Genomic DNA, 57671 nt, shown 5'->3' with positions numbered 1-57671 from the left:
TGCGATTAAAATAAATGAGTACAATGATTTAAATATTTACTCATCAATATGGGGTTATATATCAACAATCATGCCACTTTATAATTATTTGATTTTTATACTTTTCACTTTAACCGATATCCTTTTTATGGCTATTCTCGCTGTTGAGGTGCTGATTATTCAGCAGAATGCTTACTAACAAACAGCAGATTTAAACTGAAATTTATATCAATTTGATATAAGGATGAAAAATGTTTTATTTCATACATTTTTGATATACATATATATAAAACATATTAAGAAGAAAATAGACCTTCTTCATAAATACCTTTTGTTTCTCCTCATGGGAGAAATACAAAAGGGCATAAACAATGATGAAATAGGTCTAATAAACAACATAAAAAAGACCTCGTATTGTTGAATACGAGGTCTTTTTTGTCCTTAAATATATAAAAAATATTAAGACACTTTTTTATAAATTCGTCCCTCATCTTTTCTGAGCTGGCTAATATCCTGATTGACGATATTCTTAATGACTTTGCTTGGACGACCATCTACACCCACAGGAATATCTCCTTCGAGTGTGACACGTGAAGCGACTCTTAATTCACTGCCATAATCATCAATGGCACGGTGTTGCGTGGCGCGGTTATCCCAAATGGCAACATCACCCACAGCCCAACGCCAGCGTACAATATTCTCCCAACGCACAATATGATTTTGGAATAAAGTAAACAATAGACGTGAATCATCCTGACTTAAACCAGTAAAGTATTTAAAGAAATGCCCAAGGACTAGGGTTTTTTCACCCGTTTCAGGATGTACACGTACCAACGGATGTTCGGTTTCAATCTCCACCGCAGTGGTAAACAGTTTACGACCTTCCGACTCTTCTACCGAACCTGAAGTCACCCGATTGGCATAATCATAAACATTGCTATGCACAGCTCGCAGACTTTCCGCTAGCGTTCTTAGCTCTGGGCTTAAATCTTCATAGGCTCTGGCGGTATTGGCCCAAACTGTATCACCACCCACCTCTGGTGCAACCACATTTTTCAGGATGGTATATTTCGGGTAATTCGGCAAAAAAGTAATATCAGTATGCCAAGATGAGGCACGCCCGCCCCGTGAATCAATGGATAAAGTATGCTCTGTACCATCTTTCAGTGGCACACTCGGATGATTCAGTGGCTCACCCAACAATCGGGCAAAAGCTTCTTGTGACAAATCATCTAAATGCTGCTGTTCACGAAAAAACACCACTTTATATTGCAACAATGCTTGATTAATTTCGCTCACTGTTGCTTCGTTTAATTCTGCACCCAGTTTTATACCACTAATTTCTGCACCAATACGCCCTGTTAATGGCTTAACCTGAATATATTGATAAGCATCTTTTGATTTGGCTTGGTTAATACTATCTAACTGGCTCATATTATAACTTCCTCTACGGATATTGATTTAAATAAATATATAAGACTAGAACAACAAAAATAGTATCCACGATTAAAAATCATTCGTCATTAAAAAATTTAAGTTCTCATTAATAAATAATTATATTTCATTCTTATTTATTCATAATGATTTTTATTGAGCTATATTATAAATATGATTTAATCATTTAATACAAAAAACAAGAGGTCTATTCTCTAAACAAACCTCTATAAAAAATAAAAATTAATATTAATGATCAGTAAAAATATTTAATCCCTGTTGATTAAATACTTTAGCTAAATGTTCACGTCCATTTAAACTGCTCAGTCGTTGTGTGACTTTATCACGCCAGCGGTCTTGTGGCTGTCCCACGTTCTGCTGAAACTGATTTAGTGTTTTTTCATATTCACCAAGTGATGTTTCATCCAATTGTCGTTGCTGTTGATAGACTTCATGATGTAGTACGATTTTTTGTGGTAAACGAGGTTTTATCACCTGATTGCTTACACCTTGTGGATAGCCCAACGCGACACCAAATACGGCCACCACACCTTGAGGTAATTCTAATACCTCGACGACCTGTTTTAGATTATTACGAATACCACCCACATAGACAGATCCCAAACCCAAAGCCCGTGCTGCAATGGTCAAGTTCTGTGCAGCAAGTGCCACATCAATCGTACCAATCAGTAAACTGTCTACCGACTCTAAACCAATGGCATGTTCAATACCTTGTTCAGGTTCAGTCAACTGAATCACGTCACGGGAACGATTTAAATCAATCGTCCAGACTAAAAATAACGGTGCTTCACGAATAAACGCCTGATTCCCAGCCAGTTGTGACAGTTTATTTTTCTGCGCCTCACCCTGTACAGCAACCACACTCCACGCCTGTATATTGGACGATGTTGGCGCAGACTGTGCAGCGGCAATCAGTAAAGATAAATACTCTGGACTGATTTTCTGGCTGCTAAAATGTCGTAATGACGCATGTTGTAATACTGTGTTTAGCACAGGATGATTTAAATTGAGCACATCAGAATTTTGCAATAAATCACTGGGAATATGTTCCCCATAACGCTGTTGTAATAAAGGTTGAATTGTTGACATTTTAAATTCCACTTATCTGTTGTTTATTTTGCATTTACGTACATATTGGGACGGGCAATTTCCATAAATTTTTGTGGATTACCCAAGGCGGAGAAACCATAACGGGCATATAAACTATGAGCATCCCGAGTTGCCAGTAAAACACGCCTTAGATCCATTGCATTCACCTGTTGCATCAATTGGGCTATTAATGCCTTACCCACACCCTGCTTTTGGTAAGTATCCAAAACAAATACATCTGCTAAATAGGCAAAAGTTGCATAATCAGTAATCAACCGTGCAAAACCTATTTGTTGTGTACCCAAGAATGCTCCCATACAAAATGAATGAGTAATCGCCTGCTCCACCACAGCATAAGGAATCTCTTGACTCCAATAACTCCCTTGCAAATATTCATGGATCAGCGAAATATCAAAATCGGATTGTGCTGTAGAGTAATGAATTTGGTGAATATCAATGCTCATATCACGAACCTTATGGGCTTGGATTTGGGTATAGTTTATGAATCTGCTCAATCCCAGCCAGCACTTCATCATTGAGTACCAGATCGACACTGCCTAGATTTATTTTTAACTGATCCAGATTGGTCGCCCCAATAATATTGCTGCTAACAAAACGGCGACTATTCACATAAGCCAATGCCAATTGCGATGGATCTAGCCCATGCTGATGGGCAAGATCGACATATAACTGGGTGGCTTTTTCTGCATTTTCTCCCTTGTAACGACCGAAGCGTTCCCAGCGCGTCACTCGTGCACCTTCGGGTTGTGCACCATTTAAATATTTACCTGACAAATGTCCAAAGGCTAAAGGTGAATAAGCCAATAAACCCACATCTTCACGAATCGAGACTTCGGCATTGCCAATCTCGAAGGTACGATTTAACAAGTTATATGGATTTTGAATCGAAACCACCCGAGCCAAGCCTAATTTTTCTGCGGTATGTACAAACTGGCTCACACCCCACGGTGTTTCATTGGATAAACCAATATGGCGAATCTTGCCTGCCTTGATCAGACTATCCAAAACCTGCAAGGTTTCTGCAATCGGGATAATGTCCTCATCCTCTATATGCTGATAACCCAATTGTCCAAAATAATTGGTACTACGGTCAGGCCAATGCAACTGATATAAATCAACATGATCGACCTGTAACCGTTGCAAACTATCATGCAAAGCCGCTTCAATATTTTCACGGTTATGACGAGTTTTACCGCCTCGAATATGTGTCCCATGCGTGATTAAACGTGATGGACCAGCTACTTTGGTGGCAAGCAACACTTCATTACGTTTACCTGTTTTTTTTAACCAGCTACCGATAAAACGTTCCGTTTGCCCTTGTGTTTCTGGACGCGGTGGGACTGGATAACTTTCTGCGGCATCAATGAGGTTCACCCCCTCACCGACTGCATAATCAATCAGCGTATGTGCTTCTTGCTCTGTATTTTGTTCTCCAAAAGTCATGGTTCCAAGTGCGATGACACTGACATCAAGATCAGTTTTACCCAGTTTGCGGTATTGCATAAAAATATCCTAAAGCGCGAGATATACCGTATTTCAGGCACATCCCAATCGTAAAATTAATCGTTAAATGAAAATGTACCTTCCGAAACAAAGGTCACAGTCGGTCGTCGTGGTGTCGGTTTTTCTCTCGCCTGTAAAACTTCCGATAAATGCGCTTTACTTCCCTGTTGTCCGATCACAACAATCGCCTCAAGCTGATAATCTTCTGGAATATTCAGCAGTTTACGAACACGTGTCTGGTCATAACCACCAATCGCATGGGTATGCCAGCCCTTGAGTGAGGCTTGCAAGGCCAAATGCGCCCATGCTGCGCCAGTATCGAAAGAATGACTATGTAGCAGTACAGCACTCTCTTGCCCTGGTGCCACAAAACTCTTTTTGGACAATACCAAAACCAGTGCCGATGCCTGCGCAACCCAAGACTGGTTATATTCAGATAAAGTGCTGAACAATGTCTCCCAGTGTACGGTTTCCTTCAAAGCGTAGATAAAGCGCCACGGCTGGGAATTCCAAGCCGAAGGTGCCCAACGAGCAGCTTCAAACAACTGCCATAAAGAAGATGAATCAATCTCGACGTCTTGGTTAAAACCACGTGGTGACCAACGATTGGTAAATAAAGTATCAATCTCATGGTCAGTTTGTCGCAACTCACTCATGTCACTCTCCTTTCAAGATACCTTAGCGGCTTTGCGAGCCAGAACATATTGATTTTCAGGACGTGCCAGACCTAGATTTTCACGTAATGTTTTACCTTCATATTCAGTACGGAACAGACCACGACGTTGTAACTCAGGTACCACCAGTTCGACAAAGTCATTTAACCCACCCGGTGTACTTGGTGGTAAGACGTTAAAACCGTCTGCTGCTTCATTTTCAAACCATTCCTGTAACTGATCGACCACTTGCTCTACAGAACCAATCAATTGCCAATGACCACGAACGCCAGCAATCCATTCATACAACTGACGAATACTGAAATTATTTTTACGAGCAATATCCAGAATCAAGGCACGACGGCTAATATGGCTTTCTGTTTCAGGCAACTCTGGAAATGGTCCATCCAGATCATATGTTGATAGATCCAGACTACCGGCCAAGCCACTTAATAAACTCAGACCAGCTTCTGGACGAATTAACTGTGTAACTTGCTCATATTTTTCTCGTGCTTCTGCTTCAGTTTTTGCAACAAAGGCCGAAACACCCGGTAAAATCAGTAATTCATTTGCCGAGCGTCCATATTGCGCCAAACGACCTTTCACATCACGATAAAATTCCTGCGCACTTTCCAGCTCCTGATGCGCAGTAAAAATCACTTCAGAATATTTAGCCGCCAGATCACGACCCGGTTCAGAGGAACCAGCTTGTACAATCACCGGATAACCTTGCGGTGGGCGTGGTACATTCAATGCACCTTTGACCGAAAGGTGTTTCCCCTTATGATTGGGATGATGCAATTTCTCGACATCGTAAAACACACCAGATGGCTTGTCATACACAAAGGCATCGTCTTCCCAACTGTCCCAAAGTTTCTGTACGAGGTCCACATATTCATCGGCACGCTCATAACGTGTCGCATGTGCAGGTTGTTCATCATAACCAAAGTTATAAGCCGCATTGACTGATGCCGAAGTCACCACATTCCAGCCAGCACGACCTTTACTGATATGATCCAACGAGGCGAATTTACGTGCCAGTAGGTAGGGTTCTTCATAGGTGGTGGAGGCCGTAGCAATAAATCCGATATTCTTGGTGACTGCCGATAAAGCAGCGAATAAGGTTACAGGTTCAAAACCAGCAACCTTACTGGTTACACCGACTTTTTCATTGGCACCAAAACCAGCAGATAATCCGTCTGCCAAAAAGTAGGCATCGAATAATCCTTTTTCAGCAATCAAAGCCTGTTCTTTTAAATACTCAAAATCTAGATGTCGTTCAGGTGCTGCATCCGGTAGTCGCCATGCCGCGACATGCTGACCTGTTGCGGGAAGAAAAGCACCCAATCTGATTTTTCTACTCATTTTAAAGCTCCCCAAAGTTGATGTGGTTAAATTAGTTCCTATTATATTTTCAATTTTCATGCCACTATTTTTATTTATACTTTTCAAACAGTTAAATTATTAAACTATAGCTTTAGCGCTGCCTAAACAGCAACATGTGTTGCTAGCATGCATAAAAACACGCAATCAAGGCTTATTCTTTTCCAAAAACAAAGGCAGCCGAAGCTGCCTGTCATATGAATGATGATGCATCTCATCAAATGTGGTTTGTCACATACTGTAAACTCACCATTGTTATCAATCACGATACTTTTGCAGCTTGCTGAGCCAGCGTATACTGGTTTTCAGGACGTTTCAGACCGAGATTTTCCCTTAACGTTTTGCCTTCATATTCGGTACGGAATAAACCACGACGCTGTAACTCAGGCACAACCAAATCTACAAAATCATTGAGTCCACTGGGTGTCGTTGGCGGTAACACATTAAAGCCATCCGCAGCTTCATTTTCAAACCATTCCTGCAACTGATCAACCACCTGTTCGACCGAGCCAATGATCTGCCAATGCCCACGTACGCCCGCCACCCATTCATACACCTGACGGATAGTAAAATTATTTTTTCGCGCAATGTCTGCAATCAAGGCAGGACGACTACGTACCGTAGCATCCGCCTGAATGTCAGGGAAAGGTCCATCCAAATCATATTTGGAAAAGTCGATCCCTCCAGCCAGACCACTGAGCAATGAAAGCCCTGCTTCAGGACGAATCAGCTTGGTCAGCTCCTCATATTTGGCGCGTGCTTCTGCTTCAGTCTTTCCAACAAAAACTGAAACTCCCGGCAAAATCAACAGCTCTTCTGGTTGACGACCATACTTAGCCAGACGACTTTTCACATCGCGATAAAACTCCTGTGCACTTTCCAGCTCCTGATGCGCGGTAAAAATCACTTCAGCATAGCGACCAGCCAACTCCCGTCCTGGTTCAGACGATCCCGCTTGTACAATCACCGGATAACCTTGTGGCGAGCGAGGAACATTCAGTGCTCCTTTCACAGAATAATATTTACCTTTGTGGTTGGGATGATGCAGTTTATCAACATCATAAAATACACCAGACTCCTTGTCATACAAGAAGGCGTCATCTTCCCAACTGTCCCAGAGCTTCTGAATTAAATCCACATATTCCTGTGCCCGATCATAGCGCTCGGTATGAGGCGGTTGCTGTTCATAACCGAAGTTATAGGCAGCGGCAGCAGAAGCAGTTGTCACCACATTCCAGCCAGCACGTCCCCCACTAATATGATCCAGTGAGGCAAATTTACGTGCCAGTAAATACGGTGACTCATAAGTTGAAGAAGCTGTGGCGATAAAACCGAGGTGTTTCGTCACTGCAGACAGTGCTGCAAACAAAGTGACTGGTTCAAAGCTCCCCACCTTGCTACTCACACCAATCTGGTCATCTCCTGCCGATCCACCAAAATTAATCACAGGTGAATCTGCCAGAAAATAGGCATCGAATAAACCTCGTTCCGCTGTCTGTGCCTGCTCGATCAGATAATCAATATCCAGATGACGTTCTGGTGAAGCATCTGGATGTCGCCATGCTGCAACATGTTGACCTGTAGCAGGAATAAAGGCACCTAATCTAATTTTTCTACTCATGTTTTGCTCCAAATTTATTGCTAAGAAAAATGAATTCATTAGCTTTAATACAATTTGGATGCCAATATTTTTTATATTAAATATCAATTAATTAATTAATTTTAATTTTTTATGTGCTGTAGGTTCAGCATTATCCTGCTGATTAGGCGTCTCCTAATCAGCAGAAAAAATGACATCATCATTAGGTTATTCGTTATAAGGATTGTTTTAAGCTTAAAAACTCAGGGCATTGTGAAAGCACTTGTTTATGTTCCATCAAGACACTCCCTAAACGATTTTTGACAATATAAGTCATCACCACATTTAATTGTGAAATCATTATTTATAAATCTTTATAAAATTCAATAAAATAATAAGGAATTCTGCGTTTAAATATCTATTTTCCGATAAAGCATATCAATCAAACAGTACAAGAAAATGATTCCCCACAATAAAACTATTCTGTCATCAAAAAGTCTGATAATCGCTGTTTTTGAAAACCCTGTTCATCAAAGTTTTCTAAGCTTAACCATTGCTGATACGCATATTCTAATTCTGGCCATTCTTCATCGACAATAGAAAACCATGCTGTATTTCGGTTACGTCCTTTGACAATACGATCTTGACGAAACAGACCTTCATATTGAAAACCAAAGCGTCGTGCTGCTGCTTTTGATGGTGCATTACAATCATCACACTTCCATTCAACCCGTCTAAAACCCTGTTGAAAACATTGTTGTAATAATAAAAAAATGGTCTCAGTCGATGCTTTTGATTTTTTCATCTTATGCGAAAAATAAACATTGCCAATTTCAATCGCAGCATGCTCAAGTCTGGGATTTAAGAGTGCAATCCACCCTTGCACTTCTCCATTTACCTCGATAAGAAAGTGCGTTGAATCGTTAAAACCAAATAAGTTTTGCAATGAATCTCTGAGGCTTTGTCGACTTTGTGGCGCTGTATAAGGAAGATAAGTCCAACATCCTTCATTGGGTTCTGTTGAGACACACGCCCAAATTTGGCTGGCAGCTTGCTCAGATACCCCACCAACAATATGGATCAATTTAACGTATTGGCCTTTTAAATTGCTGGCAATCAGTTGATTAGATAAATTATTTTCAGTCGAGAAGCCAATATTTTGTCCGAACTGATTTTGTTGCGTTGTTAAATAACGTTTCATCTTGATTTATAATTCAAATAAAATAAGGTGTTAGTTGATAATTTAATCATAATTTCTTATGCGCTCTATGTAATATTGTATAAATATAGAAAATACCCTGAGAACTTTAAGGTTTTTGTAAGTGAGCAATTTATTAAATTTTGGATTTCGATTAGAATAGCCTAGCTCTTTGTAGCATGTGTCATCCCTTGCACACAAAAACTATCCTTTCATGCTTTTGAAAATTCGCGTGGCTTATAACGGCAATGAACCAAATTCTTCCTTCTTCGTTGGAGTTAACTCCTTCCATTCGCGTGCTTGACGAGTGGCAAGAAGTCATACCTGAAGATTTGTATATTCCACCTGCTGCGTTTGAAATTTTACTTGAACAATTTGAAGGTCCTTTGGACTTTTTGATTTACCTGATTCAAAAAAATGGTTTTGATCTATTACAGTTAGATATTTCACCAATCGCGACACAATATCTCTCTTATATGGATAGTATGAAGTCACTGAATATTGAACTGACTGCCGACTATATGGTCATGGCTGCCTTGCTTGCAGATTTAAAATCACGCTTATTATTGCCGAAGCCAACAGCAGTTGACTCTTTTGAAAATGACCCTAAACAAGAACTAATTGATCGTTTAGAAACTTATTTACGGATTAAACAGGCGGCTGAAAGATTGGGCCAAATGCCCATCTTTGAACGAGATACATTCAGTACCAATGTCAGTATTGGGCATATCGCTCCGATCTATGAAGGTTATGATGTCGAAGCTTTACGTGATGCAATATTCTGTGTATTTAACCGTCCTGAGCCAATCACGCATGTTGTGGCACAAGAACCCGTTTTACTCGAAGAACGTATTGCATTTATTGAAAACCAACTTGCATCTGGTGAAGCTTTGAGCTTTATTGAGTTACTTAACCCCAAGCAAGGTCGTATGGGCATGGTCGTGACCTTTATGGCGGTACTTGAACTCACCCGTCAGCAAAAAATTCAAATTATTCATACTGGAATTGAAGCTCCTTTAACTGTTCAAGGCGTTGCAGCATGAGTTTAGATCAATTTGACCCAAACGAAGGCATGTCACTTGAAGATATCCATCATGATGTTTTATTACAGATTGAAGCTATTTTGTTCGCGAGTGACTCACCAGTCTCACTTGCAAGACTAAAAGAAGCCTTTCAAAACCAATATAATAAGCAACAGTTACGTCAATTTTTGCAACAACTCGCCATGTTACAACATGGTCGTTCAATTGAATTGATTGAAACAGTACAAGGTTTTCGTTTCCAAGTTCGAGCAAAATATCGAAATATCATTACGCAAGTTTGGCCTGAACGCCCAACCAAATTGTCACCCTCACTACTCGAAACAGTAGCCGTAATTGCGTATCATCAACCCGTAACACGTGCCGATATTGAACAAATTCGTGGTGTATCAAATAATAGTCAGATTTTAAGAACGCTTTTTGACTGGAACTGGATCAAAGAAGCTGGTTTCAGAAATTTACCTGGAAGACCTGCGTTGTTAGTTACAACGCCCCAATTTTTAAATGCATTTGGTCTAGCCTCGCTAGGTCAACTGCCTCCCCTACAGAACGCCAAGGAAGCATTCATGACACTCGACGCACATGCGCCGAAGTCTTGATTAAGGTGAACTGTTGATCATTATGTCTAAGGTTGTGCTGTCATGAGTGAAAAATTACAAAAGGTATTAGCGAGGGTTGGGCTAGGCTCACGTCGCTATATGGAAGAAGTTATTGCTGCTGGTCGTGTCAGCATCAATGGTCGTATTGCCCAAGTCGGTGAGCGTATTGAACCGACTGATGAACTCCGTATTGATGGTCGTAAAGTTCAGTTCCAGATTGAAGATGAAATTCGTCGTCGTGTTTTGGTTTACTACAAACCTGAAGGGGAAATTTGTTCACGCAATGATCCTGAGAATCGCCCAACTGTTTTTGAACAGTTACCACAAATTGCCAATGATCGTTGGGTCATGGTCGGTCGCCTGGATATTAACAGTACTGGTTTATTGTTATTTACCAATGATGGTGAGCTTGCCAATCGTTTAATGCATCCATCCAATGAGATTGAACGTGAATATGCGGTACGTGTGATGGGTGAAGTGACACCACAGATTCGCAACAATATGCTTAAAGGTGTAGAACTTGAAGATGGCCCTGCCAAATTTGAATCATTCACTGACATTGGTGGTGATGGGATCAACCGTTGGTATCAAGTTGTGGTCAAAGAAGGTCGTAACCGTGAAGTGCGCCGTATTTTTGAAACACAAAGTTTAAAAGTCAGTCGCCTACTGCGTACTCGTTACGGCACTGTGATTTTACCGCGCGAATTGCGTACAGGTCGCTGGATGGAATTAGATAAAGGCGATATCGATAATCTCGCAAAATCAGTTGAATTGAAGCCACGTCAAGGTACTGGCTTATTTGGTATGGCAAAACGTCGTAGTGACAGAATGATTGAAAAACCAATGGCTGCACGTCGTGGTGGTTATTTACGTCAACAACGCCGTGATGATGAGCAACCAGAACAACGCCCGAACAGCAATACTAAAAGTCAAAATACCAATGACCGTAAACCCCTTGGTATCAGTAAAGGCTTTAAGAAGTTTTAACACTTCGCCTTAAGATAAAAAACGCTCAAATTTGAGCGTTTTTTATCTTTAAGACCTTATATTTTCAAAGATAATTAAACTTTTTACATGAATTAGAACTTTTCCAGCTCAATCCATTCTGCATCTGGAAAATGCTGAGCCAAATAATTTTTTAAATAATCTGCGGTATCTTTAGAAATAACAGGATCTTTAGACTCATCTTTTAGGTTATACACTAAAGCATGCAAACTCAGCCCACGATGCTTTAAGGCTTCCAAACTCAGCAGAGTATGATTGATACTGCCTAAACGCCCAGACGTGACTAAAATCACTGGGAGTTGATGTTGAGCAATATAATCAATAGTCAGTATGTCTGTGGTCAATGGCACCATCAAACCACCTGCACCTTCTAACAACACCACATCAAAACGTTGAGCAAGTTCTTGAGTGGCCGCATCAATTTTGGCGAAATCCAACTCTCGACCATCTAAACGTGTCGCTAAATGCGGTGATGCTGGATAAGTAAAAATTTCAGGCATGGTCAACTTTTCATGATCTTCCTGAAACCAGCCACTGCCCATGATTTCACGATGTTTCGCAATATCTTCTGACACATCAACATTACCCGTTTGCACCAGTTTTTGGGTAATGACATGCTGCCCTTGTTCGGTCCAAAGCTTGGCTAAATAACCTGTGGCATAAGTTTTACCAATTTCTGTATCAATACCGCTGACGAAATAAATTGCTGCACTCATGCTTTTCTCCGAGCAATCACATAAATAGGATGGTAAGTCAGACGAAAACCATGTTCATCCTTGAACTGTTCATAATCTAAATAAAACTGCTGTAAGGATTGCTTGTTCCAGCGATGCGATTTTGCAGTCGCTGTTACCCCTGTCGCTTTGAGATGTTGTAATACGGATTTAGGATGATCAAAATACAGATGCTTTTGTTGTTGTTGTTGTATCAATAAAATCTCAAAACCATTTTTCTCAAGTTGTTGCTGCAATGAAGCTACGGAATAATAATTTAGCCCCTGTCCAGTCAGTTGCTTGATTTCAATTAGATTTTCCGAACCAAATGTCGAAAAACCGAAATATGCATTTGGTTTTAAAGCACTGTGAATTCTCTTGAATAATGCAGGTAGGTCAATCATCCACTGCAAAGCTGAACTAGAAATCACCGCATCCAATGGCGTGGGTAAAACCAATTGTTCAATATCGCCAATCAACCAATTAACTTGAGGTCTTCCCTTAACAAAGGAGTGAGAACGATCACTGCGTAAGTGAGGGGATTTTAGATCAGGAAAATGCTGACCCACATCTTCATATAAGTCATTTAAAAACAGGTGCTCAACCTGAAAATATGGCTGAAATAAATGAGTTAAATTGCCTGAACCGCAACCAACTTCAAGGACTGATGGCAAAGTTTGAGGACAGTACTGTTTTAGATATTCAAACAATTGCGCACTAATCTGCTTCTGTACCACAGCATGTTCAACATAACTTTGCCCAGCTTTAGCGAAGCGCTGCGCGACCAGTGTTTTATTTAAACTCACAAACACTCCACCAATTTTTCCAATTCAGTTTTTTGCACAAGCGAAGTCAAAGAGATACGTAAACGCGAACTATTCTGTGGCACAGTGGGTGGGCGTACTGGCATGGCATAAAAACCCTGTTGTTGCACATAACGGGCTTTTTCAATTGCAGCCTGACTTTCTCCCACAATAATCGGAATAATATGGCTACTTGACGGACTGCTAAAGCCTTTCTCAATCACGGCCTGTTGTAAATATTGGCTGATTTCAGCCAAGTGTTGACGCTGTGGCTGCATGGTCAAAACTTTGTTAAAAATAAAATCAGACCAAGCCATCGAAATCGGTGGCAATGCGGTACTAAAAATAAGTGGGCGCATTTTATTGATTAAGTAATCACGAATAATAGCATCACAAATGATATACCCCCCCACAGATGCAATCGCTTTACCAAAAGTTCCAACCAGAAAATCAATCTGATCCAGTACCCCATATTGTTCAGCACAACCAAGCCCCTGATCTCCCCTCACACCAATCGCATGTGCTTCATCTACATACAACATGGTTTTGGAAAAACGTTGTTTTAACTGTGCCAATGCAGCTAAATCAGTTTCATCACCATCCATACTAAAAATACTTTCAGTCACCACGATAACGCGTTCAACTTGCTCATCTTGGTGATACTTTTGCAATAACTGTTCCAAATGCTGCAAATCATTATGCCGATAACGCACATATTGAGCAGTGGAGAGTCGAATACCATCAATCATACTGGCGTGCACTAGTTTATCGGCCAGAATTACGGTTTTACTATCACACAAGGCTGGTAAAATACCAATATTCATGTGATAGCCGCTATTGAAGAGCAAAGCCGCGCGACCAAAGGCTTTGCTTAGGCTATTTTCAAACTGTTCATATTCGTCAAAATTTCCTGTGAGAAGTCGTGATGATGATGAACTAAATAATGCCCGCTCTATTTTCAAGTTATCGAGGAATTCTTCTCGCAACGACAAATCAGCCGCTAAGCCCAAATAATCATTCGAAGCGAGATTCAACATGGTTTTATCTTTGATCGTGATAAAACGTCCCTGCTGCTGATTAGAAGTAAATTGACGAAAATTGCCTTGTTGCTTGAGTTGGTCAAGCTGCTCAGCATAATGATCAAGCAAGGACATTTGAACTGACTCCTTGCATATTTTGAACCACTGCGATCAGTTGTTCTAATAGATACTGAAGTTCATCATCGCTGATCACATACGGCGGCATAACATAGACCAATTTTCCGAAAGGTCTAACCCAAATACCACGTTCAACAAACTGCTGTTGCAAGGTTTTCATATCGACATTGGAGGTTAATTCAACCACACCAATCGCCCCTAAAACCCGCACATCTACTACATAATCAAGTTGTGCTAAAGCAGTAAGTTGCTGCGTTAAAATCGTTTCAATACGTTGGATATTACTTTGCCAATCCTGACCAACTAGCAATTGGGTACTTTTTAACGCCACAGCACAGGCCAATGGATTTGCCATAAAAGTTGGTCCATGCATAAATACGCCCGCTTCTCCACGACTAATCGTTTCAGCAACATCTTTGGTGGTTAATGTTGCAGACAGCGTCATATAACCACCTGTTAGACCTTTACCAATACACATAATATCTGGTTCGACTTGCGCATGTTCCCAAGCAAACATTTTACCGGTACGCCCAAAACCTGTTGCGATCTCGTCAAAGATCAACAGCACATTGTATTGTTCACATAGAGCCTTGGCTTGGCGTAAATATTCAGGATGATAAAAACGCATTCCTCCTGCACCTTGCACAATCGGTTCAATAATTAAAGCTGCAATGGTCTGGTGATGCTGCTCAATCTGCTGTTTGAGTTGCTGAATATCTTGTGGATTCCATTCTCCATCAAATCGACTTTGCGGTGCTGATACAAAGATTCGATTGGGCAAACTTGTACCAAAAATCTGATGCATCCCTGTCACAGGATCACAGACAGACATCGCATTCCAAGTATCACCATGATAGCCAGAACGGGTAGTAATAAAATTGGTTTTCGTGGTTTTACCCAATGCTGCCCAATACTGTACTGCCATTTTTAAAGCAACTTCAACTGCAACAGAACCTGAATCGGCATAGAAAATTTTATCTAAACTTGGCGGGGTAATTTTTAATAAGAGTTTGCCTAATTCAATCGCAGGTTGGTGGGTAAAACCACCAAACATGATATGTGCCATATTCTGCAATTGATCTGTAATGGATTGATTCAGTTCAGGATGGTTATAACCATGAATCGCACACCACCATGAAGACATACCATCAACCAAAGTTCGACCATCTTCTAATTCAATCGTCGCACCATAGGCACGTTTGACTTTAAAGGTTGGCAGTGGATTCAACATCGAAGTATAAGGATGCCATATATGTTCTAAATCAAATAAATCGGTCATCCTTTATTTACCCCTCATCCTAAGCCAATTAAATTCATGGCAGTATCTACGATCATGGATGCCGCCTGTTAAGCTGTGGTATCAAGGATGTACCATCAGCTTAACAAATGCCTTTCTTGCAAAGCTTCGCTTCTCATTTGGGCGAAACCAAAGTAAGTCTAGCTGAAAGCTTATCCTGAAATTAAATTAAAACTCATCATGACTCCGCTCTAACAAATATGAAATCTGTATGCATAATCTTAAACTTGTCAAAATCTAAAATACATTGCGAGAACTCTCATTTCAAACAAGATTAAACGGTCTGCTCAAGAAAATCCTCAATTATTTGCACAGTTTGCCCAACCATAAAACATGGAAAACCATGCGATGCCCCCTCAACCGAAACAACAGATTGATTCTTTGCAGCTAAATTCTGGATATTTTGCATAACTTGGTAAGGAACAAGTGCATCATGCTGTGCAAATACATGTAACTGATACCCCTGATAATCACAATAGATCTCAACCAAGTTTAATTGTTCAAGCAGATCTAAACCATGTTTCAGTAATGCAATGGGTTGCGGGCGAATCAACTTCTGCATGGCCAAGAAATCTTTTTTCGTAGAAGATGCACCTTGGCAGACCAATAAACCAAAACGTTTTAAAGTCGTAATTGCATCCTGCTCAAAAGACTGTTTAAACTGAATAAAGGTCTCGACTGACATTGCTGTCGCCCAATCCTCTTTGGCAACAAAACACGGATTTGAAGCTAAAGTAATTAAAATCTTCTGCTCAGCGAACTGTTGTTGAATTTGATCGACTAGCAATGTCGCCAATTGCCCACCGAGAGACCATCCCACAATCACATCAAATCTTAATGCAAGTTCAACATGTTGCTGTAAGATCACATGATCAAAAGCATTAAAAATATTAATGCGTTCTACAATATAGTCCTGTCGTTCTAAAGCGTCATGTAAAGGTTGTAATAATTCAGCACCTCCGCCCCACCCAGTAATAAGTAAAATCTTGTGCTTCACCTTATGACCCAATGATTTAAACATTAAAAAAGTATAACCTAATTTTTCTAGTCGTTATTTTCCAAATCAACCAATAATTTTGCTGGAATGACACGCTCCCAATTCTGCTTAAATTGTTTATGGACTTTATCTATATCAAATGGACTATTTCTCGCCACCTGTTGCGCATGTGCAATATCATCTGCACGCATATAAGCCAGTAGATAATCTATTCCATCTAGTTCAAGATGAAACCAAGATTCTACTTTTACACCTTCTGCTTGGAGTGTTTGAATTGCTTCCGCTTTGCGTTGTTCGATCTCCTGTCTCCAAACATCAACATTCGCTAAGGTATCTTTTTTAAGTTTGATTAAAACTGCCCCAACATCCATCCACTTTTCCTTTTATTTATACTTCATTTAAATTCAACTATATAAAACAAGCAAAAGACCTGTAAAGAATTTACTCATACATCAAATGTCTAAATTTGCTAAAATATGCCCTATTACACTTTGAGCTTAAGATGATGAATACGATAAAATCCAAAGTTCTTATTCTATGTAGTTCTCTTATTCTACTTGGCACACCAAGTTTAAGTACGGCACAAAACACCTTATTTTCGAAGCAAAATACCGCGCAAAAAGAATGGGTAGGACAGTCCGCGCCTGATTTTAAATTGCAAGATCAAAATGGCAAATGGCATACCCTAAACCAGTATAAAGGAAAATGGGTTGTACTCTATTTCTATCCTAAAGATAACACTGCTGGCTGTACCCAAGAGGCGAATCAATTTAAATCGCTTTACCCTCAATTCTTAAAATCAAATGCAGTGGTGTTAGGCGTAAGTTTGGATGATGTCGCATCTCATCAAAAATTCTCAGAAAAACTAGGTTTACCTTTCCCTATTTTGGCTGATGATAAAGGTGAACTTGCAAGTAAATTTGGGATTGTGAGAAATCTAGGAATTACTAAAATCGCGAAACGAGAAAGCTTTTTAATTAATCCTGAAGGCGCAATTCTATATCACTATACCAGTGTCAATACACAGACCCATGCGGATCAAGTTTTAAAAGATTTAAATACTGTTCAAAAGAAATAAATTCCAAAAAAAACTCAGCGATATCGCTGAGTTTTTTAATCTACAAATCTTAGATTTGCGATTGAATATAATTTTGTAAACCAATCAATTCAATTAAACGTAATTGCTTTTCTAGCCAATAAGTATGATCTTCTTCTGTATCAGAAAGTTGCTGACGCAGCATATCGCGACTAATAAAATCACCCTTTTCTTCACATAATTTGATACCGACTGCAAGCTTTTCACGAACATGATATTCAAGCGCTAAATCTGCTTTTAAACAACTGACAACATCGCTACCAACATTGATGTCTTCACGGTTCATATTCGGTTTTGCTTCCAAGAACAAAACACGACGAATGATTGCATCAGCATGAGAAGCTTCTTCTTGCATTTCATGATCAATGCGCTCATAAATCTTACTCAAACCCCAATCTTCGTACATTCTTGAATGAATTAAATATTGATCACGAGCAGCCAATTCACCGCCAATGAGCATATTTAAATAGTCGATGACTTCTGGATTGCCACGCATAATACTTACTCCTATCGAATAACAATATTATGGTCAAGTTGGATCATAATTGCAAAAAATATTGTGTGTAAGTTTATGATTTTTATAAAGTTAAAATGAGAAACATACGCATTTACAATTCTAATTAGCTTAATTTATCCAGATAAAATAAGCCTTTGCATACTATTAACACCCACACAAATAGATATTTTTACTGAAAATCATTTGTTTGATTTTTTGTAACGATTAGCAATGCTTCTTATTCATTTCTTATTTAGATCAAAAAATGTAAAAAAATGACTGGTCAGCCGTTGTTTGTTAGCGCAAAATTCGTTACATAACATCTATCACAAAAATGCAATGCGGAAATAAAAATGGATAAAAGTAAACCAATCTTGGTCACTGGTGCGACGGGTTATATTGCTGGTTGGATTATCGAACGGTTACTCAATCAAGGCTATAATGTTCACGCAACAGTTCGAGACCCATCAAAGCAAAAGAAGATCCAACATCTCTATGATCTTGCGGAACAGTCATCAGGGCAAATTCACTTTTTCAAAGCAGATTTACTTGAACCAGGTTCTTTTGATGAATCCATGCAAGGTTGTGAAGTCGTTATTCATACCGCCTCACCTTTCGTGGTGACCAACTATAAAGATGCGGTTAAAGATATTATTGAACCTGCTGTCGTCGGCACAGAAAACGTTTTGAACAGCGTCAACCGCACTGAATCGGTAAAACGTGTTGTTCTCACCTCGAGCATCGCATCGACTTATGGTGATGCCGTCGAAATCCTAAATACTTCAAATAATGAATTTGATGAAAGTCACTGGAACAATACCAGTAATGAAACCCATCAACCTTATCCATACTCAAAAGTTGCTGCTGAACGCAAAGCTTGGGAAATAGCAGAACAGCAAAACCGCTGGAGTTTGGTCTGTATCAATCCTGCATTGGTCATGGGACCATCCCTGACGGATGCAAGCCAATCTGGCAGTATCGAGGTTCTACAACAGTTCGGTAACGGCACAACCCTGTTTGGTGTACCACCAATGTGGAATGGAATCGTTGATGTTCGTGATGTAGCTGATGCGCATGTAGCCGCGGCACTCAATCCACAAGCACAAGGTCGTTATATCATTTGTGGTGGCACTTTAAGTCTATTAGAAATGGGTAAGGCCTTGACCCAAAAGTTTGGTTATAAGTATCCATTCCCTCACTTTACTGTACCTAAAACTGCATTTTCTTTAGTTGCGCCAGTATTCGGGCATTCACGTCAATTTGTGCGGTTGAATATGGGCTATCCAATCTATTTTAATGCACAGCGTAGTGAGAATGAGCTGGGTATTCAATATCGAGATATTCGTGAAAGTGTGTGCGAACATTTTCAACAATTACTGGATGACGGGATCGTTAAAAAGCGTGCTTAATAAGAATGACTTTTTCAATGTATAAGTTTTTCTATTTAAACAAAGTATTAGAGCAGTATTTACTATCGTGAAAGGCGGCATGAATGCCACTCGTTGGACTGTGGTATAGGGATAGACCATCAGTCCATGAGCAGCGACTAAAGCTACGAAAGATTTTTGTTACTTTTCATCCCTGAAAAGTAAAGTCATGCCTATACAATAATCATATGAATATTCATGGCAACTGTGGCAGTGCTAATAATCTCTCATTGATGAAAAGCCTCTACCACTATGTTCAAGCCTCATACTGCGCCAAAAACTCCAAGAACGCGTGTTCATTCAAAACTCTAATTTCTAGTTTCTGCGCTTTCTCTAACTTGCTACCCGCTTTTTCACCAGCAACCACACATTTGGTTTTACTTGACACACTGCCACTGACACGAGCACCCAAAGCCTGAAGCTTTTGTGTTGCTTCATCACGCCCCATCGTTTCTAAAGTCCCCGTGACCACCCAACTTTCACCATTCAAAGGTTGGCGTGTCGGTGCTGTTGGTGCATCCCAATGAATTCCTGCGGCTAATAGACGATCTAGAACTTCAAGGTTATGTGTCGCTTGGAAAAAGTCAGCAATCCACTCTGCGGTGATATCACCAACATCTGGTGTTTTCTTCAATGCGTCAATATCTGCTAATTTCAAAGCTTCAAGTGTTTGAAAGGTATTCGCAAGCATCCGTGCGGTCGTTTCACCGACACCACGAATGCCCAATGCATAAATAAAACGCGCTAAGGTTGTTTTCTTACTGGCCTCAATCGCATCAATTAGGTTCTGAACAGACTTTTCGCCCATTTTTTCAATGGTCAACAACGTGGCGCGATGTTCATGCAAATGATAAATATCAGCAACGTCTTTCAATAAATCAAGGTGTAAAAGTGATTCCACCCAACGATCACCCAAACCCTCTATATCTAAGGCCTTACGAGATACGAAATGACGGATCGCTTCAATACGTTGCGCGGCACAATACAATCCCCCTGAACATCGAGCCAGTGCCTCACCTTCTGGCATCACCACAGGTGAATCACACACTGGGCAGCATTCAGGTAAATTTACAACCACCGTCTCAGCAGGACGAAACTCAGCCCACACTTTCTCTACTTTAGGAATCACATCACCACTACGATACACACTGACCGTATCCCCAATACGGACATCCAAACGATGGATTTCACCAATATTGTGCAAGGTCACGTTCGATACCATCACGCCACCGACATTAACAGGGATGAGTCGTGCAACAGGTGTCAATGTACCTGTACGCCCAACTTGCCAATCAATATTTTCAACTTTAGTCAGCGCAGCTTGTGCAGGGAATTTATAGGCAGTGGCCCAGCGTGGTTCTCGACTGAGAAATCCAAGTTGTTGTTGCTGTTTCAGGTCATCAACCTTCACCACCATGCCATCAATCTCAACCTTTAAGTCTGGTCGCTCTAGCTGGATCTGCTCATAACGTTGCTGAACTTCTTCAATCGAAGCACAGAGAAATTGGCGTTCTGCTATTTCAAAACCAAATTTAGTCAACCAATGTAGACTATCATGCATGGTCGGCAAGTCATGGTGCGGCTCGCATTGCGCGATTCCATAGGCATAGAATGCCAAAGGACGTGATGCGGCAATATTTGGATCAAGCTGTCTTAAACTGCCTGCGGCGGCATTACGTGGATTGGCAAAGGTTTTATGGCCTTTGGCTTCTTGATCTAGATTGAGCTTTTCAAAGCCTTGCTTCGGCATCAACACTTCACCACGGACTTCTAAAAACTGTGGAATCGTTTGCTGCTGGGCTGATAATACTTTTGGCAAATTACGAATGGTTTTGACGTTTTGAGTAATATCTTCACCCGTCTCACCATCTCCACGTGTCACGGCACGAACCAGTACGCCATGTTCATACCATAATGAAATCGCCAAGCCATCCAGCTTTAATTCAACTTCATATTGAACTTTTTGGTTGGGCAAGCGCTCATCAATACGCCGAGCGAAAGCAAATAAATCTTCTTGGTTAAATACATTCCCCAATGACAGCATGGGTACTGTATGCGTAACGCTTTCAAACTTTGAGAGCGCTTGTCCACCCACTTTATTGGTGGGTGTATCCGCTTGAATAAGCTCAGGGTGTTGTTGCTCTAATGCTTTAAGTTGATGAAATAAATGGTCATATTCACTATCTGAAATGGAAGGCTGGTCCATGACATAGTAAGCATGATTGTGTTTTGCAATGAGTTGAATCAATTGACGCATTTGCTCAATCACTGAATTTTGTTCCATTTGTTTTTCACCATATCAGGGGCTGTTGACATTTCAACCATGCATTGCGTTATTGACTAAAACAACACAAACAAGGCATGAAACGTAGGCAATGGCGACCCCCTTGTCAAGTTTCATAACGAAGTTTGGGGCAGTTTTAGCTATAACCCTTCGGGACAAGGACATTTTTTGCCACTACTGCGTTATGTCTTGCTTATTTAGAATGACTAAATTTCGCAAAACATGCCTTGTATCGACTAAAAAATGTCTGCTGTCGCAATGAGAGCTATAGCTCGTAAGGTGAAATATCAACAGACCCTAGAGGGCGGAAGAACCGCCCTATAAAACATTTCACTAAATTTATTATAAAAGATTAATCATGTTGCTGCTTGATTTGGACGATAATCAATCACATGATGACGCCAATGTTCTTTTAACTGTGGCGTAAACTCCAGATTATTTTCATCATAGACTTTGCCGTCAATTTCACGTGCAATTAAACCCGCAATACTGGTCATCATGTCATAACCTGTCACTGCTTTGCTATTTGGCAATGCCAAGAAAAATGCCAAACCTTGCACTTGTTCAGTCGATAAAGTTTCCAAATCAAAACCAGCGGGACCATGATCCGTAATACGTAATACCGAGAACATCAATGCACTTGGCTCATCGGTATTTTCATAGCGATGGAAGCACGACATCTCACCAAAACGTAGACCATATTTAAGCAATACTTTTAATGCCTTATCACCTGATAATGCACGGCGTGGGTTTGGATAAACATTAAGGGCAATAATCTGTTCAGCCGTTGCCAATGCGCTTTCATCATCATAACGTTGCTGTTCATGCAAGTGCACATCCAAAATATTACTTTCGCCTTCAAACTCAGCGATTTCTACAGTCTCAATATCTGGATTTAAACTTAGTTCTGATTCAAGCTTCGTTTCCGCATTCTTTTCTACAGCGTTGGTTTCTGATGCTGCGACTTGTTCTACTTCTACAGTTTTTTCTGGTTGCTGCTCAGATGTTGCGGATTCGCTGATAGGATCAACATCAACCTGTACCACGGCTTCAGCCGTTGATACATCTGCAACTAGAGTGTTTTTTTCTTCAACCGCTGGAACAACTTGTTGCGGCTCAAGCTCAATAGATTCAACCTTTAAACTCGGTTCAACACGTTCCGTTTCAGTGATCACACTATCATGTTGCAATTGATCACGAACATGACGCGGAATGACAGGCTGATTACTTTCAGGGTTAATATGCAAATCAGTTTCTAATGATGGCTCAACTGGTTTCGGTTTTCTTAAAATCATGGTTAAGCCAACGAGCATAATCACAACGGCGATAACAATGCCTATTATTGTATTCATTTCCATACTAAGACTCCGCAACTAACCCGTATTCTTTTGCCTGTTCTAAATCAACAGTCACTAATTTTGATGTACCTGGCTCAGGCATGGTCACTCCTAACAAATCTGTTGCCATTGTCATTGCCAATTTATTATGTGTAATGTAAATGAATTGCACCTGTTCAGAAAGCTCTTTTACCAAATTACAATACCGTTGTACGTTTGCGTCGTCCAACGGTGCATCAACTTCATCTAATACACAGAATGGTGCAGGGTTCAATCTAAAAATGGCGAAAACCAAGGCCAATGCGGTTAACGCTTTTTCACCACCCGAGAGCAATGCCAATGAACTATTACGTTTACCTGGTGGACGCGCCATCAATTTCACGCCTGACTGCCAATCATCCTCAAGACTTAAAGTGGCCTCTCCACCATTAAAAACTTTTGGAAATAACAATTGCAACTCTTGATTGACCTGATCAAAAGTGGTCATAAACAACTTACGCGTTTCCTGATCAATACTTTTCATGGCATCTTTCAGTTGAGTCACGGTATTTTGTAAATCTTGCATCTGATGAGTCAGTTCATCAAAGCGCTGAGAAACCTCTTCATATTCCTGTGAAGCCGCCAAATTGACCGCACCGATCTTTTCAAATTGTTGCTGGGCTTTTTCTAGTTGCTGCTGATGGTCTTTGATTTCAATTAATACATCTGACACTGGTTCAGAACCAAGTTCTTTTAATTGTTCTAGATAATGCTCACGATCCGATTTAGCCGCCTGCCAAGCCAAACGTTTTTGTTCGAGTTGCTCACGTACTTGCTCATCTTTTTGTTGCGCCAAATAGCGTTGTTCCGTGAGCTGTTGTTGTTGCTCTTGCACTTGATTCAGCTCTAGCTGCCATTCATTCCAAGTTTTTTGCAATTTTTCAGTTTGTTGGAACTGTTCTTGAAATTGCGACTCTAAATTTGGCAACTCAAGTTGAATTGGATCAACAAACTTCTTGGCTTGTTCAATTTGTTCAATGATTTGACGATATTGCGTTTTCAGGAATGAAATATCTTTTTCCAATAACTCAATTTGCTGGTTGGCTTGAGCCGTTTGACGACGTAAATGTTCACGTTGTTGCAGTTGTTGAGTTAAATGCTGCTGCTGTTCATCCAACTGTTCATTCAGATTTTCCACCTGAAATTGCAAGGTTTTATAGTTGGGTAATACCGCCTCTAGTTTCATCGCCAATGCGTGCAGGTCAATTTCCAAGTCATCACGCTGCATAGCATCTTCTTCAAGCTGCACATCGAGCTGTTTAAGTTGATCTGCCAATTGTTGTTGCTGCAATACAAAAGCCTGTGCCGTACTTTGCAACTTGGCGATTTGTACATCCAACTGTTGCAGCTCTTTTTGCTTTTGCTTCAAGCTTTGCTGTTGTTGCTGTAGGCTTTGTTGCTGCCGTTGCAAAGCTTGCTGTTGTTGTGAAAATTGATTTTCCAGATCAAGTAACTGCGGCTGTTTCGCTGCCAGTTGCTGTTCAATTTCCTCTAAACGGACTTGATGACTCAGCATCCCTTGCGCACTTTGGCTATCTTCATCGTAGAATAAACCAATGACCCAATCTGCCCCGACATGATAACCATCTAAAGTTAAAATTGACTGCCCTTGAATCAAGTGATGTTGATAACCCAATGCCGTGCTTAGATCATTGGCAACTGCAACATTTGACCATAACGAAGATTGCGGTGATTCAATCCATTCGCTTAAACAAGTCAAATGCTGGATCTGAATATTTTGCTGCTGAGATGATTTTAGTTGACGAGCAACACCCTCTTGAAATGACTGCTCATTCTCTACGAGTTGAGCCTGCAACCATTTCGCTAAAAACTTCTCGATGATAGATGCATGTGCTTTACCTTGAACAGCTAAACGCAAGTTTTGCATCAATCGAATTGTATCTAGGCTCTGCTTCGGACTCTGTTTTGCCACCAATTGATTTAAGTTCTTTTGTTCAGCCAATAAAACCTGAATCTCTGTTTTTAATGTTTGTACATCCGTCTTACTGAGCTGTTGTTGCTCTTGCTGTGTCTGCATGCTTTGCTGTAGCTGTTCAATGACTGTTTCTAGCTCAGCAATCTCTTGTTGCAGTTGTTGCTGCAATTGTTCTAATTGTGCCTGTTCATCATCCTGAACTTGAGCACGAATTTGACTCGTTTGGTTTTGTAAGGTCTGCTTTTGCTGTTCAATCCGCAATACATTTTTGCTTAGTTGCTCGATCTGGGCAGCCATTTGCAGCTTTTGCTGTTGTTGCTTATCGACTTGGCTTTTTAACTGTTCAAACTGCTGCTGTGCTTGCTTGTGCTGTGCCTGTACATCACTTAAATTTTGCTCTGACGATTGAGTGTATTGCTCAATTGCAATTAAAGCTTCATTTTGCTCATCAAACTGAGTCGTAAGCGTTTCAACCTGCAATTCAGACAACTGCAATCGCTCTTTGCTTTGTGCTTTTTGTTGTTCAAGCTGAATGAGGCTACTACTATTCTGCTGAAATAAACCCTGTTTCTGTTCCAGTGTCATTTTCAATTCAGCCAGCTTTTTCTCTGCTTGTTGCCATTCTTGTTGTAACGGAGAGGACTGTTGAATCAAACGCTGGAATAAGGCACTGGTTGCCTCTAGGTCATGTTCAATGCTACTCGACTCAAAACGAACCAATTTAAAACTTTCCCCTAGCTCAGTCATTTGCAAGGTATATTCTTGCTGTAACTTATGACTTTGATCCGCTTGGAAAGATAGAATTTCTATTTTTAAAGTACGAATTTGTGTTTCTAAAGTTTTGTATTGAATCGCAGCTTCAGACTGTCGCTTTAATGTGCGTAACTGTGATTTAAGTTCAGCCGCAATATCATCTAAACGCGCCAGATTTTGTTCGGTATGTTCTAAATGTTGTAAGGTCTCACGACGACGTGCTTGATAGCGAGAAACGCCTGCCGCTTCTTCGATAAACACGCGCATTTCTTCAGGTTTGGCATCGACCAGACGATTAATCATGCCCTGTTCAATCACAGCGTAAGAGCGCGGTCCTAATCCTGTGCCCAGAAAAATATCGGTAATATCACGACGACGACAACGCGTGCCGTTTAAGAAATACTCAGACTTACCTTCACGGGTGACTTGGCGGCGTACAGCGAGTTCATTATAAGCATTATATGCGCCACCTAATTTACCGTAAGTATTATCAAAGCGAAGCTCTACACTGGCAACACCCACAGGTTTACGTTTAGATGTTCCTGTAAAGATGACATCCTGCATGCTGCCACCACGCAACTGGCGTGCGCTAGACTCGCCCATAACCCAGCGAATCGCATCAATGACATTTGATTTTCCACAACCGTTTGGCCCAACAACTGCCGTACGGTTCGCCTTAAAATGTAAGGTTGTACTATCGGCAAAAGATTTAAAGCCGGAAAGTTTTAAACTGCTTAAACGCATACTGCCGTTTCTTAACCCTAATTAGCGGCGTGAGCGTCTAGCCCAAGCCAATTCAATCTGTTTCATACGTGTCAGAGATTCCAACACAAGGTTGCGCAAGTGTCGACAAAAATCTTCCATAAATAAAGCAGCTTGTTGTGACTTTCGGATCAAAATAGCATCAATCACCAGTTTAAACAGGGTAAATGATTCTTGTAGCTCACGACGCGAGGTATTTAGGGTTAAAAAATAGCTACGACGTAAAGATGGCAACAGTTCTTTATAAAATTGCATCAGATAAGGATTGGCCACCATATCATGCTGTTCTGCTAAATATTTGAAGATTGCATCATAAAATTTTTCAATATCCCCTGCACGAACAAACTCGACCAATTCATCCAACAACGCCTGTAACTGTTCTGCTTCATTGACACGCCAAGTTTCACTGATGCGTTGCACGATATGCCCAAGGACCATCACATTGGTATCAAATAATGCTTTGACTTGTTGAGCAGACATTTCAGACACAATTGCCCCTCGCCGAGGGAAAATCTCAATTAAATAGGTCCGCTCAAGTAATAACAATGCTTCACGGACAGAGCCACGACTCACATCTAATTCTTTAGCGATACGTAATTCTTGAATGCGTTCGCCTTCAACCAGCTCACCGCTAATAATTTGTTCACTAATATATTTTGCAATCTGTTCAGAAAGACTATCAGCCTCTTCGAGATTCATGAGCCCCTCGCTATCTTTGTTATACGCATTTTCCAATGCTGATTGTGCTTTTTTGTTTTAACTGATCTGCCCCCATAAATTCTATATCATTGTCGGACAATTTTATTGCTTTTTAAGCCAACCATCCTAAAAATGAGGGGAAAACTCTAAATTTCAATAAAAACCCAAGGTTTTCTATTTTTAATATCAAATATTTATCTTTTTCTGTAACGCTTGACCACACATCTGAAAGATAAAATCTGATCAATTTTTTTATTGATTAAAATCACATTAAATAAATATTTAACGAATATAATCACTTTTTAAAAGCTTGGTTGAGATCAAGTAATCAGCAAAATTGATCACCTATACACCTCCATCGAGACACTCTTGCCACGATGGAAGTCTATTTAAAGTTCAACTCAACAGCTTAGATCAGCCCTTTATAAATAAAATAACAACCGACCACGACCAACAAAGCTGCAAAGCATTTCTTCAACATTGCAGGAGATAACAGATGTGCCACCTTGGCACCAAATTTTGCTGTGATAAAGCTCATAATACTAATGCCGAGAAAAGCATAAATATGCACGTAGCCAATGGTATTCGGCACATTGATTTGCTCTTTGGCGCCAAACCACATAAAGCCAATCGCCCCTGCAACAGCGATTGGCAAGCCACAAGCCGCTGATGTGGCAACCGCTTTTTGCATGACCACGCCATATCTGTTTAAAAATGGGACGGTTAAGCTCCCCCCACCAATCCCAAAAATCGCAGAGGCAACCCCAATGCCTCCGCCCGCAGCAAACTGCAACGGTGCTGCTGGTAAATGGCGACTTGGATCTACAACAGCATTTGCGCCTCTAAACATTTTATACGCCATCCAAACTGCGAATATGCCAATCGCCAACTGTAGATGTTGTCCCGACATAAGGTCGGCTATTCCAGCCCCTAAAAATGAGCCTAGAATCAACCCTGGCGCTAAATTCCGAAACACAGGCCATAGTACCGCCCCTTTCTTATGATGTGCCATCACCGAGCTGATTGACGTCACAATGATGGTTGCCAACGAGGTGCCGACAGCAATATGCATAATGACATTCGGGTCATAATTCATTTGAGTAAAGACAATATATAAAATTGGTACAATAATTAAACCACCACCCACGCCGAATAGGCCCGCTGTAAATCCTGCGATTGCACCAATCAACAAATATATGATTAACTCCATAAACACATGACCACTCTACTTTTAAAACGATGGATGATTTCGCAACTCGCCAGCTACAGCAATTATTGAATGCAAAAAGTCAATATCCTGAAGTGGTCTTACTCAAAACGACCACGACATCGACCAATGATGATATGCGTGAAATTGCACAAAAAGGCATTACAACAGGCTTGGTGTGCAGTGCACAACAGACGCAAGGTCGTGGTCAGCACCAGCGACAATGGTCATCTCCTGAAGGGAACATTTATTTAAGCACACTGATTCAAAGCAAAACAGCTTTAGATGGGCGTCTTGCACTTGAAGTTGCACTCAATATTTTACAGATGCCAAGCCTGCAAGATTTAAGCTTGCAAGTCAAATGGCCAAATGATTTATACAGCCTACACGGTAAATGGGGCGGGATTCTGGTTGAGCCGCTCTCAGCCAATCAAGCCATTGTTGGGGTCGGCATCAATTTAAATACGCCACCTGTCACTGATGCAGATCAACCGATTAGCTCTTTACACATGTTAGGCTTAGATCAGGTTGACCGATTGGCCTTCATTGCTGAACTTTACACTGCCATTCAACAAGCCTCACGATGGTTTGAACACGGTTGTTATAACTTGGCAGACCGCTTTAATCACCATGCGATTTGGTTAAATCAACCCGTTGAGTTTGAACATGCTCAAGGCAAAGTTCAGGGCATCTTTCAAGGGATTTCAAATGATGGTGCTGTCATGATCCAAAGTACCCAACTCCAGCACTTCTATCAAGGTCGTTTACGACTTGCTTCAGTTTGAGGAAATCATCGTCCTATGAAAAGCTTATGGCTCGATATTGGTAACACACGCTTAAAATATTGGATCACTGAACGAGATCAGGTGATTGAACACGCTGCCGAGTTGCATCTACAGTCTCCTGCTGATTTATTATTAGGTTTAATTCAACACTTCCGTTATCAAAACTTGAGTCGAGTAGGTATTTCGTCCGTGTTGGATACTGAAAATAATCAGCGCATCCAAATCATTCTCGACATTTTGAATATCCCGATTATTTTTGCAAAAGTTCATGCTGATTATGCAGGGTTAAAATGTGGTTATGATGACCCTAGTCAACTCGGGATTGACCGTTGGTTACAAGTTTTGGCTGTGGCACAACCGAATGAAAGTTTTTGTGTAATCGGTTGTGGCACTGCACTCACGATTGACCTAGTACAAGGTTTACAGCATTTAGGTGGTTATATTCTGCCAAATTTATATCTTCAACGAGATGCACTCATCCAGAACACCAAAGGCATTAAAATTCCAGACTCTGCCTTTGATAATTTAAAACCGGGTCACAACACCGTTGATGCCGTTCATCATGGAATCTTACTAGGTCTCATCAGTAGCATTGATCAAATCATGCAGCAGTCGCCAAAGAATCTAATCTTAACAGGCGGCGATGCACATCTATTTGCCAAGTTCCTGAGTCACTATCAACCGCAAGTTGAGTCTGATTTATTACTAAAAGGATTGAAGAGCTATGTTCAACTCAATTCAGCCTTCACTAAAGTTTGAAGCACCTGTAATAATTGTGGAAACTCGGTATAGCCATCTTCTGCACGAAAATGTCCAGCTTGAGTCACCTCAATCAGTTGGGCATTTAACAAATGTGAGAATTTAAAACTTAACGGAACAGGCACAATTGGATCATTACTCGAAAACAACACCACACGACGCTGTATATGTTGCCTCAATATTCCACTTTCAAAAGAGGAATGACAAATAAATGAATCTAATGCTGGCTGCTGAGGTAATGGCTCATTAAAGGCGGCAATAAACACCCCTGCTTTTATGGTTTTTTGTTGGAGCTTAGCTGCGAGAAACCGAACAACAGCCACACATGAAAGTCCATGAGCAACCATGATACTGTGCTCATTCAATTTTTTTAACTGCGCCTCTAAACATGTGTGCCAAATTTCGGTATCTGGGTGGCTTGCATCTGCCAAAAAGATACGCTCAACAGCCACACCCTCATGCTTAAGTTGTTGTTCCAACCATAAATACCAATGCTGGTCAGGATCTGCACTTTCACAATGTGCTATATACACTGTACTACTTGATTTATGCGACATAATTCACACTATTTCAATATAAAACATAGATTTAACGACAATTCTCTTCTTTTAATTATTGATTAGATATTGATATTTTGTATCAATTTTATACAGCGGACTATCATTCAAACTCAATAAAAAAAGGCGCTGATTGCGCCTTTCCTTTTCGATATAGATCGGTTATTTCTTGGAATCATTATTTCCAAATAAAGGTCCCATACCGCCACCACCACCAAATTGTTTTTGCATATTGCCAAACGATTTCAGCATTTTGCTCATACCCGATGGATTGGCAAATTTCTTCATCATTTTTGCCATTTGAGCTTGTTGCTTGATCAACTTATTGACTTCTGCCACATCCATCCCACAACCAGCAGCGATACGCTTCTTACGACTCGGATTCATCAAATCAGGATTGCGGCGTTCTTTAATAGTCATCGACTGAATGATGGCTTCCATGCGCTTGACTTGCTTTTCTGGATTCGCTTTCTCAATCGCGTCTTGAATGCCAGAATTACTCATGCCAGGCAACTTGTCCAAGAAGCCCATCATGCCGCCCATTTTGCTCATTTGTTCAAACTGCATCAGCATATCTTCAAAATTGAAGGTTCCGCCTTTTTGCAATTTTTTCGCCATTTTTTCGGCTTTTTCTTTGTCGATTTTGCGTTCAACTTCTTCGACCAAAGAAAGGACATCTCCCATCCCCAAGATACGTTGTGCAACACGATCAGGATGGAATGGCTCAAGTGCATCGAGCTTTTCACCGATACCTAAGAACTTGATTGGCTTACCTGTGATCGCACGGACAGAAAGTGCCGCACCACCACGCGCATCACCATCAGTCTTGGTAAGAATCACACCAGTCAATGCCAAAGCGTCATTAAATGCTTTTGCCGTATTAGCAGCATCCTGACCTGTCATTGCATCAACAACGAATAAGGTTTCAGTTGGTTTCACTGCCGCATGCAGTTCTTTAATCTCGTCCATCATGTCTTCATCGACATGGAGACGACCTGCGGTATCAACAATCAGTACATCAGCAAATTGAATTTTGGCTTGTTCAATCGCACGATTGACAATATCAATTGGTTTTTCCGACGCATGTGACGGAATAAAACCAACTCCAACTTCATTGGATACAGTTTCTAATTGCTTAATAGCCGCTGGACGATACACATCGGCAGAAACCGTCATTACTTTTTTCTTTTGACGTTCTTTTAAGAAGCGCGCTAATTTTGCAGCAGTGGTGGTTTTACCAGCACCTTGCAAACCAGCAAGCAACACCACTACAGGTGGTTTTGCGCTTAAATCTAATGTTGCATTTTCCTCACCCATCATCTTGGTGAGTTCATCATAGACAATTTTTACAAATGCCTGACCAGGAGAAAGCTGTGTCATGACTTCTTGACCGAGCGCTTCTTCCTTTACCTTCGCGATAAATTCACGTGTTACAGGTAACGCCACATCGGCTTCAAGAAGTGCCATACGTACTTCACGTAAGGTATCTTTAATATTGTCTTCGGTCAGCTGCCCTGAGCCAGTAACATTTCTTAAACTCTGTGTGAGTCGTTCTGTTAAGGTATCAAACATTGCGAAATCCGCTTAAAATGGCTAGTTGCAAAAAAATCTTTCTTAAAATAGAAAATTTATGCATAAGATGCTATAGGATACTGTAGTTCGAAGCGAATTTATATCTTAATGGTGAATATTATTCATCCTCCTAAAAAAGGTTTGACATGATTAGTCTCCCCTTGGTTTACACAATTTTGGCACTTATTGCTTATACCAGTTCGTTTTGGTATTTGTTTATTCGTCTGATGTCAAAACGTACGCCAAATCTTTGGTGTTATGGTCTGATGGTTGGTTTGGGGGTACTGCTACACGGTGCGGTCCTCCATCAAGACATGATGACACCAATGGGCATCAACTATGATGTATTTAACCTTATCTCTTTTACTTCGGGACTGATGTTAGCACTGAGCTTGATCCTAAGTTTAATCCGCCCGATTTTGCCATTAAACCTCATTGGTACGCCTGTCGCAGCGATTGGTTTAATTTTAGGTTATGCCTATAGCCAACCAAATCAATTCATTGAATTGCATAGCTTTGGTTTAGATCTGCATATTATTCTGTCCTTATCGGCCTATGCCGTGCTATTAATGGCGACCATTCAAGCCGTATTACTTTGGTTCCAAGACAGAGAACTCAAAAAGAAACAGAAAAAGCGAATTTGGGTCAACTTACTACCGCCCTTCCAAATCATGGAATCTTTGCTATTTGACCTCATTATTACGGGCTTTGGTTTATTAACGGCTGCGCTACTGTTTGGTTTTTTCACCATTGATAGTTTCTTTGCCCAACACCTTGCACATAAAACGGCATTTAGTATCATCTCTTGGTTTTTATACGGCGCACTACTGATTGGCCGTTACAAATTTGGTTGGCGTGGACGTAAAGCCATTCGTTTTACTGTGACTGCTTTTATTTTGTTAGCCATTGGCTTTATTGGTAGTAAGTTTGTCTTAGAAATGCTTTTGGGGAGTTAAGTTTTTACAATTCTAATAAAACTAGACAGCCAATCTGAAAATGCGTATAACGCTGTTTTCGCTTAACTAGGTAACCATCGTGAAACTTGTGCTCGCCCCAATGGAAGGTCTAACTGATCCAATCATGCGTGATGTCCTCACTCATGTCGGCAGTTTTGATTGGTGTGTCACTGAGTTTATTCGTATTACTGACACGGTCCTGCCTGATCATATTTATTATAATTTCTGTCCTGAACTCAAAAATGATGGCAAAACTGCCGCTGGCACACCTGTACATGTTCAATTTCTTGGTAACAATCCTGACATGCTCGCAGCAAATGCAGCGAAAGTGGTTGAACTCGGTGCACCTGCAATTGATTTAAATTTTGGTTGCCCTGCAAAAACGGTGAACCGTCATCGTGGTGGTTCGGTGCTACTCGATGAACCTGAAACAGTTCACCTTTTGGTTAAAGCCGTTCGTAATGCAGTACCTGCACATATTCCAGTCTCTGCGAAAATGCGTTTAGGTTATCTAGACGAGAATCACACCCTTGAGAATGCCCATGCAATCGAAGATGCAGGTGCAAACTGGCTGACGGTTCATGCCCGCACCAAAGCAGATGGTTATACTCCACCTGCTTATTGGGAAAAAATCCAGCCAATTACTAAAGCCTTAAAAATCAATGTGATTGCCAATGGTGAGATTTGGAGCAATGCTGATGCCAAAGCATGCTTACAGCAATCACACTGCCAAGATTTAATGATTGGTCGTGGTGCAGTCACCACGCCAGATATCACCTTATGTATTCGTCAAAATATTGATTATGCATTAATGAGTTGGCAGGATTTGGTTGAACTACAGCAACGCTTTTTAAGTGGTCAATATAAAACTGAAATCGGCATGATCGGGCGCTATAAGCAATGGTTAGGTATGATGACCAAGGCCTATCCTGAAGCACAACAATTATGGGATCAAGTTAAACGATTGAAACAACTCGAGCAGATTTTGGTATGTTTAAATCATGTTGACTAAAAAACCTGATTTAGGGCAAAAAAAAGCGGCTAATGCCGCTCTCTAAAAACTTTACTTCGTACAGACAATATTACATACCACCGACATTGACTCTCAAATTGGTTACTGACGCGCCTGTCATGCCAATATTACCAATAGATGCATTTGGTAAAGTATTGAATGTACCTGTTGCACTTTGACCAGCTGTTCCTAGAGTCACATTATTTAGCTTCAGGTCAAATTTGCTACTTTCACCTGTATTACCAAAAATCAAACCAGTGTTTTCAATGCCTGCATAAAAGCCATTTAATGCAAAAGCATTACCATCATGACCTGTCAACTGAAAGTCAAAACTAGCACCCACTGGAGCAGTTGTCGAATCGCCAGAAGTTGTATAATCGGATACAAGTAGCATATTACAACCTGTTCCTGTGCCACAAATAGAATTAATCGCTCCACCAAACAAAACCATTTTATCTTGTGGTACAGCGCCTAATTGAATATTCATGTTTGGCTTATTGTTCGTATCAAAAGCGATATCGATATTACTATTTGATCGTAAAATTTCTTTAACATTCGTTTTCAGTATATTACCTGAATCAAAAATTGAATTTGCTGTGTAAACATTTCCAACTAAAGTCGACAGTGTTGTACTCGGCGCAGCATAAATCGAAAAAGGTGAAATACGAATACCATCTACACCATCGAAAGATAAAGCAATATTTGCAAATGCACCATTTGTGCCTATACCACGATCAGTATCAATCACAGCTTTCAACCCCAATTGGGTAGCTGAACCACCTGATAAACCAGATATTTTCACATTCTGAGCAGTTGCCTGTCCTGCAACACCTGCAATGACCAAACCTGCTTTATTTGTATAAGCATCTGGATCGGTATAAGATAAACCATCCTGATCAATTATGGCGATATGCTTAAACTCAAGATCAGTATTTATACCAATACTTAAACCATCTTGCCCTGTTGCTAATGACAAGCTTTGATCATCCATTGGTTGCATCGCCATTGTAAATGGGCTTAATAGCAACAACGATACATATCCTAGTTTCTTATTCATTGCCCTAATCCGTAGACAAGTGTTTAAAATATATACACACCAAGATAACACACTTTTTTCATCTCTCAATCATTTTTCAGATGGGTTAAGTTAGTTACGTGGCATGATACTAAATTGGCTATTCAAACGACCACCTGTAATTGCCATTTCCCCTAAACGTGCACCCTGTCCTGTTTCAGGTGGATACAAATTAATATCACGAATTCTCAATACACCCTCAGTTGCATGTTGTGGGTTAAAGGTAAGAGCTGTATTAAAACTAACCACACCTTCTGCACCATTTTGACCACCTTTAGGTTCAATCACAATTGCATTATCAAAAGCCAATTTCCCAGTGATATTGTCTAAACCAATGGTTGACTTATCGATTGGGTCACTAATTTGTATTGTGTTTTTATCGCCTGTTAACTGGAAATCCCCCACAACATTGAGACGATTGCCCGTTCCATCTGCCTTATATTCACTATTTGGGATAAGCGATAGATTCATATTACCACCTAACCGTAATTTCAAGCCAAATAGAACATCATTCTCATTTGCAAAACTATTATTAGGAGCAGAACTTCCATTGCTACATGCTGAAATTGGGCTGGTCACACAACTTTTATAAGTTGCTCCCGGCAGATAACCAGCCGCGACCTCTGCCGCCATCACGATCAGCATATCTTCTAAACTAACATTCATACTGCCTTGTTCAACACCAATACTACCTGTCCCTTTCATAAGCATATCAATGTTACGCAGCCCCATGTAATAATCAGTTGCGCCATCAATCACTAAAATAGAGGTCGTTTTGTTGCCCAACTTAGTATTATTATTTCCTACATCCCGATCTATACCATAAGTATTCATCGCAAGAGAAAAACCTAAGCGAGGGGTCTGCCCTGAGCCTACGGCAGTTCCTTGAGTATCACCCACCCGATAATAATAGACTTTACTCGCATCAACAGTAGTACCAAACATTGCCATATTTGCATTTAAACCATAAAACGGCAAAGCAAGCCCCCATTGATTATTATTATGTTCAGCAATATTCGGGACACTTTGACCAAAAGTATCATCAGTTCTTGCACTGTTGGTAAAACGCCCACGTTTTGACAATGCTTGGAACTCAGCACCACGAACAGCAACAAGCAAACTATATGGGTTTGTGCTTGCTGTTCCAGTATGAATATTTTGAATGTAGTCTATATCTGTCGTCAGTGTACTGTTATCTCCAAACCGACTGGTTTGAAAAGCATAGTTTGCTGGTAAATAAACTGACTTGGTATCAGCAAGGTTAATATAAACATCACCACTATTAAAAGAACCACGAGTTCCTTGTTGCAAGCCTGTTAAATTACCAAACTCAAAACCATAGGTATTTAGTCCAGCACCACCTATTTCCAGAGTTGTTGCTTTTCCATCACTACCTAACATTGAATCATTATCGATAGTAAAGTCCGCCCCCATTCTGAACCCAATACCAGTATTCCCAATGACATTACTGCCACTTTTCGCCTGACCTAGAATGTTGGTACCATCTGGATGACCATAATTAGTACCATATACTGGGTTGTTTTTCCCCTCACTACTGATCCCACGTAGCTGTAAATAACCATTGACCATACGACCACTTGCACCCACACGAATCAACCCATCTGCGCCTTGCGGACTTTTTGTCAATTGATTAATGGCATATGGATCTGTTTTACTTACATCTTTATTGAGCATGAACTCAAGATTTAAACCTGCATTAGTGAGGTCGGTATAACTACCCGCAATAAGACTACTTCCAGCTGCATCTGGTGCGCGGATAAAATCAACATAGCCATGAGTTGGACTTGATGTGGTTGTCATCCCAGCTTTAGCAACGCCATCAGCATTGGTTTGTAATTTAAATCCTTCAACGGCATCAACAAACATGACGCCTTTACCAAAGAAGTTAAAGTTAAAGTTTTTTAAGATTAACTGATTTAATTCGTTATTTATGTCAGTTTGTCCCAAATAAATATTGGCATTATTAATGCCTAGTTTAAGAGTAGATTGTCCTGTTTTACTGAACAAACCATCCCGTGTATTAAAATCAATATTAATCACTGAACTGGTTTGTATTGCCATATTCCCAATTGGATCACTACAAGTCTGACTAGCTTCTGTATCACAAATTTTAAATTTATCAATCGTAATTAAGGATGGATTGGTTGCAATACTTAAGTCTAAACCAACTTTACCATCAGCATGACTGCCACCATTAATCTTATAACTGGTGCCTGGTGTCAGTGAACTGGAATTACTTTGAGTGATTTTAAAATCCTCAGCAACTGCTCTCAAATTATTATTGGTTGCACTTGCACTTCCTCGTCCAGCATCATCCTCCCAATACAACTGTTTGACATTAACTTCATCAAAACTCGTATTGATTGAAATACCATCTTGACCGTTGACTTGTCGCAATGCACTATCGTCTAGACTTTGCATGGCATAAACCGAATGACTTATCATCAATAGGCTTGCTGCAAGTGTATTCAGCGCAAAATATGCTACGTTGTGATTTTGATTATTTTTTTTCATCACTTCAATCCTTTGAAATCTACACTCAATTAGCAACGTGGATGGCTACCGTCACAACCAAAGACTTTAACCGTTCCTTGCAAAGCTAAGTTACCGTTCATGCGTAATCCCATAAAGCCGGTTTCTTTACCATGATCATAAACTGAGTTTGGTGCATTGGCTGAACTATAAGTTGAGTTTTTTAAATAACCATAGCCACTGGTAGGTGCGGCATTAGGGTCTGTACCCTCTACGACTTTTCCCGTCGCGTCATCAATATAACTGGTAAAGTCATCCTGTTCGATAGACAAAGCATTAAAGCCAAAGTTACGGATGAGGATCGGTGACGTCGCCTCATAACTTAATTGAATTGCAGGTTTAATCGTATCGCTATATACGAGATCCACACCATCCAAGCCAAGTTTTTGGATATCAATCGTTCCCTGTATACCTTTAAAGACTAGCCATAATCTATGTGCAGGATTATCAATGGTCGGGTTACTAATAGGATTATTATTTGCATCTACAAATCGCCTATTCACAGAAATAGCTAAACGACAATACGCAAGATTAATACAAGCACTTTCATCAAAAACATATTTACCATTTTCCAATCTATGATTTAACGAAAGTTGAAGAGATAAATCTGCACCCGCCTGCCCTTCAACTGCCTGTAATTCATGATTATCTAATGCTTGTAACCCTGAATGTGCAACACTAGCACCACATAGTAGGAGTAAAGTAATTAATTTTTTCATTTCTTATACTCCTTTTATAGTCCAGTGGTGGTGATTTTAAGATGTTGAATCAATACACCATCAATCACAGCTGATCCCATATTATTGGTTGGTGAAGAAGTATTTAGTCTATATGTGTTGATATCTGCGTTTGGTGTCGTCGTATACCATCGCCCATCTTCATAACGCGCACCAGGTAATGCACCTGTACTCGGTACAACGAATTTTAAATTTGCATTTCCGTTATCTTGACGAGTATAACCAGTGTTATTAATTGTAGGATTATAAAGCGCAGTATTATCAATATTGACCCAATTCACACCACTGGTCGAATCAAACCGTAGACCATAATCTCCATTACTTCCAGTAGTTGAACCACCACTGGTACGATATTGCCAACGATAACCACTACAGAAAAGACCTGTACAGCTCACACTTGTACGTTGTTGATTCTGTAATTGATAGAAATAATGGTCTTTTGATACAGCCCCACTGCTTAAAGAACCAAAAGAAACCCCAACTGCATCCTGTGTACTATTCCCTTTAAATGCCTGAAGCGTTTTGCCGCCATCATCACTATATACAGTGCCTATACTAATACTACTGTGCGTTGCATTTGAACCTTGATAGGTTTTTCCACCTAAAGTTACATTATTACCGCATTGATATATATTACAGGTTGATCCTTTATAACTTGGATCTAAGCCTGTGTAATCTGTATATATTTCTTTATAAATACTTTCTTTGTTAGGAATACGTGCAACTTCCAAGCTAAAGTTTTTACCATCCGAACCTAAAATCACAGGTTGGTATAAATTACCCAGCACTAGATTGGTATTTAAGTTATAAATAAAAATCCCTTCATTATTGTCAAAATTTGGCGCATTTCCACCATGAATGGCTGGTGTTGTTAAATTATTCGTATCAGATGTTTCTCTTGTACTTAAGCGAAGTACACGATCATTTAGACCTGTTGGTGCCGTCCATTGACCTGTTGCCGTTATTTTCGTTGTCTGGCTACGAATACGATACTGTACTACACCAGTCCCACCCGGATTACTAGTTTGGGCTGGGCTATATCGAGGTGTCCAAATATTTGATCCTGAACCACAGGCTGTACACGTCTCACTGCCTACAAGCCCAGGCAACGTATCGGTTCTTGTTGAGGTTGGTGTATTCATGGTCATGCCAGCTTTTAAATCAGCACCATCACCGCTATTAAAACGGAATACACCAGACAGACCCAGTGTATTGTTATAAAATGGGCTGAGTCCACCTGTCGTTCCTGCACCATCTAGAGTCTGAAATATTTTTAAATGACTACCATTTAAACTAAATCCATTCCATACTCCCTGTAACCGCAGGCGATTAGCACGACTTGCATCAACACTTGTACCAATTAAACCAACATTATTTCCATAATGGAATTGATCTGCTGCACCATCCACTTTATTTGGATTTCGTACAAACGCATCCGCCCATAACCCCAACTTTAAGTTATAAGCATCACTCCCAGCGATATCCAGTGTACCCACCTCATAAAGAGGGGCTTCCAAAGCAAGGTAAGTTATTTCGCCTGTATCTGTATTTGGAGTACCACCATCTGGTGTAAATGTAGGGACATTAGGTTCAGTCTGAACTTTTAAAATCCATGGATTACTTGCAGTACCCCAACTCCGAATTGCATTAATTGCATTTCCATCATCATTTAAACCGACACGCTCATTATGGTTATTTGCACGATTTGAATTGGAAGCTGTAACCGCTAATCCGTATAAAAACAAGTCAGCCTTACCAACAGCACGATCGCCTGAATCAATACTGCCATTATTATTTGTATCTGCTGCTGTAAGTGACAAAGGTCCGATTGGAAGGTAGTTGATATAACCTGTGTCTAGTTGTCTATTAAGTAAATCTGCTTGCGTGGTTGTTGCTTTTTCCCCCTGGAAGATCATATACGTATTTTCAGGGAGCAATGCTATCCCCTCACCGATGGCTTGACTTAACCCCTCATCAGAGATTTCCTGTAATGCAAAAGCTGATTGGCTGACACACAATCCAATTAAACTCGCTAAAACAGTCTTTTGAAATGAATCCATATGGAGTATAGCCATCTTGACCTTCCTGTTACACGATGCTCCGCACCTACGTTATATTTTTTCTTTCATCCCTATGAGTGATTTGTTCAAAAACCTGCTTCCTAGCATCACTCAAAATATAGAATAGACGAATCATACCGATCTAATCTCAGGATTTATTATGCCGAATAATTACACAAATGCAAAATAAACTGGTCAAATGTTACATTTTTCCGATGAGCGAATAAAAGAAAAAGCAGTCAAAGCTGCTTTTTCTTTCTTACAACTGAATCTAGCAAAATTTTAAAGTGCCATAACAGTTAGGTGTAAACTTTTGGGTTGCTAACTCTAAATCAACTAATGCCATTTGTGGACGTGTTGCATTGATTAAGTTGACTGTACCAACTGGAATATCATCACCAAAAAGACAATTACTTGCAAGGTTGTTCCCACAAAAAATTCGCCCCTCATTACTTTTCAGAAAATTACTAACCTGATTAAATGCTTCATTAAGAGTCGCTGTCGGAATATCTACAGCGAGAGTAGGTTCAATAAACCCGATATCAATTGGATCTGAAAACTCTAACCACCAGCCATTTTGAGAAATAGAGTTATTATTGGTCCATTGGATATCTTTAGACTGCAAAGATAAGGAAGCCGCTGTACCATTTAGGTTCGCTTTATGAAAATAACCCAGATCCTCACTGATCGCTACATCAACCATCAGATTCTGAATCAAACCCGTTACATTTTTACCTGTCAAAGGTATATTAATGAAACCGAGTGCTCTAGCAGTCGCATCAATCGTCCCTGTCAATGCAATATCTCGAACTGTTGCTGTTGCCGATAAAGCTGCACTATTAATACGCTTCCCTGTAATTTCTTGTCTTGGAAGATATAAATCACCTTTTAAAATATTACTTCCACTCGCTTGATCACGAAGATTTAAATTATAAGCTGTTGTATCAAATGGAATATTACCCGTACCAAACAATGTACAACACACCTCACCCGAAATTGGATTATAACCATCTGATTGCTTTAAGGTGTTTTTAGCGGCCTCCCCCCCCACAAGACTTGTACCAAAACCATTCACATTGGCAAGACCCGTTGTTGCAGCAATCTCCATATAACCACTTAGGGAATTAATACCACTTTTGGCAGGGCCATTTTCTAAACCAAAAGTAATCAATCCAATTGCTTTCTCAGAACTTAAATTAATCCCAACAATTTCACGCGTTGATGCTTTATCTGGGTTTCTAATCGCAAATTCGATAAATGGATTGGTCAAGACTGCAGATGAGCCTGCACGAGCTGCTCGATCAGCCGCACTATCGGTATTGGAGGTCTCAGAGTTACCCAAACCACTTAAACTCAGATAATCAATATCAATATCACAACCACCAACTCCATTTACACCACCACATCCCAATTGAAGCTTTTTAATATTAACATTGAGCTCCATATTGGCTTCTAAACCCAGCTTATAGAAGCCTACACTTGTATCACCACCAACACGTTGTGCTTCTTTATTGGCTAGATCAGTTGGTGAAATAAACGATAAGCTCATCAATGCCTGACCCGTTGTTGCTGACATCTCGCTATCGCTTAGACTTTGTAGCGTGTTAGAAACGGCATAGGCAGAATTCAAGCATAAGCTGCTTACAGCAAACATTGCTAAATGAAGAAACCTAAACTGTCGCATGCCGACCTCCGTGTTTAAAACATCCATACATGATTATTTTTATTCCAAACTTCCATATTTACAGATATCAATCACAACGTTAATATTTATCTGTATTTTTTGTACAAAAAATGAATAAAAACCCTCTTGATTGTAGCTTATTTCTTTTAAATTAGTAGTTCATTCGTCTGATGTATTGATAATTTCAGTAAGGTCTGTTGGCATTTTATGAATAAAAAATAGCGAGTAGGTAAAATTCAATCTTGAAATCGAATTTACTACTCGCTATGTGCAAACCAATATTAAATGATCAACACTGATCTATGTTAAAGACCATGCGGAGCAATGCTCCCCATCCGTAATTTTGATAGGTATCTCAAACAAAATCTTAGAGTTTTTATTGAAGCCATTTTTTATAGAGTTAGAACAGGTCGCCCATAAAAGAGATAAGTCAAGACTCTAGCAATTCAAATTCAATATAAAGTGTAGCAGCTGACCTAAAGGCAATATGTTAATGAAAATATTTAAGTTAATCAGCATAAAACCTCCACTTAATAAAAATAAAGCAGAGGCTTATTGGAATTTAAAAAAATTAGCAAAATTTTAAAGTACCATAACAGTTAGGTGTAAACTTTTGGGTTGCTAACTCTAAATCAACCAATGCCATTTGTGGACGTGTTGCATCAATTAAGTTGACTGTACCTGTGGGAATCGTGTCACCAAAAAGACAACTTAAGACACCAGCTGAACCACAGTTAATCGGTTGAACGTTAGTCAAATAATGAGATACTTGGGCAAATGCCTCATTAAGTGTGGCTTTGGGAATATCTACAGCGAGAGCAGGTTCAATAAACCCAATATCAATTGGATCTGAGAACTCCAACCACCAACCATTTTGAGAAATCGAATTATTATTGGTCCATTGGATATCTTGGGACTGTAAAGACAAGGAAGCAGCAGTACCATTTAAGTTCGCTTTATGGAAAAAACCTAAATCCTCACTAATTGCCACATCAACTATTAAATTTTGGAGTGTGCCAGATACCTGTCGGTCCAAATTTAATATTCCTGCCGCTCTGGCAATAATATTTCCACTCAGATCAATATTTCGAACCGTTGCTTCTGCTTTTAACTCAGCGCTATTAATACGCTTCCCTGTAATCGGTTGTCTTGGTAGGTATAAATCACCTTTTAAAATATTACTACCTGTGGCTTTATCACGAAGGTTTAGGGTATAGGCTTCGGTATTAAAATTAATATTTGTAAAATTACTAGGAGTACAAGAACCAAGCCCCGAACAGACTTTTCCCGAAATAGGATTATAACCATCTGATTGCCTTAAGTTATCTTTAGTAGCCTCACCACTCACAAGACTTGTACCGAAACCATTCACATTGGCAAGACCCGTTGTTGCAGCAATCTCCATATAACCACTTAGGGAATTAATACCACTTTTGGCAGGGCCATTTTCTAAACCAAAAGTAATCAATCCAATTGCTTTCTCAGAGCTTAAATTAATCCCAACAATTTCACGCGTTGATGCTTTATCTGGGTTTCTAATCGCAAATTCGATAAATGGATTGGTCAAGACCGCAGATGAACCCGCACGAGCCGCTCGATCAGCCGCACTATCGGTATTGGAGGTCTCAGAGTTACCCAAACCACTTAAACTCAGATAATCAATATCAATATCACAACCACCAGCTCCATTTACACCACCACATCCCAATTGAAGCTTTTTAATATTAACGTTGAGCTCCATGTTGGCTTCTAATCCCAGCTTATAGAAACCCACACTTGCATCACCACCATCACGCCGCGCTTCTTTATTGGCTAGATCAGTGGGTGAAATAAATGATAAGCTCATCAATGCCTGACCCGTTGTTGCTGACATCTCGCTATCGCTTAAACTTTGTAGCGTGTTAGAAACGGCATAGGCAGAATTCAAGCATAAGCTGCTTACAGCAAACATTGCTAAATGAAGAAACCTAAACTGTCGCATGCCCCGACCTCCGTGTTTAAAACATCCATACATGATTATTTTTATTCCAAGTTTCCATACTTACAAATACCAATCACAACGTAATATTTATCTGTATTTTTTGTACAAAAAATGAATAAAACTCTCTTGATTGTAGCCTATTTCTTTTAAATTAGTAGTTCATTCGTCTGATGCATTGATCATTTCAGTAAGGTCTGTTGGCATTTTATGAATAAAAAATAGCGAGTAGGTAAAATCCAATCTTGAAATCGAATTTACTACTCGCTATGCGCAAACCAATATTAAATGATCAACACTACTGATCTATGTTAAAGACCATGCGGAGCAATGCTCCCCATCCTTAATTTTGATAGGTATCTCAAATAAAATCTTAGAGTTTTTATTGAAGCCATTCTTTCTAGAATTAGAACAGGTCGTCCATAAAGAGATAAGCTCAAGACTCTAGCAATTCAAACTCAATATAAAGTATATCCGCTGATCTAAAGACAATATATTAATGAAAATATTTAAGTTAATCAGCATAAAACCTCCACTTAATAAAAATAAAGCAGAGGCTTATTGGAATTTAAAAAATTAGCAGAACTTTAAAGTGCCATAACAGTTAGGTGTAAACTTTTGGGTTGCTAACTCTAAATCAACCAATGCCATTTGTGGACGTGTCGCGTTGATTAAGTTGACTGTACCTGTAGGAATCGTGTCCCCAAAAAGACAATTCAACACCCCAAATGTACCGCAATTAATAGGATTATTGTTCAAGTAATTGGATACTTGGGCAAATGCCTCATTAAGGGTCGCTTTAGGAATATCTACATTAAGAGTAGGTTCTATAAATCCGATGTCAATTGGGTCTGAGAACTCTAACCACCAACCATTTTGAGAAACAGAATTATTATTGCTCCATTGAATATCTTTAGACTGCAATGATAACGAGGCTGCCGTACCATTTAGATTAGCTTTATGGAAAAAACCCAAATTCTCACTGATCGCGACATCAACCATTAAGTTCTGGATTGTACCTGTTACTTGTCTATCTAAGTTTAATCCTATTGCATTGGCAACAATATTCCCACTCAAGTCAATATCTCGAACTGTTGCTGTTGCTGTTAAAGCTGCACTATTAATACGCTTCCCTGTAATCTCTTGTCTTGGAAGGTACAAATCACCCTTTAAAATATTGCTTCCCGTTGCTTTATCTCGAAGATTAAGGGCATAAGAAGTCGTTGCAAAATTAATAGTAGGAACACAAAGAAGAGGAAGACTACACACTTTACCCGTAATAGCATTATAGCCATCAGACTGATTTAGTGTCCCCTTTGCCGCCTCCCCTCCTACAAGACTTGTACCGAAACCATTCACATTGGCAAGACCTGTTGTTGCAGCAATCTCCATATAACCACTTAGGGAATTAATACCACTTTTGGCAGGGCCATTTTCTAAACCAAAAGTAATCAATCCAATTGCTTTCTCAGAGCTTAAATTAATCCCAACAATTTCACGCGTTGATGCTTTATCTGGGTTTCTAATGGCAAATTCGATAAATGGATTGGTCAAGACTGCAGATGAACCCGCACGAGCCGCTCGATCAGCCGCACTATCGGTATTGGAGGTCTCAGAGTTACCCAAACCACTTAAACTCAGATAATCAATATCAATATCACAACCACCAGCTCCATTTACACCACCACATCCCAATTGAAGCTTTTTAATATTAACATTGAGCTCCATATTGGCTTCCAATCCCAGCTTATAGAAGCCTACACTTGTATCACCACCAACACGTTGTGCTTCTTTATTGGCTAGATCAGTGGGTGAAATAAACGATAAGCTCATTAATGCCTGACCCGTTGTCGCAGACAGCTCACTATCGCTTAAACTTTGTAGTGTATTAGACGCAGCATAGGCAGAATTCAAGCATAAGCTGCTTACAGCAAACATTGCTAAATAAAGAGACTTAAACTGTCGCATACCGACCTCCGTGTTTAAAATATCCATACATCATTATTTTTATTCCGTGTATTCATATATACAGATATCCATCACAAAGTAATATCCACCTGAAAATTTTGTATAAAAAAAGATCAATCAAAAATAATTGTAGCTTATTTTTATTAGATTACTAGCTTATTCATTTTGTAACTTTGTAACTTATAATTTTAGTAGTTTTTATATTTCTGAATGAGTATTCACCACACGAATTGCATGGTGAATACTCTTGGAGTATTAAGTCTTCGGCAACGTCACACCAGTTTGACCTTGGTATTTACCACCACGATCTTTATATGACGTTTCACAGACTTCATCGCTTTCAAAGAACAGCATCTGTGCCACACCTTCACCCGCATAAATACGTGCAGGTAAGTTTGTGGTATTGGAAAATTCAAGGGTAACGTGACCTTCCCACTCTGGCTCTAAAGGTGTTACGTTTACGATGATACCGCAACGCGCGTAGGTTGATTTTCCTAAACACACGGTCAGTACATTACGTGGGATACGGAAGTACTCAACAGTGCGTGCTAGCGCAAATGAATTGGGTGGAATAATACAAACATCCGATTCGATATCGATAAAGCTTTTCTCATCAAAATTCTTTGGATCAACAATGACAGAATGCACGTTGGTAAAGACTTTAAATTCACGCGCGCAACGGACATCATAGCCATAGCTTGAGACCCCATAAGAAATCAACTTTTCTCCATTTTCATCGAAACGAACTTGATTTTCTGCATAAGGTTCAATCATGCCGTGTTTTTCGCTCATTTCACGAATCCAACGATCAGATTTTATAGCCATGTCTTTATACCCAAAAACGAAGTTGATGATTGGCAGCTACTTTAACGTAAAATGGCATTAATGAAAACAACACCCCAATCGATTATAAGACCTATTGACCGAGGTATAAGATCATAAGTGCTAAGCAGCGATAGAATCATAAAACCTCACGGCTTTTAAGTTTGAACTAAGCAAAGCATGCTATTTTGAAAAGTGCAGCTCTTTTTCTTTGATACATTTCCCATTTTATGCCTAAGCAATTCTTTCATAAGTGGCTTCCCTCTTCGGAAAAAGTGACCAACCTTAAGTTTATGAAATTTTTTGGTCAGCGTGCCTTAAATCCACTACTTTGGTATGTAAATCGTCATTCAATCGCAAAAGCAATGTTCATTGGGACTTTCTGGGGAATTTTACCTGTCCCATTTCATAGCCTATTTATCATTTTGACGGTGTTGTGGATTGAAGTAAATTTGCCCATCGGCCTATGTATGGCATGGTTAACCAATCCTGTTACCGTGGTTCCCATTCTGTATTTAGGTTTTTGGTTTGGTAGTAAAATTTATCATGTGAATATGATTAATCAAGAGATGTTGCTTGGGGTTTTACATCAAATCATCAACTGGCTTAAAAATTTTGGACATGGTCATATTGACCTCAGTTTAGCCAAAATCCTAGTATCAGGACTGATCATTGAAGCCACTTTATTTGCGTTTTTATTCTATCTTGCGACACATTTACTCTGGCGTTGGTTCCTTGTTAAAAGTTGGAAAAATCGTTATAAAAATAAAAAAGAAGAAGCCATTTAATAAGCCTCTTCTCCCCACATTATTTTCTATTTAGCTGTAGTTTTTGCCTTCATATAATGTTCTGCAACATCTAATACATAATCCTGACATGCCTCACCTGTAGCAGGGTCATAAGCACCATTATTGGTAATGTTATTAGATAAAACCCGAATGCCAAGGAATGGCACTTTAAATTGATGTGCGATTTGTGCAACCGATGCTGCTTCCATTTCTTCAATAGAAGTCCCGTATTTGCTATGCAAGAAGTTAATTCGATCCAATTCATTATTCCAGACATCAGCAGAGCCAATGGTGCCTTCCACTACTTGTCCTTTTGTATAGTTCACTTTTGCTTTATAGGCAGCAACCAATAGCTCTTGATCACCTTCAAATTTGCGTATGGCAATCGGTTCAGGATCTGACTCATCATCAGGTAAAACATCAAATGCTTCATTCCATTCCAATGCATTTGAACCGCCACCCATTGGTTGATACGGTGTTTTAAATGCACCGATATTGGTCGTGTATTTACCGAGAACAATATCAAACACATGTAAATCTGGATCATGCCCACCTGAAGTGCCCTGATTAATAATTGCGATGGGTTGGTAATGCTGAATGGCAATTGCGGTTGCTGCGGCTGAATTACTCATGCCCATGCGGGTCTTCGAGATAATCATGGGATAACCTTTATAGCTTCCCTTCCAAAACGTCCAGCCTCCAATCGTTTCAACACTGACATGGTCTAATTTTGATGCCATTCTTTCAGATTCAATCGGCAATGCACCTTGTATCACGATCGGTTGTAATTGAGTTTTTTCTTGCGTTTGATCAGCACTAGAATCGTTATCCCCATTACATGCACTCAGCAACAAAGCGGTGCAAACACTAGCAATACCCATGAAACGTTTAAAATATGCCATTCAGCTACTCTCAATCTAAAAGAAAGAATAAGCAATCCACATGCCATTTTTTACTAAACGGTATATTTTTTAAGCTCTTATCCATCAAAAATCATTTTGATTGGAAAATAAAAACCCAACAGAATGAATTATGTTGGGTCGTTTGAATCATTCACATTGCAAAGAGATGTATTTAGAAAATACGCTTGTCATTTCTTTGATGCTTTGGCAATTTTTCCATTTGCTCAAGCAACACTTGCGCGATATTCATAAAACTTTCAGCCGCAGCATCTTGCGCAACCACACTTGGTTTACCCTGATCCGCATGTTCACGAATTTTAGCGTCTAAAGGTAAACGCCCTAATAATGGAATGTGGTATTGCTCAGAAAGCTGATCACCACCACCAATCCCAAAAATTTGTTCTTCAAAACCACAATTCGAACAGATATGCGTTGACATATTTTCAATCACACCAAGCACAGGAATATTGACGCGATTGAACAATTCAATCCCTTTCACCGCATCCATGAGTGCCACATTCTGAGGTGTTGTCACAATCACTGCGCCCGTCACTGGAATACGCTGTGCCAATGTCAATTGGATGTCACCTGTTCCCGGTGGCATGTCAATCACCAAGACATCCAAATCAGGCCAAAGGGTTTGATTGAACAACTGCATCAATGCGCCTGTCGCCTTTGGTCCACGCCAAGCCACAGGGGTATTCTGTGCCCCAATGAGATGACCAATCGAAATCACCGCCATGCCATACGCATCTAAAGGAACAAAATGTTCATTTTCGATCAGCGGTGTTTGACCTGCATTTCCAAGCATCGTCGGAATGCTTGGGCCATAGATATCAGCATCGAGCACGCCAACTTTTAAGCCCATTTTTTGTAGCGCGAGCGCAAGATTCACTGTAGTGGTTGATTTGCCGACACCGCCTTTACCTGATGATACCAAAATGACATTTTGAATTCGTGGATGAGCTGCAATATCACGTTGTTGCGGTGCGGCTTTTTGAATCGGTGGGTTGTTTGGATCAACTTCAGCTTTTGGAGAAGCATCCATGACAGGCGGCAAATTTGCGTTTTCTGCTTTTGGCTTAGATGAACAGCTATGACCTGCATCACCATGCGCAGCATGTTTTTGTTGAACGACATGTAAATTTAACTCCTGAATGCCACATTTTTCTAAGGCTTCAGCAAGTTCATCATGAATTTGTTGTAAATGATCTTTTTCTTGGGGAAAGGTATTAATCGTGAGTTGTAAAATACGACCTTGGACATTCACTTGGCTAATCCGATCTTTTAAGCCATTTTCTGAATGTGGTAAGACATAATTTTGTAGAACTGTTTGAATCTCGTCTTCCTTCACTTCTTGTGCTGGTGAAAAAACAGATTTTAAGGAAGAAAGCCACGACATTTTGTTTACTCCAAAAACAGATCAACATAGGACTGAGTTTGGCTAGTTTAGCAGTATTGAACAAGTGACGCTCATATCAAAGAAGATAATTGCTCATTTTTTATAGCGTATTTTCTTCTCTGAATATGAGCCTAGGTTATTTAGGTTTGATCCAACAATTAACCCTTGAATTTATTTAAAGTGTCTGTTGCAGCTTTCTTTAAATCATCCAGTTTATGGCTCGCTTGAGCTTTGAGATCATCAAATTTTGCTGCGGCTTCATCTTTTAATTCAGCGGCTTTTGCTTTTGCATCATCTAACTTATGACTCGCTTCTTCTTTCAAATGGTCAAATTTATCTTGGACACTATGCTGCGAATCTTCAAGTTTAGATTTGATTTCATCTACTTTGTCGGAAAAAGCTTCTTTACTTTCAGCATTTTGCTCAGAAACATCTTTTTTTAGATCATCAAGGGCTTTTTCACCTTTTAACTTAAGCTCCTCTGCTGAGTGCTTTAAGTCATCTACTGCCTTTTCGCCTTGTAATTGCGCTTCTTTTGCTTTGTGTTTTAAATCATTACCTAAGTCAGCTGCTTGAGTTTTTAGCTCATCAATTTTTTCATTTGTCATCGTAATTCCTCACTTATAGGTAAATATAAATTGTTTGGAGCAGCCTTAGTTATACCGCGTTTATATCCATTTTTTTGTGATTGCAGCAAATTGAAACAAAGGACATACAGGAAGATTCAAATCATTTCTGATTGATAACCTTTTGAATTTTTAGATATAAAAATCATATAAATGCATAACGGTTAATTTACTTCAAAAACTCATTTTTAGATATTTCATACAAGACATGCCAACTTAATGGATGATCTGGTTCTAAAGCTGGGTGCTGAAATGTTGTGACCTTTCTCATTTCTAATTTTTTCATCACTGCTTGCGATTTCTCATTTTCCAGTGTGGTAAATGACACAACTTTGTCTAGTTTCAACTGATTAAATGCAAATGCTAATGCCGCTTTTGCCGCTTCCGTCGCATAGCCCTGTCCCCAATAGGGCTGATCTAATCTCCACCCAATTTCCACACAAGGCGAAAAGGAAAATTGCGTGGGTTGATCATGCAAACCGACAAAACCAATAAATTGATGGTTTTCTTTTAATTCAACTGCCCAAAAGCCCCAACCTTGTGACTCAATAATCGATTTCATTTTATCAATCATGGCATCGCTTTCTGCTCGTGTCAGTAATTTCGGGAAATACTGCATGACTTGCGGATTGGTACTCATCACAGCAAAGTGTGGATAATCTTCTGGTATCCATTGTCTTAAGCGTAGCCGTGCGGTTTCGATCATTTTTACAACCAATAAATTTGTATTAAAAACTATTAACAATATAAGGAGATAGTTCGGATATACTTCCGCAATATCTCAATCATAGACCTCGTTGTCAAAATTACCTAATATGAATGAAAATGAACTTTTAGAAATTCAGCAGGAACTTCAAGCCCAAGAAAAACGTTTGAAGTACATTCTTTCCAGTAAAAGAAGAATCCAAAACATGATTCTTTCTTTTGAAAAGGATCTTGCTGAACAGTTAATTCCTGTGATTCACCAACAGAGTGACGATAAAGCACCTGTTGAAAGCAGTCTGGCTCTGACCATTTGCTGGAAATTTTCTAAAGCTGAGTTTCCTAAAACCGAACATTGGTGCAGCGAACTCAGCATTACTGAGCTTGAGTTCAAAGATGAATTTACTGTGGCACTAAAAGCACAAGCATGGTTAGGAACTTTAGGCAGTGATGAACTTTGGCAGACACCAATGTTTGCTGAAATTACCATTGATCCTAAAACTGATGCTTTAAAGAGCTATCACATTCATTTCCTATCTAAAGGAAAGATTATCTCTTTAAGAAAAAATTCAAAACACAGCGTAACTGTGAAACAAATGCAGAGTATGTGATCCTTCGGGGTGCATACTCTTACTTACAATACTTCAATTCACCTACGGTTTTGGATGCATTATTCATAAGAAATATCCATCCGACTTCTTTTCTTTGTATTCATCACAAAATAGCAGACATTCGCACTCATAGATCCCAAAGCAAGTACGGGTACAAGAGCAAAATAGATAAGAAGACTCATCATTAAAGTTGAGAAATCAATCTGATTCACTTGATCCTCTAATAAGATGACGATTACTAAAAACATCCAACAGGTGAAAAAGATAAGACTGACTTTTAATAGTTGGGATAGATCAAAAATCTGAGTGGGCAATTTCACTACTGCGAAAACAATTAAATAGCAGATAAAAGTAAAAAACATGAGCAATGGTGTCAGATAGATCATGACTTCCATGCCATTACTCACCACATGAATCAAATGACTCTGCTGAAAATTTAAATAGAGACACAACGGAATCACAAAACTAAGAACAGAAACCAAACTTGCTGACAAAGCTGCACAAACTAAAGTCCAAGATCGCATTACAATCTCCTATCGATTCAAGCCTGTTGCTATTCTCAGTAAAAGAGATGTGCTTTGATTGAAACCAATGTGAAGATTGCATGAAGTCTTAAAATGAGCAGATCAAAAAGCATTGAAAAGATTTCACCGATTCCCTTGTGCAAGTCAGTGTTAAGTCATGTAAAATCATCCACCTTGTAAATACGAATGAGAGAACAATATCCGTGCGTAAAATTTTAGTCACCAATGCCCTTCCTTATGCCAATGGTCCTATCCATATGGGTCACTTACTCGGTTATATCCAAGCAGATATTTGGGTTCGTGCGATGCGTGCAATGGGTCATGACGTGACTTACGTATGTGCGGATGATGCTCATGGTACGGCGATTATGCTACGTGCTGAAGCAAATGGTATTAGCCCAGAAGCACAGATTGCCAACGTACAAAAAGAACATATCCGTGACTTTGATGGTTTTGGTGTGCATTTCGATCATTATGATTCAACCAATAGTGACGAGAATAAAGCACGGTCTGAAGAAATTTATATTAAAAACCGTGAAGCAGGCAATATTGCGATTCGTCCTGTAAATCAGCTTTTTGATCCTGAAAAAGGCATGTTCTTATCTGACCGTTTCATTAAAGGGACTTGCCCGAAATGTAAATCAGAAGATCAATACGGCGACGCTTGCGAAGTCTGTGGTACAACCTATAACGCAACTGAATTAGAGAACCCGCGTTCAACTTTAAGTGGTGCGACCCCTGTTGAGAAATCATCCGATCATTACTTCTTTAAACTGCCGAATTTCTCAGAATATTTACAAAAATGGACCCGTGACCAAGGTCGCCTCCCTGTTTCGATTGCCAACAAGTTAGATGAATGGTTTGAAGCTGGTTTATCGGATTGGGATATTTCACGTGATGCGCCTTATTTCGGTTTTGAAATCCCAGATGCGCCAAACAAATATTTCTATGTTTGGGTCGATGCACCGATTGGTTATATGTCGAGTTTTGAAAACTATATTAAAGCCAAACGTCCAGATTTAAACTTTGATGATTACTGGAAAAAAGACTCAAACAATGAGGTCTATCACTTCATTGGTAAAGACATCGTTTACTTCCATGCGCTGTTTTGGCCTGCAATGCTTGAAGGTGCAAACTACCGTACGCCATCTGGTTTATTCGTCAATGGTTTCTTAACGGTGAATGGTCAGAAGATGTCGAAATCTCGCGGTACATTCATCAAAGCTGAAACTTATTTACAGCATTTAAATCCTGAATATTTACGCTATTACTTTGCTTCTAAGCTTTCAGACAAAGTTGAAGATTCTGATTTGAACTTAGATGACTTCGTTCAAAAAGTGAATTCGGATCTTGTTGGTAAAGTGGTGAATATTGCTAGCCGTTGTGCAAAATTCATTAATACCAATTTCAATAATACTCTTTCAAGTACCTGTGCTGAGCCGGAGTTAGTGCAAAGCTTTATTGATGCAGGCGATTCAATTGCACAAGCATACGAAGCACGTGAATTCTCTGCGGCGATTCGTGAAATCATGGCTCTAGCAGACAAAGCGAACCAATATATTGATGAGAAAAAACCGTGGGCACTTGCCAAGCAAGAAGGTCAAGAACAACAAGTTCATGATGTCTGCTCAGTCGGTATTAACTTATTCCGCCAGCTTGCAGTTTATTTATCACCTGTATTGCCAACACTTGCTGCACAAGTACAAACTTTCTTAAAACTTGACAGCTTTAACTTTGAATCGCGTAAGCAAATCTTGATTGGTCATGAAATCGCACAATTCCAGCCATTGATGCAACGTGTTGATGCTAAAGCTGTTGCGGCGATGGTTGATGCTTCTAAAGACTCTTTAACTGCTGCGGCTGAACCAGTAAAAGTTGAGAAGAAGAAAGCCGAGAAAAAGCCTGAGCCAAAAGTGGGTGAATCTGAAATCATTGGCATTGAAGATTTCATGAAAATTGATCTTCGTGTGGCAAAAGTATTGGAAGCTGCAACTGTTGAAGGTTCTGATAAATTGCTGCAATTGACTTTAGATGTCGGTGAAGCTGAACCGCGTAATGTGTTTAGTGGTATTCGTGAGTTTTACCAACCTGAAGACTTAAAAGGCAAATTGGTGGTGATGGTCGCAAACCTTGCGCCTCGTAAGATGCGTTTTGGTATTTCTAACGGTATGGTGCTTGCCGCTGGTAATGGTGAAGGTGTTTGGGTGATTTCTCCTGAATCTGGCGCAAAAGCAGGCGATAAGGTTTCTTAACTACTACCTCCAAACTTTTAAATATCATTTAACGTAATTAAATGAAAAAACCGTAATGTATTTAGTTATGAAGTACATTACGGTTTTTAACAAGACTAAACAGAATTTTAAATTTATCGATGTTTTTAAATATATTCTTATTGCTTTTATAAAATAAACAAATAAAATTCACTAGCTTTTAATCATAAGTTATTTTAAGGGGTTTTTTATGAAAAAAATTTTATCACTTACTGCTGTAGTAACAATTTTATTTTCAACTGGTTGTTCTGTACGTATGGCAGATATGACGGTTGCATCAACCAAAAATTATAATATTAACTCAAATCAGTTTATTAAAGGTCAACGTGTCACAGGTGAAGATAAAGTACCTGTTGTCTTATTTCCTCTTGGTATCCCTAATTTTAAAACTGCAATTGATCGTGCAATCGAGAAAAACCCTTGTTCTGTCGCTTTATCTGATGTAGTTATTACTCAATTGAATCATGCTTTTCTCGTAGGCCAAATTGGTTATCGTGTAGAAGGAACACAGATTATCGATTTATCTCAGCCTAATTGTACAAAATAATCATTTTATTAAAAATAAATGAGAAGTTATTAGGGCTTCTCATTTAAAATCATTAAACTGAATATTACCCATTTTTTCACAAGAATACGGGCATGAAACATGGGTGATAAAGTATATTAATTAAGTGCTTTCTTTAATATTCCATTACTAGACTATACATTGAGAAGACTCTCTTACTTTAAATCTACAGTTATCTATGCTAAAAAATAAACAAATCAACTAAATTAGCGAATATCTATAAATGAATAAAACTCTAGTATCAGCTTTGTTAAGCTCAATTTTCTTTAGTTTCTCAACATTAGCCGCCAATCCCCAACTACCAATTCAACCTCAAAAACAGGTTGCGGGCTACTATCAACACCAAGTGGGTGATGTACAGATCACTGCCCTGCTCGATGGCACTAACTTTATGTCACCAAGCTTGTTTAAAGATATTTCGCAGCAACAAGTACAACAAATCTTGAAGAAATACTATGCAGATCAAGATAAAGGCGTACAAACCTCAATCAATGCCTTTCTCGTTAATACAGGGAAATCACTGGTTTTAGTGGATAGCGGTGCAGCCAGTTGTTTTGGTGCACATTTAGGCTCAATTCTAAAAAACCTAGAGGCTTCAGGCTACAAACCTGAACAGGTCGATACCATTTTACTCACGCATTTACATCCCGACCATGTTTGTGGCATCAGCCAAAAAGGCACTGCCAATTTCCCAAATGCAACCGTCTATGTGTCAGATGATGAAGCAAAGTATTGGCTAGATTCTAAACAAGCGGCAAAATTACAAAAAGATAAACAAGCCAACTACTTAGGTACAGTTGAAAAAATTAAGGAAGCCATTGCCCCTTATCAAGCCAAACAACGCTTTAAAACATTTAAGTTAGGTGATGAAATTCAAGGCTTTAAAGTCATTAACACGGCTGGGCATACCCCGGGACACTATAGTTATGAGCTAAAAACCAAAGATCAAAGTGTGGTCTTTATTGGTGATATCGTGCATTCACATACCGTTCAATTCGATAAACCTGAGACTGCAATCGAATATGATATCGACCCGAAAAAAGCCGTTGAAACACGTTTAAAACAGTTTGCCAATTTTGCAAAGAATGGACAAACCATCGCGGCACCGCATTTACCGTTTCCGGGTATTGGACATATTTATTCGGCAGATAGTAAAAGCTATCAATGGATTCCTGTACATTTTAAAGATTAATAAAACCTTAGCGTGCTTTATAAATTACTGCACGCTTTTACCTAACTAAAACAAAAATTAAAATGACTTGAATTTACATCGGACAAAAATGTCCGTTAAATATTATATCAATATTCCTAGAATTTTACGCATGTTAAATCGTCAGCAACAGGCTGCTCATAACCGTGATGAGCTACTCAATGCCGCAGAGGAAATTTTTCGAACTCAAGGTATACATGTGCCCTTACAAGCGATCATTGATCATGCTGGTGTTGGTCGTGCCACCTTTTATCGTAATTTTGCTGATCGTAGGGCGTTAATCGCTGCGCTGCTAGAACAAGCCATCACTCGATTAGAACAAAAGGCTCAAGCTTTACAGGCTTTCGATGATGGCTTTCTCCGTTTAATTGAAGCGCATATCGAACAACTTCCTCATCTGATTGTATTGATTGATTACTGGCGCATCATTGATCGCCATGACCCAATCATGCTAAACCTTTATGAACGGCGAGATAAAGCATTACAACCGCTGATTGACCAAGCCATACAACATCAATTGTGCCGTCCAGATTTAACGCCCCAAGATTTCGGAATGATCACTGCAATTTTAGGTTCTTCATTTCAAGGACACACAGCATCAGAACAAGTTCGGCTGGCAAAGCGAGCAATACAATTATTATTAAACGGTATCAAAGTTTAGCTCGGGGCATAGGATGGATAAAACACCTCGTTATCTTGAAACTCCTCCTGATTGGTCGCCTGATGAGCGTCCAACCTTACCGGGTTCGCCTGCGGCAATCGCCCATTCCACCACTAAACGGGTTGCTTTTTTTCTAATTGGTTTATTTATCGCTATTTCTGCGAGCCTCAGCAACGGCTTTATTATTGCCAATTTAGCTATTTTCCAAGGTGAATATGGTTTAACGCCTTCACAAGCAGCGTGGTTGCCTGCGGCTTATGTGATGGCAAATGTCAGTTCCAACTTAATCTTGTTCAAAGCCCGTCAGCAATATGGCTTACGCTTGTTTTCAGAAATTGGCCTGCTGGCGTTTATTGGCGTCTTAATCTTACATATTTTTGTCCAG

At 39.7% G+C, this 57671-nt stretch carries 52 protein-coding genes (1 of these 52 only partly in view); 16 read left to right on the top strand and 36 right to left on the bottom strand.

The features are described 5' to 3' along the window. Positions 1 to 438: 438 nt before the first annotated feature. The 9 genes from MMP72_RS07000 to MMP72_RS06965 form a co-directional block, all read right to left on the bottom strand. Positions 439 to 1413, bottom strand: a complete 975-nt coding sequence (locus tag MMP72_RS07000; RefSeq protein WP_241315824.1) for a TauD/TfdA family dioxygenase — start codon at positions 1411 to 1413, stop codon at positions 439 to 441. A 249-nt stretch (positions 1414 to 1662) separates the two neighbouring features. Continuing rightward, positions 1663 to 2523: a nitroreductase family protein gene (locus MMP72_RS06995; protein WP_241315822.1), complete on the bottom strand. Its 861-nt coding sequence runs from the start codon at positions 2521 to 2523 to the stop codon at positions 1663 to 1665. 23 nt (positions 2524 to 2546) lie between these two features. Continuing rightward, positions 2547 to 2987 carry a GNAT family N-acetyltransferase gene (locus MMP72_RS06990; RefSeq protein WP_241315820.1) on the bottom strand — a complete coding sequence of 147 codons (441 nt, stop codon included), beginning with the start codon at positions 2985 to 2987 and terminating at the stop codon, positions 2547 to 2549. 10 nt (positions 2988 to 2997) lie between these two features. Next, entirely contained in the window at positions 2998 to 4047 is a 1050-nt protein-coding gene (locus tag MMP72_RS06985; protein WP_241315818.1) for an NADP(H)-dependent aldo-keto reductase, read from the bottom strand. A 56-nt stretch (positions 4048 to 4103) separates the two neighbouring features. Then, positions 4104 to 4703 carry a nitroreductase family protein gene (locus MMP72_RS06980; RefSeq protein ID WP_241315816.1) on the bottom strand — a complete coding sequence of 200 codons (600 nt, stop codon included), beginning with the start codon at positions 4701 to 4703 and terminating at the stop codon, positions 4104 to 4106. A gap of 12 nt (positions 4704 to 4715) precedes the next feature. Further along, a complete protein-coding gene (locus tag MMP72_RS06975) occupies positions 4716 to 6065 on the bottom strand; it encodes an LLM class flavin-dependent oxidoreductase (RefSeq protein WP_241315814.1) in 1350 nt (449 codons plus the stop codon). A 280-nt stretch (positions 6066 to 6345) separates the two neighbouring features. Then, positions 6346 to 7704, bottom strand: a complete 1359-nt coding sequence (locus MMP72_RS06970; protein WP_241315812.1) for an LLM class flavin-dependent oxidoreductase — start codon at positions 7702 to 7704, stop codon at positions 6346 to 6348. 193 nt (positions 7705 to 7897) lie between these two features. Then, entirely contained in the window at positions 7898 to 8023 is a 126-nt protein-coding gene (locus MMP72_RS15885; protein ID WP_277606342.1) for a hypothetical protein, read from the bottom strand. Between the two features lie 117 nt (positions 8024 to 8140). Continuing rightward, the gene (locus MMP72_RS06965; RefSeq protein WP_241315810.1) at positions 8141 to 8863 is read right to left on the bottom strand and encodes a GNAT family protein; all 723 of its coding nucleotides are present in this window, start codon (positions 8861 to 8863) and stop codon (positions 8141 to 8143) included. A 245-nt stretch (positions 8864 to 9108) separates the two neighbouring features. Between MMP72_RS06965 and MMP72_RS06960 the strand changes: the two genes are divergently transcribed. From MMP72_RS06960 to rluB, 3 genes are read left to right on the top strand one after another with little or no spacing between them, the layout of a single operon-like run. Continuing rightward, complete coding sequence (locus tag MMP72_RS06960; RefSeq protein WP_241315807.1) at positions 9109 to 9903, top strand: segregation/condensation protein A; 795 nt, start codon at positions 9109 to 9111, stop codon at positions 9901 to 9903. Beyond that, positions 9900 to 10499: an SMC-Scp complex subunit ScpB gene (gene scpB / locus MMP72_RS06955; RefSeq protein WP_241315805.1), complete on the top strand. Its 600-nt coding sequence runs from the start codon at positions 9900 to 9902 to the stop codon at positions 10497 to 10499. Before MMP72_RS06960 ends, scpB begins: the two co-directional genes overlap by 4 nt. A gap of 42 nt (positions 10500 to 10541) precedes the next feature. After that, a complete protein-coding gene (gene rluB, locus MMP72_RS06950) occupies positions 10542 to 11486 on the top strand; it encodes a 23S rRNA pseudouridine(2605) synthase RluB (protein WP_241315802.1) in 945 nt (314 codons plus the stop codon). Between the two features lie 92 nt (positions 11487 to 11578). Here rluB and bioD read toward each other — a convergent pair whose 3' ends face one another. The 6 genes from bioD to MMP72_RS06920 all read right to left on the bottom strand — a co-directional run bounded on the left by bioD (position 11579) and on the right by MMP72_RS06920 (position 16842). After that, entirely contained in the window at positions 11579 to 12220 is a 642-nt protein-coding gene (bioD, locus tag MMP72_RS06945; protein ID WP_241315800.1) for a dethiobiotin synthase, read from the bottom strand. After that, positions 12217 to 13023 carry a malonyl-ACP O-methyltransferase BioC gene (gene bioC, locus MMP72_RS06940; RefSeq protein ID WP_241315797.1) on the bottom strand — a complete coding sequence of 269 codons (807 nt, stop codon included), beginning with the start codon at positions 13021 to 13023 and terminating at the stop codon, positions 12217 to 12219. Before bioC ends, bioD begins: the two co-directional genes overlap by 4 nt. Further along, positions 13020 to 14174, bottom strand: coding sequence for an 8-amino-7-oxononanoate synthase (locus MMP72_RS06935; RefSeq protein ID WP_241315795.1), 1155 nt, complete (start codon positions 14172 to 14174; stop codon positions 13020 to 13022). The genes bioC and MMP72_RS06935 overlap by 4 nt, the downstream gene beginning before the upstream one ends. Beyond that, on the bottom strand, positions 14161 to 15456 hold the full coding sequence (gene bioA / locus MMP72_RS06930) for an adenosylmethionine--8-amino-7-oxononanoate transaminase (protein ID WP_241315794.1): 1296 nt from the start codon (positions 15454 to 15456) through the stop codon (positions 14161 to 14163). The genes MMP72_RS06935 and bioA overlap by 14 nt, the downstream gene beginning before the upstream one ends. Before the next feature lie 292 nt (positions 15457 to 15748). Further along, positions 15749 to 16483, bottom strand: coding sequence for a hydrolase (locus MMP72_RS06925; RefSeq protein WP_241316074.1), 735 nt, complete (start codon positions 16481 to 16483; stop codon positions 15749 to 15751). A 35-nt stretch (positions 16484 to 16518) separates the two neighbouring features. Further along, positions 16519 to 16842 (bottom strand): DUF6176 family protein, encoded by a 324-nt coding sequence (locus tag MMP72_RS06920; RefSeq protein ID WP_241315793.1) that lies wholly within the window; start codon positions 16840 to 16842, stop codon positions 16519 to 16521. Between the two features lie 131 nt (positions 16843 to 16973). Between MMP72_RS06920 and MMP72_RS06915 the strand changes: the two genes are divergently transcribed. Further along, positions 16974 to 17549, top strand: a complete 576-nt coding sequence (locus MMP72_RS06915; protein WP_241315792.1) for a peroxiredoxin — start codon at positions 16974 to 16976, stop codon at positions 17547 to 17549. A gap of 49 nt (positions 17550 to 17598) precedes the next feature. Here the strand turns inward: MMP72_RS06915 and bfr are convergent, their stop codons facing one another. Further along, positions 17599 to 18063 (bottom strand): bacterioferritin, encoded by a 465-nt coding sequence (bfr, locus tag MMP72_RS06910; protein ID WP_241315791.1) that lies wholly within the window; start codon positions 18061 to 18063, stop codon positions 17599 to 17601. A gap of 353 nt (positions 18064 to 18416) precedes the next feature. Here bfr and MMP72_RS06905 point away from each other — a divergent pair, with 353 nt between their 5' ends. Further along, entirely contained in the window at positions 18417 to 19472 is a 1056-nt protein-coding gene (locus MMP72_RS06905; RefSeq protein WP_241315790.1) for an aldehyde reductase, read from the top strand. Positions 19473 to 19746: 274 nt separating this feature from the next. On the opposite strand, the gene ligA is transcribed toward MMP72_RS06905, so the two are convergent. From ligA to MMP72_RS06880, 5 genes are all read right to left on the bottom strand, one after another. After that, a complete protein-coding gene (ligA, locus tag MMP72_RS06900) occupies positions 19747 to 21774 on the bottom strand; it encodes an NAD-dependent DNA ligase LigA (RefSeq protein WP_241315789.1) in 2028 nt (675 codons plus the stop codon). Positions 21775 to 22130: 356 nt separating this feature from the next. After that, the gene (locus tag MMP72_RS06895; protein ID WP_241315788.1) at positions 22131 to 23132 is read right to left on the bottom strand and encodes a cell division protein ZipA C-terminal FtsZ-binding domain-containing protein; all 1002 of its coding nucleotides are present in this window, start codon (positions 23130 to 23132) and stop codon (positions 22131 to 22133) included. Position 23133: 1 nt separating this feature from the next. Further along, a complete protein-coding gene (smc, locus tag MMP72_RS06890; protein ID WP_241315787.1) occupies positions 23134 to 26583 on the bottom strand; it encodes a chromosome segregation protein SMC in 3450 nt (1149 codons plus the stop codon). Between the two features lie 21 nt (positions 26584 to 26604). Next, positions 26605 to 27300: a GntR family transcriptional regulator gene (locus tag MMP72_RS06885; RefSeq protein ID WP_004669914.1), complete on the bottom strand. Its 696-nt coding sequence runs from the start codon at positions 27298 to 27300 to the stop codon at positions 26605 to 26607. A 409-nt stretch (positions 27301 to 27709) separates the two neighbouring features. After that, the gene (locus tag MMP72_RS06880) at positions 27710 to 28510 is read right to left on the bottom strand and encodes a sulfite exporter TauE/SafE family protein (protein ID WP_241315785.1); all 801 of its coding nucleotides are present in this window, start codon (positions 28508 to 28510) and stop codon (positions 27710 to 27712) included. 29 nt (positions 28511 to 28539) lie between these two features. Between MMP72_RS06880 and MMP72_RS06875 the strand changes: the two genes are divergently transcribed. Together MMP72_RS06875 and MMP72_RS06870 are read left to right on the top strand one after the other, a co-directional pair. After that, positions 28540 to 29292, top strand: a complete 753-nt coding sequence (locus MMP72_RS06875) for a biotin--[acetyl-CoA-carboxylase] ligase (protein ID WP_241315783.1) — start codon at positions 28540 to 28542, stop codon at positions 29290 to 29292. A 15-nt stretch (positions 29293 to 29307) separates the two neighbouring features. Then, the gene (locus MMP72_RS06870) at positions 29308 to 30051 is read left to right on the top strand and encodes a pantothenate kinase (protein ID WP_241315781.1); all 744 of its coding nucleotides are present in this window, start codon (positions 29308 to 29310) and stop codon (positions 30049 to 30051) included. On the opposite strand, the gene MMP72_RS06865 is transcribed toward MMP72_RS06870, so the two are convergent. Continuing rightward, the gene (locus tag MMP72_RS06865) at positions 30021 to 30608 is read right to left on the bottom strand and encodes an alpha/beta hydrolase (RefSeq protein ID WP_241315779.1); all 588 of its coding nucleotides are present in this window, start codon (positions 30606 to 30608) and stop codon (positions 30021 to 30023) included. The two genes, MMP72_RS06870 and MMP72_RS06865, sit on opposite strands and share 31 nt — an antisense overlap. A 162-nt stretch (positions 30609 to 30770) precedes the next feature. After that, positions 30771 to 32180, bottom strand: a complete 1410-nt coding sequence (gene ffh, locus MMP72_RS06860; protein WP_241315777.1) for a signal recognition particle protein — start codon at positions 32178 to 32180, stop codon at positions 30771 to 30773. A gap of 146 nt (positions 32181 to 32326) precedes the next feature. On the opposite strand from ffh, the gene ccsA reads away from it, so the two are divergent. Both ccsA and MMP72_RS06850 read left to right on the top strand, forming a co-directional pair. After that, on the top strand, positions 32327 to 33136 hold the full coding sequence (ccsA, locus tag MMP72_RS06855) for a cytochrome c biogenesis protein CcsA (protein ID WP_241315774.1): 810 nt from the start codon (positions 32327 to 32329) through the stop codon (positions 33134 to 33136). A 79-nt stretch (positions 33137 to 33215) separates the two neighbouring features. Next, positions 33216 to 34148, top strand: coding sequence for a tRNA-dihydrouridine synthase (locus MMP72_RS06850; RefSeq protein WP_241315772.1), 933 nt, complete (start codon positions 33216 to 33218; stop codon positions 34146 to 34148). A 70-nt stretch (positions 34149 to 34218) separates the two neighbouring features. Here MMP72_RS06850 and MMP72_RS06845 read toward each other — a convergent pair whose 3' ends face one another. From MMP72_RS06845 to dcd, 8 genes are all read right to left on the bottom strand, one after another. Continuing rightward, on the bottom strand, positions 34219 to 35205 hold the full coding sequence (locus MMP72_RS06845) for a DUF6160 family protein (RefSeq protein WP_241315770.1): 987 nt from the start codon (positions 35203 to 35205) through the stop codon (positions 34219 to 34221). A gap of 90 nt (positions 35206 to 35295) precedes the next feature. After that, the gene (locus tag MMP72_RS06840; RefSeq protein ID WP_241315769.1) at positions 35296 to 37758 is read right to left on the bottom strand and encodes a DUF6160 family protein; all 2463 of its coding nucleotides are present in this window, start codon (positions 37756 to 37758) and stop codon (positions 35296 to 35298) included. A 29-nt stretch (positions 37759 to 37787) separates the two neighbouring features. Next, positions 37788 to 38495, bottom strand: a complete 708-nt coding sequence (locus tag MMP72_RS06835) for a hypothetical protein (protein WP_241315768.1) — start codon at positions 38493 to 38495, stop codon at positions 37788 to 37790. A 14-nt stretch (positions 38496 to 38509) separates the two neighbouring features. Beyond that, a complete protein-coding gene (locus tag MMP72_RS06830) occupies positions 38510 to 40588 on the bottom strand; it encodes a hypothetical protein (RefSeq protein ID WP_241315767.1) in 2079 nt (692 codons plus the stop codon). A gap of 256 nt (positions 40589 to 40844) precedes the next feature. Beyond that, entirely contained in the window at positions 40845 to 42257 is a 1413-nt protein-coding gene (locus MMP72_RS06825) for a hypothetical protein (RefSeq protein ID WP_241315766.1), read from the bottom strand. A 571-nt stretch (positions 42258 to 42828) separates the two neighbouring features. After that, positions 42829 to 44238: a hypothetical protein gene (locus MMP72_RS06815; RefSeq protein ID WP_241315765.1), complete on the bottom strand. Its 1410-nt coding sequence runs from the start codon at positions 44236 to 44238 to the stop codon at positions 42829 to 42831. A gap of 573 nt (positions 44239 to 44811) precedes the next feature. After that, positions 44812 to 46203, bottom strand: coding sequence for a hypothetical protein (locus MMP72_RS06810; RefSeq protein WP_241315764.1), 1392 nt, complete (start codon positions 46201 to 46203; stop codon positions 44812 to 44814). Positions 46204 to 46458: 255 nt separating this feature from the next. Then, on the bottom strand, positions 46459 to 47028 hold the full coding sequence (gene dcd, locus MMP72_RS06805; RefSeq protein ID WP_241315763.1) for a dCTP deaminase: 570 nt from the start codon (positions 47026 to 47028) through the stop codon (positions 46459 to 46461). Positions 47029 to 47255: 227 nt separating this feature from the next. Here dcd and MMP72_RS06800 point away from each other — a divergent pair, with 227 nt between their 5' ends. After that, entirely contained in the window at positions 47256 to 47813 is a 558-nt protein-coding gene (locus MMP72_RS06800) for a DUF2062 domain-containing protein (RefSeq protein WP_241315762.1), read from the top strand. A 26-nt stretch (positions 47814 to 47839) separates the two neighbouring features. Here MMP72_RS06800 and MMP72_RS06795 read toward each other — a convergent pair whose 3' ends face one another. The 4 genes from MMP72_RS06795 to MMP72_RS06780 form a co-directional block, all read right to left on the bottom strand. Continuing rightward, positions 47840 to 48715, bottom strand: coding sequence for a 5'-methylthioadenosine/S-adenosylhomocysteine nucleosidase (locus tag MMP72_RS06795; protein ID WP_241315759.1), 876 nt, complete (start codon positions 48713 to 48715; stop codon positions 47840 to 47842). Between the two features lie 172 nt (positions 48716 to 48887). Beyond that, positions 48888 to 50117 (bottom strand): iron-sulfur cluster carrier protein ApbC, encoded by a 1230-nt coding sequence (gene apbC / locus MMP72_RS06790; protein WP_241315756.1) that lies wholly within the window; start codon positions 50115 to 50117, stop codon positions 48888 to 48890. Positions 50118 to 50275: 158 nt separating this feature from the next. Beyond that, positions 50276 to 50725, bottom strand: a complete 450-nt coding sequence (locus tag MMP72_RS06785; RefSeq protein WP_241315753.1) for a hypothetical protein — start codon at positions 50723 to 50725, stop codon at positions 50276 to 50278. 187 nt (positions 50726 to 50912) lie between these two features. Further along, a complete protein-coding gene (locus MMP72_RS06780) occupies positions 50913 to 51449 on the bottom strand; it encodes a GNAT family N-acetyltransferase (protein WP_241315752.1) in 537 nt (178 codons plus the stop codon). 109 nt (positions 51450 to 51558) lie between these two features. On the opposite strand from MMP72_RS06780, the gene MMP72_RS06775 reads away from it, so the two are divergent. Then, positions 51559 to 52056: a hypothetical protein gene (locus MMP72_RS06775; RefSeq protein ID WP_241315750.1), complete on the top strand. Its 498-nt coding sequence runs from the start codon at positions 51559 to 51561 to the stop codon at positions 52054 to 52056. A 59-nt stretch (positions 52057 to 52115) separates the two neighbouring features. Here the strand turns inward: MMP72_RS06775 and MMP72_RS06770 are convergent, their stop codons facing one another. After that, positions 52116 to 52580: a hypothetical protein gene (locus tag MMP72_RS06770; RefSeq protein WP_241315749.1), complete on the bottom strand. Its 465-nt coding sequence runs from the start codon at positions 52578 to 52580 to the stop codon at positions 52116 to 52118. A 203-nt stretch (positions 52581 to 52783) separates the two neighbouring features. Between MMP72_RS06770 and metG the strand changes: the two genes are divergently transcribed. The 5 genes from metG to MMP72_RS06745 all read left to right on the top strand — a co-directional run. Continuing rightward, positions 52784 to 54832, top strand: coding sequence for a methionine--tRNA ligase (metG, locus tag MMP72_RS06765; protein ID WP_241315747.1), 2049 nt, complete (start codon positions 52784 to 52786; stop codon positions 54830 to 54832). 208 nt (positions 54833 to 55040) lie between these two features. Next, on the top strand, positions 55041 to 55397 hold the full coding sequence (locus MMP72_RS06760; RefSeq protein WP_241315740.1) for a hypothetical protein: 357 nt from the start codon (positions 55041 to 55043) through the stop codon (positions 55395 to 55397). Between the two features lie 241 nt (positions 55398 to 55638). After that, a complete protein-coding gene (locus MMP72_RS06755; RefSeq protein WP_241315738.1) occupies positions 55639 to 56607 on the top strand; it encodes an MBL fold metallo-hydrolase in 969 nt (322 codons plus the stop codon). 130 nt (positions 56608 to 56737) lie between these two features. Then, positions 56738 to 57286, top strand: coding sequence for a TetR/AcrR family transcriptional regulator (locus MMP72_RS06750; protein WP_241316072.1), 549 nt, complete (start codon positions 56738 to 56740; stop codon positions 57284 to 57286). 13 nt (positions 57287 to 57299) lie between these two features. Continuing rightward, positions 57300 to 57671 carry the 5' end (the start) of an MFS transporter gene (locus MMP72_RS06745; protein WP_241315736.1) on the top strand. It continues 1275 nt past the right edge of the window, so only the first 372 of its 1647 coding nucleotides appear in the window; it begins with the start codon at positions 57300 to 57302; its stop codon lies off the right edge, out of view.

The sequence above is a fragment of the Acinetobacter sp. NIPH 2699 genome (genome assembly GCF_022549355.1).
Taxonomy (GTDB): Bacteria; Pseudomonadota; Gammaproteobacteria; order Pseudomonadales; family Moraxellaceae; genus Acinetobacter.
This window is presented reverse-complemented; position numbering and strand designations above follow the sequence as displayed.

What these genes read in the sequence shown, in the direction of transcription:
- MMP72_RS07000 (WP_241315824.1), bottom strand. Translation starts at nt 1,413, where the DNA reads ATGAGCCAGTTAGATAGTATTAACCAAGCCAAATCAAAAGATGCTTAT.
- MMP72_RS06995 (WP_241315822.1), bottom strand. Translation starts at nt 2,523, where the DNA reads ATGTCAACAATTCAACCTTTATTACAACAGCGTTATGGGGAACATATT.
- MMP72_RS06990 (WP_241315820.1), bottom strand. Translation starts at nt 2,987, where the DNA reads ATGAGCATTGATATTCACCAAATTCATTACTCTACAGCACAATCCGAT.
- MMP72_RS06985 (WP_241315818.1), bottom strand. Translation starts at nt 4,047, where the DNA reads ATGCAATACCGCAAACTGGGTAAAACTGATCTTGATGTCAGTGTCATC.
- MMP72_RS06980 (WP_241315816.1), bottom strand. Translation starts at nt 4,703, where the DNA reads ATGAGTGAGTTGCGACAAACTGACCATGAGATTGATACTTTATTTACC.
- MMP72_RS06975 (WP_241315814.1), bottom strand. Translation starts at nt 6,065, where the DNA reads ATGAGTAGAAAAATCAGATTGGGTGCTTTTCTTCCCGCAACAGGTCAG.
- MMP72_RS06970 (WP_241315812.1), bottom strand. Translation starts at nt 7,704, where the DNA reads ATGAGTAGAAAAATTAGATTAGGTGCCTTTATTCCTGCTACAGGTCAA.
- MMP72_RS15885 (WP_277606342.1), bottom strand. Translation starts at nt 8,023, where the DNA reads ATGATTTCACAATTAAATGTGGTGATGACTTATATTGTCAAAAATCGT.
- MMP72_RS06965 (WP_241315810.1), bottom strand. Translation starts at nt 8,863, where the DNA reads ATGAAACGTTATTTAACAACGCAACAAAATCAGTTCGGACAAAATATT.
- MMP72_RS06960 (WP_241315807.1), top strand. Translation starts at nt 9,109, where the DNA reads ATGAACCAAATTCTTCCTTCTTCGTTGGAGTTAACTCCTTCCATTCGC.
- scpB (WP_241315805.1), top strand. Translation starts at nt 9,900, where the DNA reads ATGAGTTTAGATCAATTTGACCCAAACGAAGGCATGTCACTTGAAGAT.
- rluB (WP_241315802.1), top strand. Translation starts at nt 10,542, where the DNA reads ATGAGTGAAAAATTACAAAAGGTATTAGCGAGGGTTGGGCTAGGCTCA.
- bioD (WP_241315800.1), bottom strand. Translation starts at nt 12,220, where the DNA reads ATGAGTGCAGCAATTTATTTCGTCAGCGGTATTGATACAGAAATTGGT.
- MMP72_RS06935 (WP_241315795.1), bottom strand. Translation starts at nt 14,174, where the DNA reads ATGTCCTTGCTTGATCATTATGCTGAGCAGCTTGACCAACTCAAGCAA.
- bioA (WP_241315794.1), bottom strand. Translation starts at nt 15,456, where the DNA reads ATGACCGATTTATTTGATTTAGAACATATATGGCATCCTTATACTTCG.
- MMP72_RS06920 (WP_241315793.1), bottom strand. Translation starts at nt 16,842, where the DNA reads ATGGATGTTGGGGCAGTTTTAATCAAACTTAAAAAAGATACCTTAGCG.
- MMP72_RS06915 (WP_241315792.1), top strand. Translation starts at nt 16,974, where the DNA reads ATGATGAATACGATAAAATCCAAAGTTCTTATTCTATGTAGTTCTCTT.
- bfr (WP_241315791.1), bottom strand. Translation starts at nt 18,063, where the DNA reads ATGCGTGGCAATCCAGAAGTCATCGACTATTTAAATATGCTCATTGGC.
- MMP72_RS06905 (WP_241315790.1), top strand. Translation starts at nt 18,417, where the DNA reads ATGGATAAAAGTAAACCAATCTTGGTCACTGGTGCGACGGGTTATATT.
- ligA (WP_241315789.1), bottom strand. Translation starts at nt 21,774, where the DNA reads ATGGAACAAAATTCAGTGATTGAGCAAATGCGTCAATTGATTCAACTC.
- MMP72_RS06895 (WP_241315788.1), bottom strand. Translation starts at nt 23,132, where the DNA reads ATGGAAATGAATACAATAATAGGCATTGTTATCGCCGTTGTGATTATG.
- smc (WP_241315787.1), bottom strand. Translation starts at nt 26,583, where the DNA reads ATGCGTTTAAGCAGTTTAAAACTTTCCGGCTTTAAATCTTTTGCCGAT.
- MMP72_RS06885 (WP_004669914.1), bottom strand. Translation starts at nt 27,300, where the DNA reads ATGAATCTCGAAGAGGCTGATAGTCTTTCTGAACAGATTGCAAAATAT.
- MMP72_RS06880 (WP_241315785.1), bottom strand. Translation starts at nt 28,510, where the DNA reads ATGGAGTTAATCATATATTTGTTGATTGGTGCAATCGCAGGATTTACA.
- MMP72_RS06875 (WP_241315783.1), top strand. Translation starts at nt 28,540, where the DNA reads ATGGATGATTTCGCAACTCGCCAGCTACAGCAATTATTGAATGCAAAA.
- MMP72_RS06870 (WP_241315781.1), top strand. Translation starts at nt 29,308, where the DNA reads ATGAAAAGCTTATGGCTCGATATTGGTAACACACGCTTAAAATATTGG.
- MMP72_RS06865 (WP_241315779.1), bottom strand. Translation starts at nt 30,608, where the DNA reads ATGTCGCATAAATCAAGTAGTACAGTGTATATAGCACATTGTGAAAGT.
- ffh (WP_241315777.1), bottom strand. Translation starts at nt 32,180, where the DNA reads ATGTTTGATACCTTAACAGAACGACTCACACAGAGTTTAAGAAATGTT.
- ccsA (WP_241315774.1), top strand. Translation starts at nt 32,327, where the DNA reads ATGATTAGTCTCCCCTTGGTTTACACAATTTTGGCACTTATTGCTTAT.
- MMP72_RS06845 (WP_241315770.1), bottom strand. Translation starts at nt 35,205, where the DNA reads ATGAATAAGAAACTAGGATATGTATCGTTGTTGCTATTAAGCCCATTT.
- MMP72_RS06840 (WP_241315769.1), bottom strand. Translation starts at nt 37,758, where the DNA reads ATGAAAAAAAATAATCAAAATCACAACGTAGCATATTTTGCGCTGAAT.
- MMP72_RS06835 (WP_241315768.1), bottom strand. Translation starts at nt 38,495, where the DNA reads ATGAAAAAATTAATTACTTTACTCCTACTATGTGGTGCTAGTGTTGCA.
- MMP72_RS06830 (WP_241315767.1), bottom strand. Translation starts at nt 40,588, where the DNA reads ATGGCTATACTCCATATGGATTCATTTCAAAAGACTGTTTTAGCGAGT.
- MMP72_RS06825 (WP_241315766.1), bottom strand. Translation starts at nt 42,257, where the DNA reads ATGCGACAGTTTAGGTTTCTTCATTTAGCAATGTTTGCTGTAAGCAGC.
- MMP72_RS06815 (WP_241315765.1), bottom strand. Translation starts at nt 44,238, where the DNA reads ATGCGACAGTTTAGGTTTCTTCATTTAGCAATGTTTGCTGTAAGCAGC.
- MMP72_RS06810 (WP_241315764.1), bottom strand. Translation starts at nt 46,203, where the DNA reads ATGCGACAGTTTAAGTCTCTTTATTTAGCAATGTTTGCTGTAAGCAGC.
- dcd (WP_241315763.1), bottom strand. Translation starts at nt 47,028, where the DNA reads ATGGCTATAAAATCTGATCGTTGGATTCGTGAAATGAGCGAAAAACAC.
- MMP72_RS06800 (WP_241315762.1), top strand. Translation starts at nt 47,256, where the DNA reads ATGCCTAAGCAATTCTTTCATAAGTGGCTTCCCTCTTCGGAAAAAGTG.
- MMP72_RS06795 (WP_241315759.1), bottom strand. Translation starts at nt 48,715, where the DNA reads ATGGCATATTTTAAACGTTTCATGGGTATTGCTAGTGTTTGCACCGCT.
- apbC (WP_241315756.1), bottom strand. Translation starts at nt 50,117, where the DNA reads ATGTCGTGGCTTTCTTCCTTAAAATCTGTTTTTTCACCAGCACAAGAA.
- MMP72_RS06785 (WP_241315753.1), bottom strand. Translation starts at nt 50,725, where the DNA reads ATGACAAATGAAAAAATTGATGAGCTAAAAACTCAAGCAGCTGACTTA.
- MMP72_RS06780 (WP_241315752.1), bottom strand. Translation starts at nt 51,449, where the DNA reads ATGATCGAAACCGCACGGCTACGCTTAAGACAATGGATACCAGAAGAT.
- MMP72_RS06775 (WP_241315750.1), top strand. Translation starts at nt 51,559, where the DNA reads ATGAATGAAAATGAACTTTTAGAAATTCAGCAGGAACTTCAAGCCCAA.
- MMP72_RS06770 (WP_241315749.1), bottom strand. Translation starts at nt 52,580, where the DNA reads ATGCGATCTTGGACTTTAGTTTGTGCAGCTTTGTCAGCAAGTTTGGTT.
- MMP72_RS06760 (WP_241315740.1), top strand. Translation starts at nt 55,041, where the DNA reads ATGAAAAAAATTTTATCACTTACTGCTGTAGTAACAATTTTATTTTCA.
- MMP72_RS06755 (WP_241315738.1), top strand. Translation starts at nt 55,639, where the DNA reads ATGAATAAAACTCTAGTATCAGCTTTGTTAAGCTCAATTTTCTTTAGT.
- MMP72_RS06750 (WP_241316072.1), top strand. Translation starts at nt 56,738, where the DNA reads ATGTTAAATCGTCAGCAACAGGCTGCTCATAACCGTGATGAGCTACTC.